Source organism: Actinomadura violacea (genome assembly GCF_017573465.1).
GTDB lineage: Bacteria > Actinomycetota > Actinomycetes > Streptosporangiales > Streptosporangiaceae > Spirillospora > Spirillospora violacea.
On sequence record NZ_JAGEPF010000002.1, the window covers coordinates 111,255 to 165,299 of the forward strand.

Annotated in this window: 66 protein-coding genes and 1 tRNA gene (1 of these 67 cut by a window edge); 31 read left to right on the plus strand and 36 right to left on the minus strand. The window is 71.1% G+C overall.

The window, feature by feature from the left end:
• The 12 genes from J4709_RS02850 to J4709_RS02905 form a co-directional block, all read right to left on the minus strand.
• Window positions 1-578, minus strand: the 5' portion of a protein-coding gene (locus tag J4709_RS02850) for an L-threonylcarbamoyladenylate synthase (protein WP_208236544.1). Its footprint begins 262 nt before the window's first position; the window shows 578 of its 840 coding nt (coding positions 1-578); its start codon is at window positions 576-578; its stop codon lies beyond the left edge, outside the window.
• 80 nt (window positions 579-658) lie between these two features.
• Window positions 659-1,519: a peptide chain release factor N(5)-glutamine methyltransferase gene (prmC, locus tag J4709_RS02855; protein ID WP_173099001.1), complete on the minus strand. Its 861-nt coding sequence runs from the start codon at window positions 1,517-1,519 to the stop codon at window positions 659-661.
• The gene (gene prfA, locus J4709_RS02860) at window positions 1,516-2,580 is read right to left on the minus strand and encodes a peptide chain release factor 1 (protein WP_208236546.1); all 1,065 of its coding nucleotides are present in this window, start codon (window positions 2,578-2,580) and stop codon (window positions 1,516-1,518) included. The genes prmC and prfA overlap by 4 nt, the downstream gene beginning before the upstream one ends.
• Before the next feature lie 133 nt (window positions 2,581-2,713).
• A complete protein-coding gene (rpmE, locus tag J4709_RS02865) occupies window positions 2,714-2,932 on the minus strand; it encodes a 50S ribosomal protein L31 (RefSeq protein ID WP_208236548.1) in 219 nt (72 codons plus the stop codon).
• Window positions 2,933-3,118: 186 nt separating this feature from the next.
• Window positions 3,119-3,772, minus strand: a complete 654-nt coding sequence (locus tag J4709_RS02870) for a response regulator transcription factor (RefSeq protein ID WP_208236550.1) — start codon at window positions 3,770-3,772, stop codon at window positions 3,119-3,121.
• A 39-nt stretch (window positions 3,773-3,811) separates the two neighbouring features.
• Window positions 3,812-5,221 (minus strand): sensor histidine kinase, encoded by a 1,410-nt coding sequence (locus tag J4709_RS02875; protein WP_307800895.1) that lies wholly within the window; start codon window positions 5,219-5,221, stop codon window positions 3,812-3,814.
• Window positions 5,222-5,401: 180 nt separating this feature from the next.
• Window positions 5,402-7,492 (minus strand): transcription termination factor Rho, encoded by a 2,091-nt coding sequence (gene rho, locus J4709_RS02880; protein WP_208236552.1) that lies wholly within the window; start codon window positions 7,490-7,492, stop codon window positions 5,402-5,404.
• A 468-nt stretch (window positions 7,493-7,960) separates the two neighbouring features.
• The gene (thrB, locus tag J4709_RS02885; RefSeq protein WP_208236554.1) at window positions 7,961-8,914 is read right to left on the minus strand and encodes a homoserine kinase; all 954 of its coding nucleotides are present in this window, start codon (window positions 8,912-8,914) and stop codon (window positions 7,961-7,963) included.
• Window positions 8,914-9,981: a threonine synthase gene (thrC, locus tag J4709_RS02890; protein WP_208236556.1), complete on the minus strand. Its 1,068-nt coding sequence runs from the start codon at window positions 9,979-9,981 to the stop codon at window positions 8,914-8,916. The genes thrB and thrC overlap by 1 nt, the downstream gene beginning before the upstream one ends.
• 42 nt (window positions 9,982-10,023) lie before the next feature.
• A complete protein-coding gene (locus J4709_RS02895; RefSeq protein WP_307800896.1) occupies window positions 10,024-11,346 on the minus strand; it encodes a homoserine dehydrogenase in 1,323 nt (440 codons plus the stop codon).
• The gene (gene lysA, locus J4709_RS02900) at window positions 11,343-12,740 is read right to left on the minus strand and encodes a diaminopimelate decarboxylase (protein WP_208236558.1); all 1,398 of its coding nucleotides are present in this window, start codon (window positions 12,738-12,740) and stop codon (window positions 11,343-11,345) included. The genes J4709_RS02895 and lysA overlap by 4 nt, the downstream gene beginning before the upstream one ends.
• A complete protein-coding gene (locus tag J4709_RS02905; RefSeq protein WP_208236560.1) occupies window positions 12,737-13,432 on the minus strand; it encodes a DALR anticodon-binding domain-containing protein in 696 nt (231 codons plus the stop codon). The genes lysA and J4709_RS02905 overlap by 4 nt, the downstream gene beginning before the upstream one ends.
• Window positions 13,433-13,626: 194 nt before the next feature.
• Here J4709_RS02905 and J4709_RS02910 point away from each other — a divergent pair, with 194 nt between their 5' ends.
• The 22 genes from J4709_RS02910 to J4709_RS03015 all read left to right on the plus strand — a co-directional run bounded on the left by J4709_RS02910 (window position 13,627) and on the right by J4709_RS03015 (window position 28,130).
• Window positions 13,627-13,887 carry a hypothetical protein gene (locus J4709_RS02910; protein WP_208236562.1) on the plus strand — a complete coding sequence of 87 codons (261 nt, stop codon included), beginning with the start codon at window positions 13,627-13,629 and terminating at the stop codon, window positions 13,885-13,887.
• Window positions 13,884-14,150 carry a hypothetical protein gene (locus J4709_RS02915; RefSeq protein WP_208236564.1) on the plus strand — a complete coding sequence of 89 codons (267 nt, stop codon included), beginning with the start codon at window positions 13,884-13,886 and terminating at the stop codon, window positions 14,148-14,150. Before J4709_RS02910 ends, J4709_RS02915 begins: the two co-directional genes overlap by 4 nt.
• A complete protein-coding gene (locus J4709_RS02920) occupies window positions 14,147-14,362 on the plus strand; it encodes a hypothetical protein (RefSeq protein WP_208236566.1) in 216 nt (71 codons plus the stop codon). The genes J4709_RS02915 and J4709_RS02920 overlap by 4 nt, the downstream gene beginning before the upstream one ends.
• Before the next feature lie 183 nt (window positions 14,363-14,545).
• Window positions 14,546-14,767, plus strand: coding sequence for a hypothetical protein (locus tag J4709_RS02925; RefSeq protein WP_208236567.1), 222 nt, complete (start codon window positions 14,546-14,548; stop codon window positions 14,765-14,767).
• 2 nt (window positions 14,768-14,769) lie between these two features.
• Entirely contained in the window at window positions 14,770-15,309 is a 540-nt protein-coding gene (locus J4709_RS02930) for a DUF6879 family protein (RefSeq protein WP_208236569.1), read from the plus strand.
• Window positions 15,310-15,318: 9 nt separating this feature from the next.
• Complete coding sequence (locus J4709_RS02935; RefSeq protein WP_208236571.1) at window positions 15,319-16,167, plus strand: helix-turn-helix domain-containing protein; 849 nt, start codon at window positions 15,319-15,321, stop codon at window positions 16,165-16,167.
• A 122-nt stretch (window positions 16,168-16,289) separates the two neighbouring features.
• Entirely contained in the window at window positions 16,290-16,547 is a 258-nt protein-coding gene (locus J4709_RS02940; protein ID WP_208236573.1) for a hypothetical protein, read from the plus strand.
• Window positions 16,544-16,762, plus strand: coding sequence for a hypothetical protein (locus tag J4709_RS02945; protein WP_208236575.1), 219 nt, complete (start codon window positions 16,544-16,546; stop codon window positions 16,760-16,762). The genes J4709_RS02940 and J4709_RS02945 overlap by 4 nt, the downstream gene beginning before the upstream one ends.
• Window positions 16,759-16,947, plus strand: a complete 189-nt coding sequence (locus J4709_RS02950; protein WP_208236577.1) for a hypothetical protein — start codon at window positions 16,759-16,761, stop codon at window positions 16,945-16,947. The genes J4709_RS02945 and J4709_RS02950 overlap by 4 nt, the downstream gene beginning before the upstream one ends.
• Window positions 16,947-17,180 carry a hypothetical protein gene (locus tag J4709_RS02955; protein WP_208236579.1) on the plus strand — a complete coding sequence of 78 codons (234 nt, stop codon included), beginning with the start codon at window positions 16,947-16,949 and terminating at the stop codon, window positions 17,178-17,180. Before J4709_RS02950 ends, J4709_RS02955 begins: the two co-directional genes overlap by 1 nt.
• Window positions 17,181-17,589: 409 nt before the next feature.
• Complete coding sequence (locus tag J4709_RS02960) at window positions 17,590-17,850, plus strand: hypothetical protein (protein WP_208236581.1); 261 nt, start codon at window positions 17,590-17,592, stop codon at window positions 17,848-17,850.
• A 92-nt stretch (window positions 17,851-17,942) separates the two neighbouring features.
• Window positions 17,943-18,284 (plus strand): hypothetical protein, encoded by a 342-nt coding sequence (locus J4709_RS02965; RefSeq protein ID WP_208236583.1) that lies wholly within the window; start codon window positions 17,943-17,945, stop codon window positions 18,282-18,284.
• The gene (locus J4709_RS02970) at window positions 18,281-21,289 is read left to right on the plus strand and encodes an AICE element replication initiation protein (protein WP_208236585.1); all 3,009 of its coding nucleotides are present in this window, start codon (window positions 18,281-18,283) and stop codon (window positions 21,287-21,289) included. The genes J4709_RS02965 and J4709_RS02970 overlap by 4 nt, the downstream gene beginning before the upstream one ends.
• 185 nt (window positions 21,290-21,474) lie before the next feature.
• Window positions 21,475-21,816 (plus strand): hypothetical protein, encoded by a 342-nt coding sequence (locus tag J4709_RS02975; protein ID WP_208236586.1) that lies wholly within the window; start codon window positions 21,475-21,477, stop codon window positions 21,814-21,816.
• Complete coding sequence (locus J4709_RS02980) at window positions 21,813-22,310, plus strand: hypothetical protein (RefSeq protein ID WP_208236588.1); 498 nt, start codon at window positions 21,813-21,815, stop codon at window positions 22,308-22,310. The genes J4709_RS02975 and J4709_RS02980 overlap by 4 nt, the downstream gene beginning before the upstream one ends.
• Window positions 22,307-23,053 (plus strand): hypothetical protein, encoded by a 747-nt coding sequence (locus J4709_RS02985; RefSeq protein WP_208236590.1) that lies wholly within the window; start codon window positions 22,307-22,309, stop codon window positions 23,051-23,053. Before J4709_RS02980 ends, J4709_RS02985 begins: the two co-directional genes overlap by 4 nt.
• A 19-nt stretch (window positions 23,054-23,072) precedes the next feature.
• A complete protein-coding gene (locus J4709_RS02990) occupies window positions 23,073-23,522 on the plus strand; it encodes a hypothetical protein (RefSeq protein ID WP_208236592.1) in 450 nt (149 codons plus the stop codon).
• 14 nt (window positions 23,523-23,536) lie between these two features.
• Entirely contained in the window at window positions 23,537-23,920 is a 384-nt protein-coding gene (locus J4709_RS02995) for a hypothetical protein (protein WP_208236594.1), read from the plus strand.
• Window positions 23,917-24,771 carry a hypothetical protein gene (locus J4709_RS03000; protein WP_208236596.1) on the plus strand — a complete coding sequence of 285 codons (855 nt, stop codon included), beginning with the start codon at window positions 23,917-23,919 and terminating at the stop codon, window positions 24,769-24,771. The genes J4709_RS02995 and J4709_RS03000 overlap by 4 nt, the downstream gene beginning before the upstream one ends.
• Window positions 24,768-25,046 carry a hypothetical protein gene (locus tag J4709_RS03005; protein WP_208236598.1) on the plus strand — a complete coding sequence of 93 codons (279 nt, stop codon included), beginning with the start codon at window positions 24,768-24,770 and terminating at the stop codon, window positions 25,044-25,046. Before J4709_RS03000 ends, J4709_RS03005 begins: the two co-directional genes overlap by 4 nt.
• On the plus strand, window positions 25,043-25,465 hold the full coding sequence (locus J4709_RS03010; protein WP_208236600.1) for a hypothetical protein: 423 nt from the start codon (window positions 25,043-25,045) through the stop codon (window positions 25,463-25,465). Before J4709_RS03005 ends, J4709_RS03010 begins: the two co-directional genes overlap by 4 nt.
• Before the next feature lie 10 nt (window positions 25,466-25,475).
• Window positions 25,476-28,130, plus strand: coding sequence for a phage tail tape measure protein (locus tag J4709_RS03015; RefSeq protein WP_208236602.1), 2,655 nt, complete (start codon window positions 25,476-25,478; stop codon window positions 28,128-28,130).
• A 51-nt stretch (window positions 28,131-28,181) separates the two neighbouring features.
• Here the strand turns inward: J4709_RS03015 and J4709_RS03020 are convergent, their stop codons facing one another.
• Both J4709_RS03020 and J4709_RS03025 read right to left on the minus strand, forming a co-directional pair.
• The gene (locus tag J4709_RS03020) at window positions 28,182-29,078 is read right to left on the minus strand and encodes a tyrosine-type recombinase/integrase (RefSeq protein ID WP_208236604.1); all 897 of its coding nucleotides are present in this window, start codon (window positions 29,076-29,078) and stop codon (window positions 28,182-28,184) included.
• 113 nt (window positions 29,079-29,191) lie between these two features.
• Window positions 29,192-29,554: a response regulator transcription factor gene (locus J4709_RS03025; RefSeq protein ID WP_208237137.1), complete on the minus strand. Its 363-nt coding sequence runs from the start codon at window positions 29,552-29,554 to the stop codon at window positions 29,192-29,194.
• Window positions 29,555-29,684: 130 nt separating this feature from the next.
• Here J4709_RS03025 and J4709_RS03030 point away from each other — a divergent pair.
• Window positions 29,685-29,756 (plus strand) — tRNA-Arg (locus J4709_RS03030).
• A gap of 192 nt (window positions 29,757-29,948) precedes the next feature.
• Here the strand turns inward: J4709_RS03030 and J4709_RS03035 are convergent.
• The 4 genes from J4709_RS03035 to J4709_RS03050 form a co-directional block, all read right to left on the minus strand.
• Window positions 29,949-31,316 (minus strand): tyrosine-type recombinase/integrase, encoded by a 1,368-nt coding sequence (locus tag J4709_RS03035; protein ID WP_208236606.1) that lies wholly within the window; start codon window positions 31,314-31,316, stop codon window positions 29,949-29,951.
• Entirely contained in the window at window positions 31,313-31,507 is a 195-nt protein-coding gene (locus J4709_RS03040; protein ID WP_208236608.1) for a helix-turn-helix transcriptional regulator, read from the minus strand. The genes J4709_RS03035 and J4709_RS03040 overlap by 4 nt, the downstream gene beginning before the upstream one ends.
• Window positions 31,508-31,741: 234 nt before the next feature.
• Entirely contained in the window at window positions 31,742-32,926 is a 1,185-nt protein-coding gene (locus J4709_RS03045; RefSeq protein WP_208236609.1) for a DUF3631 domain-containing protein, read from the minus strand.
• The gene (locus tag J4709_RS03050) at window positions 32,923-33,876 is read right to left on the minus strand and encodes a bifunctional DNA primase/polymerase (RefSeq protein ID WP_232382886.1); all 954 of its coding nucleotides are present in this window, start codon (window positions 33,874-33,876) and stop codon (window positions 32,923-32,925) included. Before J4709_RS03050 ends, J4709_RS03045 begins: the two co-directional genes overlap by 4 nt.
• A 69-nt stretch (window positions 33,877-33,945) precedes the next feature.
• Here J4709_RS03050 and J4709_RS52830 point away from each other — a divergent pair, with 69 nt between their 5' ends.
• Entirely contained in the window at window positions 33,946-34,110 is a 165-nt protein-coding gene (locus J4709_RS52830) for a hypothetical protein (RefSeq protein ID WP_232382887.1), read from the plus strand.
• Window positions 34,111-34,190: 80 nt separating this feature from the next.
• Here the strand turns inward: J4709_RS52830 and J4709_RS03055 are convergent, their stop codons facing one another.
• The 11 genes from J4709_RS03055 to J4709_RS03105 form a co-directional block, all read right to left on the minus strand.
• Window positions 34,191-35,000, minus strand: coding sequence for a deazapurine DNA modification protein DpdA family protein (locus J4709_RS03055; protein WP_208236610.1), 810 nt, complete (start codon window positions 34,998-35,000; stop codon window positions 34,191-34,193).
• A complete protein-coding gene (locus J4709_RS03060) occupies window positions 34,988-35,233 on the minus strand; it encodes a hypothetical protein (RefSeq protein ID WP_208236611.1) in 246 nt (81 codons plus the stop codon). The genes J4709_RS03055 and J4709_RS03060 overlap by 13 nt, the downstream gene beginning before the upstream one ends.
• 35 nt (window positions 35,234-35,268) lie before the next feature.
• The gene (locus tag J4709_RS03065; RefSeq protein ID WP_208236612.1) at window positions 35,269-35,679 is read right to left on the minus strand and encodes a hypothetical protein; all 411 of its coding nucleotides are present in this window, start codon (window positions 35,677-35,679) and stop codon (window positions 35,269-35,271) included.
• Window positions 35,680-35,793: 114 nt separating this feature from the next.
• A complete protein-coding gene (locus tag J4709_RS03070; RefSeq protein WP_208236613.1) occupies window positions 35,794-36,015 on the minus strand; it encodes a hypothetical protein in 222 nt (73 codons plus the stop codon).
• A gap of 231 nt (window positions 36,016-36,246) precedes the next feature.
• A complete protein-coding gene (locus J4709_RS03075) occupies window positions 36,247-38,502 on the minus strand; it encodes an FtsK/SpoIIIE domain-containing protein (protein ID WP_208236615.1) in 2,256 nt (751 codons plus the stop codon).
• Window positions 38,499-39,581 (minus strand): hypothetical protein, encoded by a 1,083-nt coding sequence (locus J4709_RS03080; RefSeq protein WP_208236617.1) that lies wholly within the window; start codon window positions 39,579-39,581, stop codon window positions 38,499-38,501. The genes J4709_RS03075 and J4709_RS03080 overlap by 4 nt, the downstream gene beginning before the upstream one ends.
• Window positions 39,578-39,922: a hypothetical protein gene (locus tag J4709_RS03085; protein WP_208236619.1), complete on the minus strand. Its 345-nt coding sequence runs from the start codon at window positions 39,920-39,922 to the stop codon at window positions 39,578-39,580. Before J4709_RS03085 ends, J4709_RS03080 begins: the two co-directional genes overlap by 4 nt.
• Window positions 39,919-40,311 (minus strand): RRQRL motif-containing zinc-binding protein, encoded by a 393-nt coding sequence (locus J4709_RS03090; protein ID WP_208236621.1) that lies wholly within the window; start codon window positions 40,309-40,311, stop codon window positions 39,919-39,921. Before J4709_RS03090 ends, J4709_RS03085 begins: the two co-directional genes overlap by 4 nt.
• Window positions 40,308-40,571 (minus strand): hypothetical protein, encoded by a 264-nt coding sequence (locus tag J4709_RS03095; protein WP_208236623.1) that lies wholly within the window; start codon window positions 40,569-40,571, stop codon window positions 40,308-40,310. Before J4709_RS03095 ends, J4709_RS03090 begins: the two co-directional genes overlap by 4 nt.
• Window positions 40,572-40,573: 2 nt before the next feature.
• The gene (locus J4709_RS03100; RefSeq protein ID WP_208236625.1) at window positions 40,574-41,023 is read right to left on the minus strand and encodes a WhiB family transcriptional regulator; all 450 of its coding nucleotides are present in this window, start codon (window positions 41,021-41,023) and stop codon (window positions 40,574-40,576) included.
• Between the two features lie 4 nt (window positions 41,024-41,027).
• Window positions 41,028-41,174, minus strand: a complete 147-nt coding sequence (locus J4709_RS03105) for a hypothetical protein (protein WP_208236627.1) — start codon at window positions 41,172-41,174, stop codon at window positions 41,028-41,030.
• Between the two features lie 152 nt (window positions 41,175-41,326).
• On the opposite strand from J4709_RS03105, the gene J4709_RS55385 reads away from it, so the two are divergent.
• Window positions 41,327-41,992, plus strand: coding sequence for a GntR family transcriptional regulator (locus J4709_RS55385; protein WP_208236629.1), 666 nt, complete (start codon window positions 41,327-41,329; stop codon window positions 41,990-41,992).
• A gap of 55 nt (window positions 41,993-42,047) precedes the next feature.
• Here J4709_RS55385 and J4709_RS03115 read toward each other — a convergent pair whose 3' ends face one another.
• The 3 genes from J4709_RS03115 to J4709_RS03125 form a co-directional block, all read right to left on the minus strand.
• On the minus strand, window positions 42,048-42,881 hold the full coding sequence (locus J4709_RS03115; RefSeq protein WP_208236631.1) for a class I SAM-dependent methyltransferase: 834 nt from the start codon (window positions 42,879-42,881) through the stop codon (window positions 42,048-42,050).
• A gap of 274 nt (window positions 42,882-43,155) precedes the next feature.
• The gene (locus tag J4709_RS03120; protein ID WP_208236633.1) at window positions 43,156-43,608 is read right to left on the minus strand and encodes a hypothetical protein; all 453 of its coding nucleotides are present in this window, start codon (window positions 43,606-43,608) and stop codon (window positions 43,156-43,158) included.
• A gap of 141 nt (window positions 43,609-43,749) precedes the next feature.
• Window positions 43,750-44,646 (minus strand): hypothetical protein, encoded by an 897-nt coding sequence (locus J4709_RS03125; protein WP_208236635.1) that lies wholly within the window; start codon window positions 44,644-44,646, stop codon window positions 43,750-43,752.
• A 911-nt stretch (window positions 44,647-45,557) separates the two neighbouring features.
• Here J4709_RS03125 and J4709_RS03130 point away from each other — a divergent pair.
• A complete protein-coding gene (locus J4709_RS03130) occupies window positions 45,558-45,917 on the plus strand; it encodes a MazG nucleotide pyrophosphohydrolase domain-containing protein (RefSeq protein ID WP_208236637.1) in 360 nt (119 codons plus the stop codon).
• A gap of 492 nt (window positions 45,918-46,409) precedes the next feature.
• Window positions 46,410-46,628 (plus strand): site-specific integrase, encoded by a 219-nt coding sequence (locus J4709_RS03135; RefSeq protein ID WP_208236639.1) that lies wholly within the window; start codon window positions 46,410-46,412, stop codon window positions 46,626-46,628.
• Between the two features lie 55 nt (window positions 46,629-46,683).
• On the opposite strand, the gene J4709_RS03140 is transcribed toward J4709_RS03135, so the two are convergent.
• Window positions 46,684-47,172, minus strand: a complete 489-nt coding sequence (locus J4709_RS03140; RefSeq protein ID WP_208236641.1) for a GNAT family N-acetyltransferase — start codon at window positions 47,170-47,172, stop codon at window positions 46,684-46,686.
• Between the two features lie 572 nt (window positions 47,173-47,744).
• Here J4709_RS03140 and J4709_RS03145 point away from each other — a divergent pair.
• Both J4709_RS03145 and J4709_RS03150 read left to right on the plus strand, forming a co-directional pair.
• Entirely contained in the window at window positions 47,745-48,494 is a 750-nt protein-coding gene (locus J4709_RS03145) for a class I SAM-dependent methyltransferase (RefSeq protein ID WP_307800899.1), read from the plus strand.
• A gap of 90 nt (window positions 48,495-48,584) precedes the next feature.
• Entirely contained in the window at window positions 48,585-49,262 is a 678-nt protein-coding gene (locus J4709_RS03150) for an ATP-grasp domain-containing protein (protein ID WP_208236645.1), read from the plus strand.
• 9 nt (window positions 49,263-49,271) lie between these two features.
• On the opposite strand, the gene J4709_RS03155 is transcribed toward J4709_RS03150, so the two are convergent.
• A complete protein-coding gene (locus tag J4709_RS03155; protein ID WP_208236648.1) occupies window positions 49,272-50,114 on the minus strand; it encodes a helix-turn-helix transcriptional regulator in 843 nt (280 codons plus the stop codon).
• 131 nt (window positions 50,115-50,245) lie between these two features.
• Here J4709_RS03155 and J4709_RS03160 point away from each other — a divergent pair, with 131 nt between their 5' ends.
• Window positions 50,246-51,640 (plus strand): MFS transporter, encoded by a 1,395-nt coding sequence (locus J4709_RS03160; RefSeq protein ID WP_208236650.1) that lies wholly within the window; start codon window positions 50,246-50,248, stop codon window positions 51,638-51,640.
• On the opposite strand, the gene J4709_RS03165 is transcribed toward J4709_RS03160, so the two are convergent.
• Entirely contained in the window at window positions 51,641-52,201 is a 561-nt protein-coding gene (locus J4709_RS03165) for a TetR/AcrR family transcriptional regulator (protein WP_208236652.1), read from the minus strand.
• Window positions 52,202-52,254: 53 nt separating this feature from the next.
• On the opposite strand from J4709_RS03165, the gene J4709_RS03170 reads away from it, so the two are divergent.
• Window positions 52,255-52,944, plus strand: a complete 690-nt coding sequence (locus tag J4709_RS03170) for an enoyl-CoA hydratase-related protein (RefSeq protein ID WP_208236654.1) — start codon at window positions 52,255-52,257, stop codon at window positions 52,942-52,944.
• 6 nt (window positions 52,945-52,950) lie between these two features.
• Here the strand turns inward: J4709_RS03170 and J4709_RS03175 are convergent, their stop codons facing one another.
• Entirely contained in the window at window positions 52,951-54,003 is a 1,053-nt protein-coding gene (locus tag J4709_RS03175; RefSeq protein WP_208236656.1) for a PucR family transcriptional regulator, read from the minus strand.
• Window positions 54,004-54,045: the final 42 nt, after the last annotated feature.

The following is a 54,045-nucleotide window of genomic DNA, read 5'->3' on the forward strand; positions in this document are numbered from 1 at the left end:
AGGCGCGGCACCGGCCCCGTCAGGTCCACGATCGTGGACGGGTCCGCGTGCCCCGACCGGCCGCCGTCCAGGTACACCGAGATCGAGTCGCCGAGCATCTTCTCCGCCTCCTCGGCGGTGCGCGCGGCGGGCTCGCCGGACAGGTTCGCGCTGCTGACCGCGAGCGGCCCCGTCTCCTTGAGCAGCTCCACCGCGAGCTCGTGCATCGGCATGCGGACGGCGACGGTGCCCTTGGTCTCGCCGAGGTCCCACATGAGGTTCTGGTTGGCGCGGAAGATCAGCGTCAGCGCGCCCGGCCAGAACTCGTCGATCAGGTCCTGGCCGTAGGTGCCGAGGTCCTCCACCAGCGCGGTCGCGGCCCGGACCGACCCGACCAGGACGGGCGGCGGCATGTCGCGGCCGCGGCCCTTGGCGTCCAGCAGCGCCTGCACCGCGGCGGGCGTGAACGCGTCGGCGCCGACCCCGTACACCGTGTCGGTCGGCAGGACGAGCAGCTCGCCGCGCCGGACGGCCGAGACGGCCTCGGCGATTCCACGGGTGCGCTCCATCGGCTCGGAGCAGTCATAACGTCGGCTCACGGTCGCCCGTCTTCCCATCTCGCGGCGCTCGTCCTCATGGCATCGCCAAGGATAGCCCCGCGGCCGCGCTGCGCCGCGTGCTAGTCGGTCGCGAGGCGGGCGGTGACGAAGCGGTCCCGGTTGGTGAGGTCGCGGCGGTTGCGGACGTCCCGCCAGCCGTTCTCCTCCGCGAAGACCCAGTAGACGCCGTTGCCCTGCAGGTCGCTGTGCTCGACGGCGACGTAGCCGCCGGGGCGCAGCAGCCGGCGGGCGGTGCGCTCGACGACGCGGATCGCGTCCAGGCCGTCGTCGCCGCCGCCCCACAGCGCGTCCGCCGGGTCGTGGTCGCGCACGTCCGGCGGCACGTACTCCCACTCGCTCATCGGGATGTACGGGGGGTTGCTGACGACGAGGTCGACGGTGCCGTTCAGCTCAGGCAGCGCGGTGCCGAAGTCGTCCAGGTGCAGGCGGACGCGGCCCCGCTCGTCCAGTTCCTCGATGTTGCGGGTCGCGTGCACGAACGCCTTGGGGTCCTTCTCCACCGCGTGCACGCGCGCGCGGGGCGCCTCAAGGGCGATCGACAGGGCGATCGCGGCGGAGCCCGTCCCGAGGTCGACGACGAGGGGGTCGCGGACGTCCATGTCCCGCAGCGTCTCCAGCGCCCAGCCGACCATCACCTCGGTCTCCGGGCGCGGCACGAACACGCCGGGGCCGACCTTCAGCTCCAGGTAGCGGAAGAACGCCCGGCCGGTGATGTGCTGGAGCGGCTCCCCCGCCTCGCGGCGCGCCACGTACTCCCAGAACCTGGCGTCGAACGCGCCGTCGGGCACGCCGTGCAGCTCCGAGCGCTTCACCGCGTGCACGGCGGCGGCCAGCTCCTCGGCGTCGGCGCGCGGCGAGGCGGCCCCGGCGTCCGCGAGCCGCGCGGTGGCCCTGGCGATCTCGTCCAGCAGCAGGCTCATGACTTCTGGGCTTCGGCCAGCCGGGTTTCCATGTCCGCGTCGACCAGCGCCTGCGTCACGTTGTGCAGGTCGCCGTCGAGCACCTGGTCGAGGTTGTAGGCCTTGTAGCCGACGCGGTGGTCGGAGATCCGGTTCTCCGGGTAGTTGTAGGTGCGGACCCGCTCGGACCGGTCCACGGTGCGGACCTGGCTCTTGCGCTCGGCCGCGGCCGCCGCGTCCGCCTGCTCCTGCGCCATCGCCAGCAGCCGGGACCGCAGGATCCGCAGCGCCTGCTCCTTGTTCTGCAGCTGGCTCTTCTCGTTCTGGCAGGAGACGACGACGCCGGTCGGCAGGTGCGTGATGCGGACCGCCGAGTCGGTGGTGTTGACGCTCTGCCCGCCCGGCCCGGACGAGCGGTACACGTCGATGCGCAGGTCGTTCGCGTCGATCTGGACGTCCACGTCCTCGGCCTCGGGCGTCACCAGGACGCCGACGGCGCTGGTGTGGATGCGGCCCTGCGACTCGGTCGCGGGCACCCGCTGCACCCGGTGGACCCCGCCCTCGTACTTCAGCCGCGTCCAGACGCCCTCGTCCTGCGAGCCCTTGGTCTTCACCGCGACGGTGACGTCCTTGTAGCCGCCGAGGTCGGACGGGTGGGAGTCGAGGACCTCGGTCTTCCACCCGACCCGCTCGGCGTACCGCAGGTACATCCGCAGCAGGTCGCCGGCGAACAGCGCGGACTCCTCGCCGCCCTCGCCGGCCTTGACCTCCAGGATGACGTCCTTGGAGTCGTTGGGGTCGCGCGGGACGAGCAGCCGGCGCAGCCGCTCCTCGAGCTCGTCCTTGCGCTTGCCGAGGTCGGCGGCCTCGGCGGCGAACGCCTCGTCCTCGCCCGCGAGCTCGTGCGCGGCGGCGAGGTCGTCCTCGGTGGACGCCAGCTCCCGGTGCGTCTCGACGATCGGCCGCAGCTCGGCGTAGCGCTTGCCGAGCCGGCGCGCCAGGGCCTGGTCGGCATGCACGGACGGGTCGGCGAGCCGCCCCTCGATGTCGGCGTATTCGCTGATGAGTTCGTCGAGATTCACGGTGTGTCCTGGCCCGTTCCGGCGCGGGGGCCGCGGCGGCCTCCGGATGCCGACTCCGGACGGCCCGGGGACCTGGAGAGTCCCCGGGCCGTCCCTGGTCGCTGTGCGGCGCTCCGCGCCGCGCGGCTCAGAGCTACTTGCCGGCCTTCTTCTTGCCGAAGCGCTGCTCGAAGCGCGCCACCCGGCCGCCGGTGTCGAGGATCTTCTGCTTGCCCGTGTAGAACGGGTGGCAGTTCGAGCACACGTCGGCGTGGATCACGCCGTTCTCGGCGGTGCTGCGCGTCTCGAAGGTGTTGCCGCACGTGCACGTCACGGTCGTGACGACGTAGTCCGGGTGAGTGTCGGGCTTCATGGGTTCTCCTCGCATGAGGCGGTCGCCGGGCGCCCCCGCTCGCACGGCCTTTCCGCAGGGCGGGGCCATGGGCGATGGGGGAGGCGTGAACCGGTACCGCAGCGGTTGCACTCCAAGTGTGCCAGATACCCGAACGTGCCGAGGTCATCGGTCATTCCCGATCACCGCCGGGCGCCCGCGGGCCGCTCAGGCGGCGGCGCGGCCCAGGTAGGCGAGCACGGCCATCACCCGGCGGTGCCCGCCCTGCGCGGGCTGCAGGTCGAGCTTGGCGAAGATGTTGGAGATGTGCTTCTCCACCGCGCCCTCGGTGACGACCAGGTCCTGCGCGATGGCGCCGTTGGAGCGGCCCTGCGCCATCAGCCCGAGCACCTCCCGCTCGCGCGGCGTCAGCGCCTCCAGCGGGTCGCCGGTGCGGCGCCGGCCGAGCAGCTGCCCGATCACCTCCGGGTCGATGACGGTCCCGCCGGCGGCGATCCGGCGGACCGCGTCGATGAACTCCGCGATGTCCGACACCCGCTCCTTCAGCAGGTAGCCGACGCCCTCGGCGCCGCCGCCGATCAGGTCCGTCGCGTACCGCTCCTCCACGTACTGCGACAGCACGAGGATCGGGGTGCCGGGGCGGCGCTCGCGGACGGCCAGCGCCGCGCGCAGCCCCTCGTCGGTGAACGACGGCGGCATCCGCACGTCCACGATGGCGAGGTCCGGCTCGTGCTCCTCGACGATGCCGAGCAGGCCGGGGCCGTCCCCGACCGTCGCGACCGTCTCGATCGCCGCGTCCCCGAGCAGCCGGACGAGCCCTTCGCGCAACAGCACCGAGTCTTCGGCGATCACTACCCGCATGCCCCCATTATCGGGCCTCGCGGCCCCCGCGCGCTCCGGTCACCAGGTGCAGGGCAGGTCCGCGCGGACGATCGTCGGGCCGCCGGGCGGGCTGTCGACGATCAGCATCCCGTCGATGGTGGCGGCCCGGTCGGCGAGCCCGGCGAGGCCGCCGCCCGGCCGCGCCACCGCGCCGCCGGCGCCGTTGTCGGTGACCTCGACGACGACCCAGCGGTCCTCCCGGGCGACCCGGACGGACGCGCGGGTCGCCCGCGCGTACTTGGCGATGTTGGCGAGCGCCTCGGCGACGATGAAGTAGGCGATGCTCTCCACCGCGGCGGGCGGCCGCTCCGGCAGGTCGACGTCCACCTCGACGGGGACGGGCGCGCGGCCCGCCAGCCCGGACAGCGCCGGGTCCAGGCCGCGGTCGGTGAGGATCGCCGGGTAGATGCCGCGGGCCAGGTCGCGCAGCTCGGTGATGGCCTCCTTGGTGCCCGCGTGCGCCTGCTCGATCAGCTCCCGCGCGCCCTCGGGGTCCTGATCGAGCTTCGCCCGGGCCCGGCCGATGTCCATCGCGACGGCCAGCAGCCGCTGCTGCGCGCCGTCGTGCAGGTCGCGCTCGATGCGGCGCCGCTCGAACTCCGCGGCGTCGACGCCGCGCGCCCGGCTGGCGCGCAGGTGCGCGGTCCGCTGCCGCAGCTCCCGGTTCTCCGCCTGGGACGCGTTCGGGCCGAGCATCAGCCGCGCCCACGCCGCGTGCGCGATCGCCGTGCCCCGCGTCACGTACAGGGCGCCGGCCAGCACGACCAGCCCGACCGCCGACACCGGCAGCGCCTCGACCGGGTTGCCGGACCAGTACGTCACCTGCCCGAGGTTGATCTCCATGCCGCCGCCGAACAGCACGATCAGCGGCATGAACAGCAGGGTGCCCGTCAGGCCCCACACGATGGCCGACAGCACGAACTCCACCAGCGTCAGCGGGAACAGCAGGCCGAGGTAGACCAGGTCCTTCCAGGTGGCGGGGTCGGCGGCCATCGTCCGCAGCCGGACGAACGGGTTGCGGCTCTCCGGCATCGGGCGGTACGGGTCCGGGACGGCGACGCCGAACGCGGCCCGCACCAGCCGGCGCTCCAGCCGCGCGCCGAACCGCCACGCGACCATCAGGAGCGCCAGCAGCGGGAACCCCACCCAGACGATCAGGAGGCCGAGGGACAGCGACAGCCCGACGGCCAGCGTGACGAACCAGCCGAGCCCGAACGCGAGACTCACCGCGATGTACAGCGCGGACGTCCAGCTCACCGCGGACCGGGCCATCGCGGCGGGACGCCACGAGCCGTCCATGACCGACGCCCGGCGGCCGCCGGCGGGCGTCGCGCCCCCGCCGTGGGCGCCGCCGTGGGCCCCGTCCGGGGTCCCGGCGCGCGCCGGCGGGGCTCCGCCGCCCCCGATGTCCCTGCTCAGCTCGCCCACGTCGTCCCTCCGCGCCCGTTCCAACCTATGGTGCAAGCCTGCCTTCCCGGCCGTCCGGCCACCATGGAGGTCCCCGCCGGATGGGGGTGGGGCTAACCCCACCATCCCCCGCCGCGCGTCCCCCGGGAAAGCGGAACGCCCCCGCCCGGAACCCGGACGGGGGCGTGTCGCGGTGCGGGATCAGCGATCGTCGGAGACCGTCGTCTTCTGCACCTGCAGCAGGAACTCGGCGTTGGACTTGGTCTCCTTCATCTTCTCGATGAGGAGCTCCAGCGCCTGCTGGGTGTCGAGGGCGTGCAGCACCCGGCGCAGCTGCCAGACGACCCGCAGCTCCTCCGGCGCCATGAGGATCTCCTCCTTGCGGGTGGACGACTGGTCGACGTCCACCGCCGGGAAGATCCGCTTGTCCGCGAGCGACCGGTTGAGCTTCAGCTCCATGTTGCCGGTGCCCTTGAACTCCTCGAAGATGACCTCGTCCATCCGGGAGCCGGTCTCGACCAGCGCGGTGGCGAGGATCGTCAGCGAGCCGCCGTTCTCGATGTTGCGGGCCGCGCCGAAGAACCGCTTGGGCGGGTACAGCGCGGTCGAGTCGACACCGCCGGACAGGATCCGGCCGGACGCCGGCGCCGCCAGGTTGTAGGCCCGGCCGAGGCGGGTGATCGAGTCGAGCAGCACGACGACGTCGTGGCCCAGCTCGACGAGCCGCTTGGCGCGCTCGATCGCCAGCTCGGCGACCGTGGTGTGGTCCTCGGCGGGACGGTCGAAGGTCGAGTGGATGACCTCGCCCTTCACCGTCCGCTGCATGTCGGTGACCTCTTCGGGACGCTCGTCCACGAGGACGACCATCAGGTGGCACTCCGGGTTGTTCTTGGTGATCGCGTTCGCGATCGCCTGGAGCACCATCGTCTTGCCGGCCTTCGGCGGCGACACGATCAGCCCGCGCTGGCCCTTGCCGATCGGCGACACCAGGTCGATGATCCGCGTGGTCAGGATGTTCGCGTCCGACTCCAGCCGCAGCCGCTCCTGCGGGTACAGCGGGGTCAGCTTGGTGAAGTCGACGCGGCCCTTGGCCTGCTCCGGCTCCATCCCGTTGACGGTGTCGAGCCGGACGAGCGCGTTGAACTTCTCGCGCCGCTCGCCCTCGCGGGCCTGCCGGACGGCGCCGGTGATGACGTCGCCCTTGCGCAGGCCGTTCTTGCGGACCTGCGCGAGCGAGACGTACACGTCGTTCGGGCCGGGCAGGTAGCCGGTGGTGCGGACGAACGCGTAGTTGTCGAGGATGTCGAGGATGCCCGCGACCGGGATGAGGACGTCGTCCTCGCTGATCACCGGCTCCTCGTAGCGCTCGCGGGCGCCGCCGCGGCCCCGGTTGCGCTCGCGGAACCGGCGCCCGCGCCGGCTCCGGCCGCCCTCGTCGTCGTCGTGCTGGCCGCCGCCGCCCTGGCTCTGGCCGCGCTGGCGGCCGCCCCCGTCGCGCTCGCCCCGGTCACCGCGCTCGCCGCGGTCACCGCGCTCGCCCCGGTCGCGGCCCTCGCCGCGCTCCCCGCGCTCGCCGCGGTCACGGCCGCCGCGCTGGCGCTGGCGCCCGCCCTCGCGCCCCTCGCGGCCGTCCCGGCCGTCGCGGCCGCCGTCCCGCTCGCGGCCGCCCTGGGCCTCGCCGTCCTCGGAGCCGCCGCTCTGGGCCGCGGCCGGCTCCCGGTGCTGCCGCTCGCCGCGCTCCCGGCCCTCGGACGCCCCCCGGTCCTGCTTGTCGCCCGCGCGCGCGCCCTGCCGCCCCTGCCGCTCGGCCTTCTCGGGCCGGCCGTCCTGCTTGTCGGCGGCCGGCTGCTCCGGCGCGCCCTCGGGCAGCGCCGTCTGCTCGGCCGTCTCGCGCTTGGCGGCGGCACGGGTGCGGCGCGGCCGCTCGGCCTTCGCCGGCGCCTCGGCCTTGGAGTCCTGCGCGGCCTTGGAGTCCTGCGCGGGCTTGCCCGCATCGGCCTCGCCCGCCACGGCGGCGGCCTTGGCAGCGCCTCCCTGCTCGCCCGCCGAGCCCTGCCCCTGGCCGCCCTGCTTCTCCTGGATGGCCGCGATGAGCTGGCTCTTGCGCATCCCGGTCACACCGGTGATGCCGAGGCTGGACGCGAGCGCCTTGAGCTCGGGCAGCACCATGGCCGAAAGGCCGGTGCCGCTCCGGCGGCGCCGGGGGGCGGCGGGCTCGGCGCCGTTCTGCGCGGCGCCGGCCGCGGGTGCCGTGCTCGATGCGTCCGTAAGGAGTTCGCTGGATTCGCTCACTAAGGGTCCTTCCCAGGGAGCGGGCGTCGGCCGGCGTTCGGCCAGTCAACCCGGTAATACGGCCCGGCGGGGGCGCCGAGTCGGGCTCCGCTGATCACGATGGGGCCGGGATCGGCGATTTTCTGGGCACAGCCAGATGGTGGACGGGACGGTTCGCTCGCACGCTGTCCCCGCTACCGCCACGTCCGAAGTTTCGCTGGAATGCCTGACAACGGAATGTCACGGTGTCGGGGAGCCTGGTACGCGGGACCGACACGGCCGGAGGGCCGGTCAGGTGACGCGCGGCTGACGAGCACGCGGCCCCGAACGGGGCATCTGGTGCGGCAATCAGCCTAACATCACCAGGGCGCACTGCTATTCCCCAGAGGTCGATGTCTTCGCATTTTACCTAGGTGGATCTTGCGGGGACCCACACCGTCCGGAGCGTCGCGGCGGCCCGGGCCGCCGTCGGCCCGGCCCGCCGCCCCGTCACGTCCGGCGGTCGGGTTCACCGGGCACGACGCGGGCACCGCGGGTCGCGACGTCCAACGGGTGTTCGTGCCACCCATTACCCACTCGCGGCGCCATCGAATCAACTCGTGATGCGTTTGTGAAGGCCAGGACAGTGGGCCCCGCCCCGGAAATCACCGCGGGCACTCCGGCGGAACGCAGCCGTTCGACGAGTCGCACCGACTCCGGCATCGCGGGGGCGCGGTAATTCTGGTGCAGCCGGTCTTCCGTCGCGTCCAGCAGCACCGCGTCGCCGAGCCCGCCGGAAAGCGCGGCGACGAGCAGCGCGGCGCGCCCCGCGTTGGCCGCGGCGTCGGCGTGCGGGACGGTCGCGGGCAGCAGCCCGCGCGCCCGCTCGGTCGCCAGCCGCTGCTCGGGCACGAACGCCACCACCTGCGTGACCTGCGGTTCCAGCCGGACGAGGCGCGCCCCGTCCGGGGCCGTCCAGGCGATGGTCAGGCCGCCCGCCAGGCACGGCGCGACGTTGTCGGGATGCCCCTCGACGTCGGTCGCGAGGCGCAGCGCGGCGTCGTCGTCCATCAGGTCGCCGTGCGGGTGCAGCGCGCGCGCCGCGACGATCGCCGCGACGATCGCCGCGGACGACGAGCCGAGCCCGCGGCTGTGCGGGATCCGGTTGCGGCAGCGCAGCCGGATGCCCTTCGGCTGCCCGGCCGGCTGGCCGGGTCCGGCCGCGGCGAGCTCGTCCAGCACGTCGAACGTCCGGCGCAGCACCTTCACGATGAGGTGCCGTTCGCCGCGGTCGGCGACCTCGGCGCCCTCGCCGTCCACCTCGATGGACACCCCGTCGCCGGCCAGCGTCACCTCGACGTCGTCGTGCAGCGACAGCGCGAGGCCGAGCGAGTCGAAGCCCGGCCCCAGGTTGGCGCTCGTCGCCGGCGTCCGCACCAGCACGGACCGCTCCGGCGCCCCCATCAGGTGAGGCCGAGCGCGGAGGCCGCCTCGTGGGCGTCGACGCGGACGACGGTCGGCGCGGGCGCGCCGGAGATCGCCCAGTCGGGGTCCTTGAGGCCGTTGCCCGTCACCGTGCAGACGACCTTGGAGCCGGCCTTCACCACGCCCTGCTCGGTGGCCTGCAGCAGGCCCGCGACGCTCGCCGCGGACGCCGGCTCCACGAACACGCCCTCCTCGCGCGCCAGCAGCCGGTAAGCGGCGAGGATCTGCCGGTCGGTGACCGAGTCGATCGCACCGCCCGACTCGTCGCGTGCGGCGATCGCCAGGTCCCACGACGCGGGGTTGCCGATCCGGATCGCGGTCGCGATCGTCTGCGGCTTCAGCACCGGCTCGCCCTTGACGAACGGCGCCGCGCCGCTGGCCTGGAAGCCCAGCATGCGGGGCGTCCGAGCGGCGACCTTGTCGGCGGCGTACTCCTTGTAGCCCATCCAGTACGCCGAGATGTTGCCGGCGTTGCCGACGGGCAGGCAGTGCACGTCCGGGGCGTCGCCGAGCGCGTCCACGATCTCGAACGCCGCGGTCTTCTGCCCCTGCAGCCGGTACTTGTTGACGGAGTTGACCAGCGCCACCGGATAGTCGACCGACAGCTTGCGGGCCAGCTCAAGGCAGTCGTCGAAGTTGCCGTCCACCTGCAGCAGCCGCGCGCCGTGCACCAGCGCCTGCGCCAGCTTCCCCATCGCGATCTTGCCGTTGGGGACGAGCACCGCGCACGTCATCCCGGCCCGCACCGCGTACGCCGCCGCGGACGCCGAGGTGTTGCCGGTGGAGGCGCAGATGACCGCCTTGGCGCCCTCCTCGGCGGCCTTGCTGATCGCCATCGTCATCCCGCGGTCCTTGAACGAACCGGTCGGGTTGAGGCCCTCGACCTTCAGGTGCACCTCGCACCCGGTCAGCTGGGAGAGCCGGACGGCCGGCACCAGCGGCGTGCCGCCCTCCAGCAGCGTCACCACGGGCGTCGCGTCCGTCACCGGAAGCCGGTCGCGGTATTCCTCGATGAGGCCACGCCACACGCGGGCGTTCCCGTTCACGTCAGTGTCTCCTTGGCTGACCTGCGAATGTGGACCCGGATTCTACCGGGGTGTCTCTTCGCCCTCGACGCGCATGACGCTCGCGACCTCGCGGACGCTGTCCAGCCCCCGCAGGCCCTCCACGACCGCCGACAGCGCCGCGTCCGGGGCCCGGTGCGTCACCACCACGAGCTGCGCCTCCTCGCCCAGCCCCACCTGCCGGACGGCCTGGATCGACACCTCGTGCCGCGCGAACTCCGCGGCGACGGCGGCGAGCACGCCGGCCTCGTCCGTCACGTCCAGGTGGATGTAGTAGCGCGTCACGGTCTCGCCCATCGGCAGGACCGGCAGCTTCGCGTACGTCACCTCGACCGGGCCGGGCGTCCCGCCGACCACGTTGCGCGCCACCGCGACCAGGTCGCCGAGCACCGCCGACGCCGTCGGGGCGCCGCCCGCGCCCGCGCCGTAGAACATCAGCGACCCCGCCGACTCCGCCTCCACGAACACCGCGTTGTAGGCCTCGCGGACGCTCGCCAGCGGATGCGTCCGCGGGATCATCGCCGGGTACACCCGCACCGACACCCCGCGCCCGTTGCGGCCGTCCTCGGACGGCACCCGCTCGCAGATCGCCAGCAGCTTCACCACGCAGTCCATGCCCGTGGCGCCCGCGACGTCCGCCGCGGACACCTCGGTGATGCCCTCCCGGTGCACGTCCGCCGCCGTCACCGGGGTGTGGAACGCCAACTGCGCCAGGATCGCCGCCTTCGCCGCCGCGTCGAACCCCTCGACGTCCGCCGTCGGGTCCGCCTCCGCGTACCCGAGCGACTGCGCCTCCTCCAGCGCCTCGTTGAACCCCGCGCCCGCCGAGTCCATCTGGTCGAGGATGTAGTTCGTCGTGCCGTTGACGATGCCGAGCACCCGGTGCACGTGGTCGCCGACCAGCGACTCCCGCAGCGGCCGCAGCAGCGGGATCGCGCCCGCCACCGACGCCTCGTAGTACAGGTCCGCGCCGTACTCGCGGGCCGCCGCGAACAGCGTCGCCCCGTCCTCGGCCAGCAGCGCCTTGTTCGCGGTGACGACCGACTTGCCGGACTTCATCGCCTCCAGCATCAGCGTCCGGGCCGGCTCGATCCCGCCGATCACCTCGATGACGATGTCCACGTCGTCCCGCGTGACCAGGCCCTGCGCGTCCGTCGTCACCAGCGCCGGGTCGACGCCCGCGCGGACCCGCTCGGGCCGCCGCACCGCGATCCCGGCCAGCTCCAGCGGCGTCCCCACCCGCGCCGCGAGGTCGTCGGCCTGCTCGCGCAGCAGCCGGACGACCTCGCTGCCGACGACGCCGCATCCCAGCAGCGCGACCCGCAGCGGGCCACGTTCGGGTTTCACGCTCGGACCTCCGCATCCGCATCCAGCCGCAGCAGGTCCTCGGCGGTCTCCCGGCGGACGATCACGCGCGACCTGCCGTCCTTCACCGCCACCACGGCGGGCTTCGGGACGTGGTTGTAGTTACTGGCCATCGATCGACAGTACGCACCGGTCGCGGCGACCGCCACCAGGTCCCCCGCCGCAATATCTTCGGGGAACCACAGGTCCCGCACGACGATGTCCCCGCTTTCGCAGTGCTTGCCGACAAGCCTACTGAGCATGGGTGATGCGTCGGACGACCGGCTCGCGAGCGCGCCGGTGTACTCCGCGCCGTACAGCGCGGTCCGCAGGTTGTCGCTCATCCCGCCGTCCACCGACACATACGTCCGCAGGCCCTCGACGTCCTTCACCGTGCCGACCTCGTACAGCGTCACCCCGCCCGGGCCGATGATCGCCCGTCCCGGCTCCACCGTCAGCCGCGGCATCGCCAGCCCGTACGCCCGGCACTCGTGCGCCACGATCTCCCGCAGGCCGTCCGCCATCGACTTCGGGTCGTGCGGCTCCTCCCCCGGCAGGTACGCGATCCCGTACCCGCCGCCGAGGTCCAGCTCCGGCAGCTCGACGCCGTGCTCGTCGCGGATCGCCACCAGCAGCTCCGCCAGCCGGTGCGCCGCGACCTCGAACCCGTCCACGTCGAAGATCTGCGACCCGATGTGGCTGTGCAGCCCCACCAGCTCCAGCTGCTTCAGCGCCAGCACCCGCCGGACCGCCTCCAGCGCCGCCCCGGAGCTGCGGGAGAACCCGAACTTCTGGTCGTCGTGCGCGGTCGCGATGAACTCGTGCGTGTGCGCCTCGACGCCCGTCGTGACCCGCACCATCACCTTCGGCCGGACGCCCCGGTCCTGCGCCAGGTACCCCAGCCGCGCGATCTCCTCGAACGAGTCGACCACGATCCGGCCGACCCCGGCCTCCAGGGCCTTCTCCAGCTCCCAGGACGCCTTGTTGCTGCCGTGCAGCGTGATCCGCTCCGTCGGGAAGCCCGCCGCCAGCGCGACCGCCAGCTCCCCGCCGCTGCACACGTCCAGGCCCAGGCCCTCCTCGTGCAGCCACCGCGCCACCGCCGTGCACAGGAACGCCTTGCCCGCGTAATGCACGTCACCGTCGTGGAACGCCGCCGCGTACTCGCGCGCCCGGGACCGCACGTCCTCCTCGTCGTAGACGTACAGGGGCGTCCCGTACTCGCGCGCCAGGTCCCGCACGTCGACGCCGCCGATCGTCAGCACGCCGTCCGCACGGGCCGCGCCGCGCGGCCACACGTGCGCGGCCAGCGCGTTCAGATCGTCCGCCGGCCCCGCCGGGTGGTCTTCGGGCAGGACGTCAGCGTGCCGGGGCCCGGCAGGGTGAACTCGACTCATATCCGCTCTCTAGGGGTCTCACCGAACATCTTCAGGCCGTTGCCGAGGGCGATGCGCACGGCCCGCGCCAGCCCGGCGCGTCCCGCGTGCACCGCCCCGGGTTTCTCGTCCCCCAGGGGCACGGCCGGGCACCGCTCATGGACGTCGTGGTACGCCCCGGCGACCCTCTCCAGACAGAACGCCAGCGGCCCGGCGTCGCCTTCCCGCTCGGCCTGAGCCGCCCGCCCCGGCACGTCCGCGAGCACCCCCACCAGCCGCTTCTCCACGTCCGCCAGGCTTTCGGGCAGGCCCTCTCCGATCCCGAGTTCCCGGGCCCACCGCCCCGTCCAGCACGCCCGCGCGTACGCGTACCGCACCGCGAACCCGGGGTTGGCGAACGTCCTCGGCCGGTCGTCCCACACGTGCGCCGGAACCCGCGCCGTCCCGTATCCGGGGTCCCGCAGGATCGCGCCCACCACGTCCGCCGCCGGCATCTCCACCCGCACGAACCCGCGTCCGGTGACCGTCCCCCCGACCCGCTTCGCGATCACCGCGGGCTCGACGCCCAGCACCAGCGCCACCGGGCTCTCGAAGACCCCCGCCTCGCGCGCGAACACCAGCGCCTCGCCGGGCACGGCGACGTCCAGCTCACCGTCCGCGACGGCGGCGCCCACCGCCGCCACAAGGGCGTCGCTCACCTCGGCCGGAGTCACCCTGGTGAGACTATCCGACCACTATTCGAGACCCAACGCTGCGCTTGACCTACGGATTTGCAGGTGGCCGATCAACGCTACGGGCGAAATATCTCTCACTGAGATGTAACCCCGACGCCACATACAAGCGGCCCCGAACCGGTGTTCCAGCACCGGCCGGGGCCTAGGGATCAACCTTGCAGGAGGCCAACCCCATGGCTCACGAGCCTACCGAGCGCTCCACCACCGCCGACCGGGTCCGTGCGCTCGCCGTCCGCACCGGCGCGATTGAGAACCAGATGCGCGGCGTCGGCCTCGACGGCGTCGCCGAGATCGCACGGGCGTCGCGCGTCTCGCTGGACGAGGCCGCCGAGGTCGCCGACATGGGACACGAGGACCAGGCGAGCCGGGCGGCCTGCACGGCCGTGAAGCGGCTGAACGTGGCTCTGCGCGTCGCGCAGGGGGCGGGACGATGACGAACCTCCCCGGCAGCGTCGGGCCCTACGAGTCCGACCAGCAGGCCGCCGCGACCGTCCGTGAGGCGTACGCGGCCGGGCCGCTCGCTCCGCACGGCACCCTGGCCCGGTTCAACCGCGACCGTCTCACCGCGGCGTGCGAGGCCGCAGGCGTCGAGCTGGGCGCGTACGACCGGCGGGTCGTCGAGTGGCTGGCGGGATGGGAGCCGGAGACGGTGGCGGTCGTCGTCGGCCTGGTCCTGCGCGCGGGCGGCCGGTCATGAGCGCCCGCCCGGACGCCCTGCGCGTCGCGCAACTCGAGGCCGAGGTGGAGACGTTGCGGACGGCTCTCGGCATGCTGCAGAAGCTCGTCAACGCCCTGTACGAGGACGGCGGCGAGACGCTGAAGGCGCAGGAGGCCGAGCAGCAGCAGCAGGCGGCCGAGGTCGCCGATCGGCGTGCCGCGTTCCGCGTCATCCCCGGCGGTGCCGCGTAGCCCGTTCCGCCCGTCAGCGCCCCGTACGGCCATCCGGCCAGCGGGGCGCTTGCACGTTGCGGGGCGCCTCGGTTGCTGCGGTGCGGATCATGTGGCCTCGCGGCCATTGACGCGGTACCGAGGAGGCGCTCACGCTGCCTCGGGTGAGCAAGTCCACGCAAACTGCTTAGGGAGGCCACGACCATGCGGCTACGGTTCCTCGGGACGGACTCCAACCAAGGCGGGTGCCCGGCGATGTACGCGACCGACCGCGGCACCTACGTGGTGCAGGGGAAGGTCGTCACGGACGCAGCGGCGATCGGCGACGTTCGCGACCTCGCCGACGACGAGACGGTCGTGGAGATCGAGCCCGCGCTCGTCCGGTACCTGATCGAGCACTACAACGACCACCACGCGAAGGGGTGACCGTGGCCGACCTGCTGACCGGCGATGACTTCGGCGCGATGTTCCAGGACGTGCGGCGCTACGCGTTCCGGCTCGAAACGCGCAACCGGTACAACGTGCCCGACGAGCGGCCGTCCTTCGAGGCATTCATGGCCGGCCGCCGGGAGCTCGACGAATCTGTTCGCTCCGGCCCGTGGTACGACATGACTCGCCAGGCCGCCCGGGAAGGCCGCCCGTTCGCGCGCGTGCGGATCGTCTCGACTCCCCTCAACGACTACTCCCGGTACGCCCTGTGGGCTGCGCAAGGCAACCTCGCCGCGGGCGAGGAGATCCGCTATCTCGATCGGGACCGGGCCGAGGCGCTCGGCTTGCCCGTCCGGCCGCCGCATGACGCATGGCTGCTCGACGACGAGCGGATCGCCGTCCTGCACTTCGATGACGAGGACCAGTTGCTCGGCGCCGAGCTGCTCGACGACCCGACCACCATCGAGCAGCACCAGGCATGGCGAGACATCGCCTGGAAGACGTCGGTGTCCCGGGACGAGTTCCTGCGGAGCCTGTGACCGCCGCTCATGTCCTTGTCTCACCAGCAGGCCCGCGAGGCGCTCGGCGTGCGGCTGCGCGAGCTGCGCCAAGACGCGCGGCTCGCCCAGCGCCGCCTCGCCGAGCTGGCCAGCTGGCACGAGGCGAAGGTCTCGAAGATCGAGCACGGCAAGCAGACGCCCAGCGAGGACGACATTCGGACGTGGTGCCGCCTGGTCGGCGCCGACGACCACGTCCCGGACCTGATCGCGACCGTCCGGAACATCTCCTCGGCCTATCGGGAGTGGCGCCGCGAGTGGCGCGCCGGCGCGCACCGGCGGCAGCAGACCTTCGCCGCGCAGGAGGCCGAGACGAGGCTGTTCCGGGTCTTCGAGCCGGTCGTGATTCCGGGCCTGCTCCAGACCCGCGAGTACGCCGCGCAGCGGTTCCGGGACAACATCGCATTTCACGGGACCGGCGGCGACGTCGACACGGCCGTTCAGGCCCGCATGGACCGGCAGGACATCCTCCGCCGCGGCGACCTTGACCGCCGGTTCCACATGGTCATATGCGAGGTCGCGCTGACGATCGGCCTCGCCGACGATGAGGTGATGGCCGCGCAGTTGGACCGGCTGCTGACGTTGTCGATCCTGCCGCGTCTCAGCCTCGGCATCATCCCCACGCGGGCCCGGCATCGGCGCGCTCCGATGCATGGGTTCTGGGTATTCGACGAGCGCCTAGTCCTCGTCGACACCGCAGCGGCCGAGCTGGCGATCACGCAACCGCGGGAGATCGCGGTGTACGTCCAGGAGTTCGATTGGCTCGCCTCGTCGGCCGTCTATGGCTCGGACGCGCGTGACCTCATCGCGGGGGCAATCCGGGCGCTGCGAGCAAGCTGAAGCAAGTCCCTGGCCATCTGGGCGGGCTGCTAGCCACTGTGGAGACGGCCTCACCAATCGGCCCCGGCCCGACGCGTGAACGTCAGGGAGTCCGGGGCCTGACCAGGAAGGTAGTCCTGGCTATGGCAACGGTAGCGGATCCATCGTCGAGCGCGGAGGAGTTGCAGCACGCTCTGCTCGTCGCGCTGCACGAGGACTTTCCCGGCTGGGCGTTCACCTGGGGACCGCGCAAGGCGCACCCGTGGGAGGCGCGCCAGCAGATCGGTTTTCACTCGCTCGGCGGGGCGTGGGCGATCAAGGCCAAGGACGCCGAGATCCTCCGCGAGCTGGTCACAGCCGCCGTCAGCGCCGCGGCGAAGATCTCCGGAGTGCAGCCGTGACGCTCGGCGCGTTCGAGGACACCGCGACGTTCAGCGCCGAACCGATCCACCGAGCCGAGGCCGACCGGTTCCGCGAGCTGTACGGCGTCACCGCATGGTTCGGGCACCACACCCGGAAGTGGTGGGCGCTGGTCGACCAGCGGGACCTGGTCGAGGGGACCACGCCGGAGCGGCTCGGCGAAGCCATCATGGCGGCGCGCAGGAGGGCGGCATGACGGCCGAGGACGTCCGCGACCTGGTCGACGAGATGCGCCAGGCGTTCCCCGGCTGGACGGTCGTCGAGGTCGGCGGCCGGTGGTACGCCGCGCGCGGCCCGCTCAACGGCCTCCAGCTCCCCGCCGACGCGCTCGAGGCCGACTCCCCGGCCGCGCTGTACCTCCAGCTCGAGGCGAAACGCTGATGACCAGGGTGGGGCGGTTCACGCTCGCCAAGGACGGCGGCCTGTGGTTCCTGCTGAACTGGGACAAGCAGATCGTCGGGACGCTCGTCCCGCAGCCTGACGGCACGTGGCGGTGCCGTGTCCCGGACGGCGGCGTGACGACCGTGACCGTCCCGGGCGACGTCGCCGAGGACGACCGGCCGGAGTACGTCGCCCGGCAGGTCGTGATGCCGAGCGCCCAGCGGCGCCCCTGAACGCGTGCCGGTCGCGGTCGCGCTGTCCCCAACAGCAACCGCGGCCCGCGGCCGGCGCGCCCTGGGCGGCACTCCCGCCCGTCTGGACGCCGCGGCCTGGGGATCGCGCGAACACCCTGCGGGGTGGGTCTTCAGGCCGCGGTCTCTCGCGGAGCGCTTAAACGCTGCGCTATGATCGTCGGCAACAACAGAACACCGAGTTCGCTAACCCGGACAGGCTGAGGCCCACAAAAACCTGACACAAAATGCCTCGACCCAACCTGTGCTTCCGCCTGACCTGGTGAACGGTGACACGAGGGCTTGAGCTGGTCTCGCCCTCCGCCTTGAGGGAGGCAGCGCCGAGCAGCACATGAATTGAAGGAAATTCATGTGCGCTCGGCGTTCGTGCTTTTCACGGGAGAAACACGCCGTGTCCCTCACTCCTGAACAACGGTCGCTGCGCGCCTCAATCGCCGCGCATGTCCAATGGTCGAGAGAACCGGACCGCACCGCACGGACCGCGACCGCCCGCCGCGCCTTCCTCGACCGCTTCGAGCGCGAGGTCGACCCGGACGGCACCCTCACCCCCGAGGAGCGCGCCCGCCGCGCCGAGAACGCCCGCAAGGCGCACTTCAAGCGCCTCGCGCTGGCATCCGCACGGGCCCGCAGCAACCGCGCCGCGGCGTCGTGACCGCGCCCCAGACGCGCGAGGCCGGGCCCCACCACGGACCCGGCCGCCGCCCTCGACTCCGCTCCAACGCCACGATGAAGACGGATCCCCCGATGATGCCATCCCAGATCGGCCGCGACCACTCACATCCGGCCATCGCCTGCGATGACTGCACGGCAGTCGGCAACCCGGACACCCTCACCCTGAGCCACGACGACGGGTGCCCCGTCGGACGGGGGCTCGACGAGATGTCCGCCAACGACCGCGCGTTCTTCGAGACCCGGCCGAACGCCCCGCACCGCGTCCGGCCCGTCTGCTGGGCTGAGGCGCAGCACCTCAAGCGATCCGGCGCCGTCCCCGCCGACGTCGACCTCACCGGCTGGCGTGTGCGCATCCGGCCCATCGGACCGGGTATCCGGTCCCGTCAGTACCTCCCGCCGCGGGGTGGTGCGTGACCACCGCAACCGCGCCCGCCCTCGACGTGGACGCCGTCCGGGCCTGGCTGAGCTACCTCGGCCAGGCCCCGGGCCTGCTGTCCATCTGCTCGACGGGCAACTGGGCAGGCCGCGCCTTCGAGGACGTCGAGCCCGCCACCGAGTACGTCCGCCACCTCGACGCCCAGGGCGCCGAAGGGATCTACGCCCGCGTCACCACCCTGCGCGAGCGTCCGACGCGCCGCGGCGGCGCCGAACTCTCACACGCGTTCTTCGGCCTCTGGGCAGACCTCGACATCGCCGGCCCCGGCCACAAGGCCACCCCCGCGCCTCTACCTCCCGACGAGGACGAGGCGCGCCACGTACTCGCCGCCGCGGGCCTTCCCGAGCCGAGCCGCCTCATCCACTCCGGCGGCGGCCTCTACCCGTGGTGGCTGCTGACCGCCCCCCACATCCTCGGTGACGACCGAGCCGCCGTCGAAGCACTGTCCGCCCGATGGCAAGAGGCCATCGCCCGCGGCGCCGCCGCACTCGGCTACCACTACGGGACCGGCGTCGGCGACCTCGCCCGCGTCCTCCGCATCGCCGGCACCGTCAACCGGAAGGAAGGGCTCGCCCGCCCGTGCCGGATGCTGCCGCACACCGGCCCCTCCTACAGTCTCGCCGAGCTGCAGCAGGCCGCCCCCGACCGCGCGCCCGCCGAGCCGGTCCGCTCCATGCACGCGTTCGTGCAACCGGGTTCGGTCTGGTCGCAACCCGGCATGGACAGCGGAAGCCCCTTCGACGCCCTCGCCGACACCGCGACGTGGTCCGACCTGCTCATCCCGCACGGCTGGACCCTCGTCGGCACCGAACGCGACGGCGCCGAGCTGTGGAAGCGGCCCGGCGGCACCTCCGAATACTCGGCGCGCTGCGGGCACAACGGCGTGCCCGTCATGGTCGTCCACTCCACCGACGCCGGTCTCCCCGCCGGGCCCGGCAACCACCTGACCAAAGGCCGTGTGTTCGCGCACCTGAACCACCGCGGCAACGAATCCGCCGCCGCGTCCGATCTCCGCGCCGCCGCATCCGGAGACCCCGCCGCCGGGCCCGCCCGCGCGCTCCCCGGGCACGTCCTGGCCGCCATCGCTCAACGCTGCCGCCTCACCCCTTGGACGCCGCCCCGCGCGGCCGCCCCGGCGCCCGGCGGAGACGACGAAGACGAGCAGGCCGGTCCCGCGAAGACGGCGGCGGCCCGCCTCGTCGATCTGGCCGAAGCGAACTACCGAGTGTTCCTCGGGCAGGACGGCGAACCGTACGCCGCCGAGCTCGACGGTTCCTCGATCGTCCGTCCTCTGCGTGGCCGCGCAGGGCTCCGCCAGCAATTGAGCCTCGACGCCTTCACCCAGACCGGAAAGCCGCCCTCGACGAGTGCGCTCAGCGACGCCCTGAACGTCCTCGAAGCGAAAGCCACCGTCGCACCTCCCGAGGTTGTCCACCTGCGCGTCGCACGAGCAGGGAACCGCCTCGTGATCGACATGGGCACCCAGGACGGCCGCCTCATCGAATGCGGCCCGGACGGCTGGAAGATCACCACCAGCGCGCCCGTGCTGTTCCGGCGTACCGCGCTCACCGGCGCCATGCCCGAACCGCTCCCGAACGGGACCCTCGACGCCTTCCGCAGCGGCCTCAACGCCGACGAGGAGAACTTCCGGCTCATCGTCGGATGGATGCTCCACACCCTCATCCCGGACGAGCCGCACCCCGTCCTCGGCCTGGTCGGCGAACAGGGCACCGCGAAGACCACCGGCGCGAAACACATCGTCGGCATCATCGACCCCTCACCGGCGCCGACCAGGTCCGCACCCAAAGACGCCGAGGACTGGGCCGTGACCGCGTCCGGGTCATGGGTCGTGCCGCTCGACAACATCTCGTCCATCCCGCCGTGGTTCTCCGACGCGCTCTGCAAGGCCGTCACCGGCGACGCCATGACCCGCCGCGCGCTTTACACCAACAGCGACCTTGCCGTTCTGGCGTTCCTCCGGCCCGTCCTGATGACCTCGATCGAGGCCGGCGCGCTCCGCGGCGACCTCGCCGAGCGGATGCTCCCGATCGAGCTGCAGCGCATCAACCCCGCCCAGCGGCGCCCCGAAAGCGACGTCCGGGCCGCATACGAGGCCGCCCTACCCGGCACCCTCGGCGCCCTACTCAACCTGCTGTGCAACGTCCTCGCCGCCCTCCCGGACGTGCAAGCCACCAACCTGCCGCGCATGGCCGACTTCACCCGGTTCCTCATCGCCCTCGACAAGGTCACCGGCTGGACGACCCGCGAGGACTACGAAGACACCTTCACCGACCTCGCCGACAACGTCATCGACGGCGACCCGTTCGCGACCGCGATCCGCGACCGCGTCCACAAATGGGGCGCATCCGACGGCACAGCGAAGGACCTGCTGGCCTGGGCAGAGAAGCCCCTCGACGTCTGGCAGGCCGTCGACACCCGCGCCCCGAAGGGCTGGCCGAGGACGCCTCGCGGCGCCGCCGGCGCCCTCGCCCGCGTCACGCCCGCACTCATCGCGGCCGGGATCACCGTCGACCGCTACAAGACCAGCGACGCCAAACGCGAACGCCGCATCAGCATCCGACGCGCCCACATGCCCCCTTCCTCGGACGGTCGGACGGTCACCCCGGACGGTTCGGACGGTACCGATTTCCAACCGTCCGAACCGCACCCCCATTCTGACCAGGGGAAACGCGCCACCTCGGACGGTTCGGACGGTTCGGACGGTTCTCCCCCTTTGTTGAACTCAAAAAGAAGGGGAGAGCAGGCACGCGGCCCTGGAAGCAAAGGGGTAGGGACGCAACCGTCCGAACCGTCCGAACCGTCCGCCGGGCTCTCTGACCAGCGCGAAGACCCCGGACGATTGCCCGGACGATCTCGGACGGTCGGACGGTGCACAGGCTGCGGTGAACCGATGACCCTCATCACGCCCGGCCAGGTCTGCCACCCAAACGCCGACTGCGAAAGCCGCGCCCATGGCCGCTGACGCCATCACCGCGCGCGGCGTCGCCCTCGGCTTAGAGAGCCCAGACCGTGAATGCCCCTCGCCACGCTTGGTCGCGGCCTCGCGCACATGTGCCTGGGTGCGCGAGGCCGCGACGCCACCGCCGCGAACGTTCGCTTCGCGTCACGCGTGCGCGTGCCCATACCTACGAGAGAGGACACGGGATCATGACCACGACCCCGCCCACGCCGGACGGCCAGGACGCCGAGGCGCCGGAACAGCGGAAAGGCCGGTACTGCGGTTGGACCGGCAAGGAACGGTACGACCACGGCTCCCTGAAGCTCCGTGCCGCGTTGACCAAGCTGGCCCGCGATCCTGACCCGGCCGCCCGCGCCGCCGGCGCCCGGTTCTCCGACGAGGCCGCGGAGTTCATGTGGGAGCTGGCCGCCCGCGCGGACGGACAGACGGCCTCGTCGAAGCGCGCGGGCGCAACCGCGGCGAGGATGCTCGCCCACCTCGGCCCCAAGCTCGACGAGTTGCGGGCCGCGCAGGAAGCCCGCCGCCCGTGATCCCGGCGGGCGGCGCCCAGGACGCGCGTCCCGCCATGGCGGCGGGCGGGGGCGCGTACCTGCCCGCCGCGGTGTGTGGGGGCGCGTACCTGCCCGCCGCGGTGTGCGGGGGCGCGTACCTGCCCGCCGCGGTGTGCGGGCCGTTCTGGCGCGTGCTGCGCGCCTACCTCGCCCGGCACCGCGCCGACGGCGGACAGGTAGCGCCCGACGTCGCCGCCGCCCTCGACGTACTCCGCGCCGCGCACCTCGCCCACCTCGTCGAGACGACCGCGAACGAACCTGTCCGCGCGGACGGTCCGAACATCGGCGCATCCTCGGCAACGGATTCCGGACCGGTCCGGACGGGCGACCTCGCCGCGCGCCTGGGCGTCACCGAGCAGCACGCGCGGCGCCTCGCCCGCCGGGCCGGGGTCACCCCGGTATCGCGCGGCCTGTGGGCCGCGCAGGACGCCGCCGCGCTCGTCGCGGCCCGACGAGGAAGGCCCCGCCGATGACCCAACCCACACCCCCCGCCGCCGCTGCACCGGCCGCACCGTTCTGGAACCTCGGCACCTCCGAACCCGCGGCGATGCCGCCCGCGCAGCAGGACCCGGCCATCGCCGCCGCGACCGCCGCCGGCGATGCGCTCCCCCAGCAGCTCGAGGCGATCCGGCAGAACGCCGACCTGTCCGAGCTGGCCAAGGCCGAGCAGGTCACCGCCGCCTACGAGAACCACCTCGCCGCGCTCGGCCAGCACCACGCCGACCTGACGGCGCGGCGGACGGCGCGGCTGGAGCATCTCCAGGCCCGCATCCCGACCGGCCCCGGCTTCCCCCCGGACGCGTCCGCCGCGGACCGCGCCGTCCTGGCGACCGCGTTCCGCTCCGCGCTCGACCAGGCACGGACGACGCTGCCGAAGGACCGGGTCGGCGCCCTGGACGACGCGATCCGGTTCGGTGACGACGTCCAAGTCCGCGCCCTGCTCACGGCCGCGCAGGACGACAGCGACACCAAGCTCGTCGACCGGTGGGCCGCCGCGACCGGCAACACCGTCCACGTGGCCGAGATCCGCGCGCTGCGCGCCCAGCTCGCCGGACAGGACACCGGGACCGCGGGTTGGGAGCGGCGGGCGTTCTGGGCGCCGCAGCGCCCGGCCGAGGTGATGGACCTGCCGACGCTGCGGATGCGCGCCCAGCAGGCCGCCGCCCGCAACCGACCCACCGGCGGCGGCATCAACGCCGCCCGCACCTACCGCTGACGGAAGGAACCACGCCCCCATGGCCACCACCAAGCCCGCCCCGCACGAGGCCGAGGCCGATCTCCGCGCCGCCGCCCTCGAGCAGCTCCGCGGCGAGGCCGCGGACGAGACGAACCGGTCCGGGCCGCTCGTCGCCGCGGTCGACACCGTCCGGGCCGCGGTCGCGGCGCTCGTCGAGGGCGTCGCCGACCACAACGCCCGCGTCTCGCGCTGGCACACCGCCGCCCGTAACGCGGGCGTGCCCGACCGCACCGCGCCCCGCAACGTCGAGGCGCCGGCGCCGGTGGTGTTCGGGCAGGACGGCGCGGTCGTCGTCGACGGCCGCGAGTTCCGGCCCCTCGACGCCGCGACGCTCGTCGACGTCATCGTGCACCAGGCGATCCGGCCCGGTGAGGCATGGTCCCCCGCCGGGGACCGCGTCCACGCCTGGGACGTCCCCGCGCGCGTCCGCGCCGCGGCCGGCGACTGAACGGGCGCCACAGGATGGACGAGGCGGGCACCACGACGGACGGACCGGTCGTGGTGCCCGCTGCGCTGTGCGGGCCGCTGCTGGCCTACCTGACGCGCGCCCTCACCCGCGACGTACGCGACGCCGGCGCCCGCATCCCGCCCGACCTCGTCGCGTTCCTGCGCACCCTCCACAACGCCACCGAACCGCCCCCGCTTGCCGATCACGGCAACCCCGACGAGGCACCCGAAACGATCGAGGGGACCGGGTGGTCCACCGTCGCCCAGCTCGCCGCCTACTCCGGGCACCCCGCCCGGACGTTGCGGCACTGGGCGGCGGCCGGCCGGGTCCGCGCCCGCCGGATGGGCCGAACCTGGCTGATCGACCCCGACAGCCTCACGGGAGACACCACGCCATGACCAAGACCACCGCCCCGCCGCCGCGCGTCGCCGAGCTGCTCGCCGCGGACGCCGACGCCGGGCACGTCACCCCCGGCGACGTCCGCCAGGCCGAGCAGGAAGCCGCGGACGCCGCCGCGCTCGTCGACGCCCTCGAAGGCCGCGTGATCGACGGCGACGAGTCGGTGACCGCCGACCAGATCAGCGCACAGCGGGACCTGTCCCGCTTCGCCGAGCTCCGCGCCCAGGCCACCGCCCGCAAGGCCAAGCGCGCCGCCCGCGCCGCCCGCCTCACCGACTGCGAGACGCTGCGCGCCGAGATCGAGGCGTACGCCACCGGCACCGGCGCCCGGTACGCCGAGCTGCTCCAGGCCGCCGAGGACGCCGTTGCCGCGTTCACGGCCGCCGTCGCCGACCGCAACGCCCAGATCGGGACGTGGCGGGCGCGCATGGCCGAGCTGGGCGTACCCGCGCACGGCAACCCGCTCGTCCCGCCCGCCGAACACGCCCACCTCGGCCAGCTCCCCGGCTCCGGCGTCATCGCCGGCCGACGCCGCCTCGACACCGTCGACCCCGGCCCGTGGCTCGGCCGGATGCTGGGCCGGGTCGCCGACGCCCACGCCCGCCCCGGCGGGCTGACGCTCCGGCCGGGCAACAAGATCGAGCCGGGGGCGTCCATCTCGCCCCGTCCCGCCGCCGACGTCTACGACCAGCTCGCCGAGGTCGACGCGCCCGTGCAGGACCCGCCGGAGAACCTGCGGTTCTTCCGCACCACCGGCGGCGCCGTCCTGGTCCTCGACCACGAACCGACCGAGCACGAGGCCCGCGGCATCACCGCCGAGATCACCCGGGGGGAGGCGTGGGGCCAGTGACCGCACCCGTGCAGCGCGACGAGGCATGGCTCGTCGCCGCCACCCCCGACCAGATCACCGCGGCGTACACCTCCGGAGAGCTCGCCGAGCTGCTCGCCGCCCGCAGTACGCCCGTCGACGAGGACGCCGCCGGCGACACGGTGCCGGACGGTCAGGTGCCGGCGGGCGCTCTCGCGACGATGCGGCCGGACGAGGTCGCCGAGGCGTACGCGGCGGGCCGCCTCGACCACGCTCTCGGCCGCCCGGCCGTCCGCACCGCGACGGCGATCGCGTGAGCGGCGACCGAGCAGCCCGCCGCCGCGCCGCTCACTCGATACGTAAGGCCGCCCGCCGCGCCGACCGGGCCGCGACCCGCAACGAGGCCGCGAAGGCGGCAAGAGCGGCGACCAGGGCGTCGCAGACACCCGCCGAGGACGGTCTCACCGCCGCCGTCGAGCTGATCCGCGCCGTCCGGAACGGCCTCTCGACCGCCGACCTCGGCACGCACATCACCGTCATCACCCGCGACCTGCTCGACGCCCACCCGGGCCAGTACGCGACCGCGAACGCCTGGCTTGTCGGGCAGCTCGCGACGCTCGCCGCGCACGCCTGCGACCAGTGGGACACCGCCACCGGCGACCCACAGGCCGGCCGATGGCTCGACGCCGTCGACGACCACGTCACCGCCCACCACACCGCACGCAAGCAGGACTAGGAACCGCCCCATGGCTCTCGACCTCGGCGAACTCGTCGCCACCGTCGCACTGGACGACAAGGGATTCACCGGCACCCTGGCGACGGCCGAGCGCGGTCTCAACCGGCTGGAATCCACGACCAAGCGCAGCCTCGACGAGGTCGAGCAGGAATACCAGCGCGCCGGAGACGGCAGCGTCCGGCAGGTTCGGCAGGCCATGAACCGGATGGAAGCCGTGACCGCCGAGGGCGGCCGGGCCGCAGGGAAGGCCGCCGCCAAGGGCGTTGAGCAGGGCCTCGACGCGATCCCCCGGGAAGCCAAGCGAGCCGGCGAGCAGGCGGGCGAGAAGCTCGCCCACGGCACAGAGAGCAAGCTCGGCGGGCTCCGTAGCCGTCTGCGGACGACCGGCAAGAGCGCGGGCGAGGGCGCCGGCGAGGGCTTGGGCGAGGGCGCCGAGGGCGAGTCCAAGCGCCGGTTCGGCGGCCTGGGCGGCAAGCTCGCCGGGCTCGTCGGCAAGGCCGGCCCGTGGCTCGCTGCGGGCACCGTCGTCGGTGGCGTGCTGATGAAGGGGTTGGAAGGCGCCCTCGAAAAGCAGGACGCGATGGCGAAACTCAAGGCGTCCGTCGGCGCGTTCGGGCCGGACGCCTCCCGCTTGGGGAAGATCGCGGGCACGCTCTACTCGCACGGCTACGGCGAGTCCATGGGCGAAGTCACCGAATCCATTCAGGCCGTCATTCAGCAGCTCGGCGGAATGCGGTCAGCGTCCAAGCAGGACATCCAGGCGGTTTCAGCGTCCGCGATGGACCTCGCGAACATCATGGGCGAGGACGTCGGCAACGTCATCCAGTCGGTATCGCAGATGCTCCGCACGGGAATGGCGTCGTCCGCAAAGCAGGCGTTCGACATCCTCACCGTCGGCATTCAGCAGGGCGGCAACAAAGCCGAAGACCTGTTGGACACCTTCAATGAGTATTCGACTCAGTTCCGCCGCCTCGGCCTGGACGGGAAGACCGCGATGGCGCTCATCTCGCAGGGCCTCAAGGCGGGCGCGCGAGACAGCGACCAGGTCGCCGACGCTATCGGCCAGTTCGGCGAGCTCGCGCTTACGGGCGGGTCGTCGATCGATGCCGCGTTCAAGAGCATCGGTCTGAACTCCGATGTGATGGCGAAGAAGATCGGCAAGGGCGGCAGCTCGGCGAAGGAAGCTCTCGCGCAGACCCTCAACGCGCTGCGCGGCACCAAGGACGAGCAGGTCAGGCTCAACGCGGCTACCGCCCTGTTCGGTGACCCCGGCACCGTCATGGGCGCCGCGCTGTTCGCGCTCGACCCTGCCGGCAAGGCCGCTTCCCAGGCCCTCGGCAAGGTGTCCGGCGCCGCCGACAAGGCGAGCAAGACGCTTCACCAGACCGCGTCGCAGAACCTCACGCGCTTCCAACGCACCATGAAGACGAAGGTCACCGACTTCATGGGCGGGCAGGTTCTCCCCGGGCTGACGAAGTTCGGCAGCAAGGCAAACGCGTGGTTCCAGCGGTGGGTCGGCGACAATGGCGCCACCGTCGAAAAGGTGAAGCGCGTTTGGTCGAAGCTGTCCGACGGGGTCGGCCGCGCTGTCGCTGGCGTGAAGAAGTGGCTCGACGACAACAAGGGCAAGATCGACGAGTGGTCCGACAGGATCGGAAAAATCGTCGGATCTGTCGCCGATATCGTCTCGTCCGCGATCGATGTCGCGTCGAAGTTGGGTCAGATTTTCGGTCCGACCCTGCTCAATGTGATCGGCATTTTCGTCTCGACTTTCCTCGGCTACTGGTCGGGCCTTTTTCAAATCATCCAAGGCGTATGGAATGTATTCGCCGGAATTTTTACCGGCGATTGGGGTCGAGTATGGAAGGGCATTAAGCAGATCTTTTCGGGCGCGGTTCATGCGGTGTGGTCGATCCTGAAAGGCGTCCTCAGCCTGATATGGGCTGAATGGAAGCTCGTGTGGAGTCTCGTCAAGGGGCACGTGCACACGATCTGGAACGCGGTCGTGTCGCTGATCAAGTCGGCGGTCGGCAAGGTCAAGGCGGGCGTACACGGCCTCGCGTCCCTCCCGGGCCAGGTCGCCGCGTGGTTCGGCCGGCTGAAGGACGGCGCCGTCTCCAAGGCGAAGTCGCTGGCGTCCTGGATGAAGGGCCTCCCGGGCCGGATCAAGTCGGCGCTCGGCTCGCTCGGCTCGCTGCTGCGCGGCGCCGGCCGGAACGTGATCTCGGGCCTGATCAGCGGAATCAAGAGCAAGATCGGCGACCTCGGCTCCACCATGGGGGACATCGCAGGGAAGATCAGGGGATTCCTGCCGTTCTCCCCGGCGAAGGAAGGGCCGCTCTCGGGCAGCGGCAACCCGGAGGTGTCCGGCGCGAAGATCGGCGCAATGTTGGCGACCGGCATCGCCAGCTCGCGCGGCCGGGTCGCCGCCGCGATGTCCGACCTGACGAGCGTGGCCGGCCCGCAGGCCGCACAGTTCACCGCGCGCGGCAGCGTCGGGGCGGCGAACGCGACGCGCACCACCACGACGCCGAGCAGCGGCCCGACGCGCGTGATCATCGATTTGCGGGGCCTGCCCGCCGAGCTCAAGAAGTGGATCCGGAAGACCGCGCGGACTGAGGGCGGCGGCAGCGTTCAGATCGCGTTCGGGCAGGAACGGGGCTGACCAAGGGCAGCGGCCCCGGTGCCTCGTTGTGAGCATCCGGGGCCGCGCGTTCTACACGTCGCCGAGGTTGAGCCGTCGGGCTTCCTCGGCGGCCCGCTTCTCCGAGGTCGCCTTGCTGTAGCGCTCGATCATCGCCCGGTTGGACCACCCGGCGACGGCCATGAGGCCCGTCTCCGAGCCGCCGGCGCCGAGCCACCGACCCGACCCGGTGTGCCTGAGGATGTGGGGATGGAAGTCCTCGATCCCCGCGGCCCTAGCGCGGCCGAGGAGCGCCTTGCGGGCGCCGGGGTACCCGAGGGTCTTGTTCCGGTCTCCGAGCCACAGAGCGCCCGTCTCAGCGAGCCTGTGACCCCGCCGGGCCCGTAGGTACCGGTCGAGCGCGCGCCCGGTCTGGGGGCCGAACGGGACGCGCCGCCCCTTGCCGCCCTTCCCGCGCCTGACGACCGCCAGGCCGGCCTTGAGGTCGACGTCGTCGACGCCCATCGCGAGGACCTCGCCGATTCTGCTGAGGGTCTCGAGCATGAACCGGATCATGGCCTCGTCGCGGCGGTCGACGAAGTCGCGGCCCTGGCACGCTTTGATGAGCGCGCGGACCTCGTCGTCGTCGAGTTCGGGCACGACCTTGGTGTCGAGCTTGGGCGGCTTGAGGTGGGCGATCTGGTCGGCGTCGATCTCGCCTTCCTCGGCGAGCCATGCGGAGAACCGGCGGACGGCGAGTTGGCGGGATCGGGCCGTCGTCCCTTCGGCGCCGTCGTCGAGGATGGCGGCGGTGAAGGCGTTGACGGTGGCCGGGTCGAGGTCGATCTCGTCGCGGCTGGTGTCGTCGGCCCAGCGCAGGAACGCGCGGAGGCCGTCGGCGTAGGTCTTGATGGTGCGGGCGCTCTTGCGCTCGGCGCGTAGTGCGAGCAGCCAGGACTCCATGAGGGCGTCAAGCTCGTCTCTGTCCATGGGTCGATATCTTGACTAGGAGCGCTGCGCTTGGCAAGCTAGCGCCAGCGATCAGCAAAGTTCGCAGGTAGTCAGCGGGTTTCGGGTCGACGGTCAGTCAAACAATCCGACCACTATCTGGACACCGCAGCGAGTTTCCGCACCGTCTGGATCAACTGGTTCGGATCGAACGGCTTCGTCACGTACGCGTCCACACCGATCTCGTGGCCCCGCCGGATGTCGTGCTCCTGCGCCCGCGCCGTGATCATCACGACCCGGATGTGCGCGGTCCCCGGGTCCTCCCGCAGCCGGACCGCCGTCACCCACCCGTCCAGCCGCGGCATCATCACGTCCAGCGTGATCACGTCCGGCCGCACCCCGGCCACCTTCTCCAGGCAGTCCTGACCGTCCACCGCGGTCGACACCTCGAACCCCTCGAGTTGCAGGTTCACGGCGATGAGCTGCCGGATCACCTCGTCGTCGTCGACGACCAGCACCCGTCCCAGTGGCTCGGTCACGGCCTCGAAGTTAGTCGACTCCACCCTCGAACGCACGGCGAACGTCCACGTACGCGCAAGCCCGCCAACCCTGGTAACCTTCCAACACGCGCCGCACCGCGACGCAAGGGCCCCCTTAGCTCAGGGGATAGAGCAACGGCCTCCGGAGCCGTGTGCGCAGGTTCGAATCCTGCAGGGGGCACCCCTAAATGATCAGCCGGTTTCCGCGCTTGACCTGCGGAAACCGGCCGTTCTCGTTCATAGCCCATGTGACATCAGATGCCACCACGGGACGCCGTATGCCACGGCGCGTGTTCCATTCGTGTTCCAGCCGTTCGGAGCGCCAGCCAGCGTGACGCGTCGCCCTCAAGTGCGGGCGACGCGTCACGCCCAGCTAGCCGCCGAGGGCATCGTCTATGCGTCCCAGCCAGACGCCGTCTTGCCCGGCAATGACCTTGGCGTAGATCTTCAACAGCACCTCCACACTGTGGCCGGCCCACTCGGCGACCTGAGTGGGTGGGACACCGGCGTTGAGCCGGAGCGAGACACCGGCATGGCGCAGGTCGTACGGGCGCCGGGCAAGGCCGGACGCCTCCTGGGCGGGCGTCAGGGCCAGCGTGCGCGCCTTGTGCCACGTGCGCCCGTAGCCGGACGGCAGTAGCACTCCCCCGCGCTCCGTGCGGAACAGCCGGCCGTCTGGGGCGACGCCGTACCGGTTGATGTGGTCGCGGAGAATCCGAACGAGTTCCGGCGGGATCGGCACGGGCCGCTTGGCCTTGCGGTTCCGTCCTTTGAGCCCGCGGTCGTCGTGGTACTGCCCCGAATCGGTCCACTCGGTTCCGACCGAGGGCTTGGAACCGGCGAGCATCAGCCGTCCCCACCCGTTCGCGGGTAGTTCGCAGTCGGATTCGCGCAGAGAGACCACCTCGCCTGGCCGCATCGTCGCGTAGTAGATGCATGCGAAGAACGCGACCATTCGAGGGCCTCGCCGAGGTCCGGCGTAGCTGACCGCCGTGAGGAGTTCCGCCATTTGGCGCGGTGAAGGGACGGCAGCCGGGTCTACTTCCTCCCACACCTCGTCATCTTGGGTTGGTTTCCAGTCAAGCCCGTCGATCGGGTTGACGGCGAGGCGCTTCCGTTGGACGGCGTACTTGAGCACGTTGTAGAGAACGCGCCGGCGGCGTGTGTAGTAACTCGGGGCGGCGGCGGTGCCGTCCAGCTTTCGGGCGCACGCATCGAGTGCCCGCGTGATGCCTTCAAACTCGGCGAGGTCGGCGAGCGGGACCGACGTCTTACGGACCCAGTTGAGCGCGGCGGCCACCTCGGCGGGCCGGGCGGCGTCGCGCCGGTTCTTGTTGTACTCCCATCGTCGAAGTGCGTTCCGGAGAGTCTGCGAATCCGGTGCGCCCTTGTGGTCGGCCGTGAGTCTCACCGTCACAGCGGTGAGCGTCTCAGCGATGGAGATCCGCTGTTTGGCGGACACCTTGTCCCACCGGTCGTCTACGTAGTCCCGCGCGTGCTGGTACCAGCTCACGGACAGGGCCGCGCGAATCATGGACTCCGGAAGGCCGGTCTCGATGTCGAATGCCTCGCCTCGCCGGGCGGCTTGGATGAGTTCCGACTTGAAGCTGTCCGCGAGTTCCCGCATGGCGAACGGCTTGGTTGTCACCTTGCCGCCTACCAGCCAGCGCAGCACGTATGGCCGTTTCCTTCCCTTCTTTACCGTGACGTTCCAGAATCGGACGTCGTAGCTCTTGTTCATGCGGCCCTCTCTTCAAGGCCGGAAAGCCAGTTCTCGAAGTCGACTCGGCGGATTCGAAGCTTGCGGTTGGGCAGGACGGTGCAGGGCGGCGTCTTGCCGAGCGCGCGCCAGCGCTGCCACGTCCGGCGCGTGATGTCGAGTTCTTCGAGGAGCTCGGGGACCGTGATCCACGTGCGCGACCTCTTGGCCATTGGTGGGGACACCTCTTGTTTGGCGGTGTGATCGGTCGGTTTGCGGGCCGCCGGCGGCATGCGTTGGTGGCTTGTGCGCCGACGGTGTGGCAGTCGTGGGAGGGGTAGCCGTACCAGCCGTACCAGCCTCGTTTTTGCTGGTCAGGTGTGGTACGGCTTGGCAGGGTGGTACGGCTTGAGCCGTACCAGGGGGCGGGCGTTGGTACGGCTTGAGCCGTACCAGCCGGGTAAGCCTCATTGGGTCTGACCTGCGGTGTTGAGGCTGGTACGGCTGGTACGGCTCCCCCTCGGCAGGGGCAGGATGGTGGCCGGTTGGGCGTCGGTGGGCGGGGTGTCGTCGGCGGAGCAGTAGCGGGCCCATGCGTCGGTGAAGTCGGCGCGGCGGTAGCCCTTGGCCTGCCCGCTTTGGAATCGGATGGTGTCGGATCGGATCTCGTATTCGCGCAGGATGGTGCCGAGTTTCATGGCGGTGAGGCCGTTGGGGCCGTAGTCGCCCCAGGGTGCTTCGGGGTCGGCCTTGAGGCGGTCGAGGAGAACGGCGGTGGGAAGGGCGGTTTCGGCGCCGAATGCGGTGCGGCAGTCGGTGAGCAGGCGGAGCCGGTTGGACATCTGGCCGTTGTCGTCGGCGTCGGCGGTGAGGGCGAGGACGGCGGTGCGGGCGCGTTCGGGCCAGTGCCCGCCAGCGTGGTCGGCGACGACCACGAGCGGTTCCCAGGTGTCGGCGGCGCGGTCTTCGACCGGCATCGGCGGTTCGGCGGCTTCGAGGGCGGCGAGGTCGGCGCGCAGCCATGCGTTGAGGTCGGCTGCCAGCTGGCGGAGCGCGGGCCGGTCGCGCTTGTGCCGGAACGGCGCGACCGTTTCGCCGGGGCCGCGGCGGCGCATCCGGATGATGACGGCGCGGTCTTCGATGGTGTCGGGCATCGCGCCGATGCCAGCGAGGGCGGCCATGGCGAACGTCGGGATGGACTCCACGCGGTTGGCGTTGGCGTCGTAGCGCTTGGCGGGCCGGTTGCGCTGGTGACCGGCGTTCAGCAGTCCGCGCAGATCCTCGTTGCCCTCGGCTTTGGCACCGAAGATGGTGTCCGCTTCGTCTACCAGCAGGGTCGGCGGGTCGTCGGTGATCGATCGGTAGACCGCGGCCGGGGAGGAGTTCACGGTGATGAACGGGACGTGGCAGGTGGCCTCGACCACGTCCAGCAGGCGGGACTTGCCGCACCGCTTTTCGGGGGCGCGGATGACCAGTCGCGGGGCGTGCGGCCATGCGGGTTGGGCGTGCGTGGCGGCGATCCACAGCGTGACGGCGTCGGCGGCCTGCGGACTCGGCAGGATGACGTACCGGGTGAGGGCGGCGCGCAGCGCATCGAGTAGCGCGGCGCCGTTGATCGGTTGTCCGTCGCCGGTGGCTGGATTGGTGGTCATGCGGGGTTCCCCCTGGTGATGCTGCGCGGGTTGCGGGTTCCGGCGGTGAGGCCGGAGGCGATGGTGGTGCGGATTTCGGTGGGGGTGAGTCCGCCGGGGCCGAGGTGGACGGCGGCGGCTTGGGTGAGGTGGTCGGCGGCGTGGTCGGCGGTGAGGAGGCCGGCGCCGACCAGGCGGCCGAGGTTGTAGGCGGCTTTGTTGAGGGCGTGGTTGCGGCCACCGGTGCGCGCATCGGTCACCCGCCGCCCCTCCCCTTGGAGTGCTGTCCGGGCATAGGCCGGCAGATCGGCGATCCTGTCCGCGGTGGCCGGGGGGCACTCCAAGGGGGGAGGAGTCGGCGGGGCGGGGCTGAGTAGGCCGGTGAGCCATTGCGGGAGTGGGGCGGGGGCGGTGTCGTGGGTGAGGCGGTAGGGGCGGCCGGTGTTGGTGCTGGGCGGGGCGAGGACGTAGCCGCCCCAGCCGCGGACGTCGACCTTCCAGCCGAGTCCGGCGCCGCGTTCGCCCGCGCGGTTGCCGATCCGGGTTCCGGGCGGGGCGGTGTAGTACAGGTGCATGCCGCCGCGCGGGGTGGCCACGGTGAAGGTGTCGAAGTCGATGACCGCGCCGGCACGTTCAGCCAGCACCGCAAGCACGTCGGCGCCGTCTCGCACGCCGGGCAGTGCCCATCCGGGGGGCGGTTGCTCGCCGGGGGCGGGCACGTCCAGGTCGATGACGACCAGCCCGGACGGGCCGCACGCGATGCCGACGCCGTAGGGTGCGTGCGCCCACGCGGCGGCGATGCGGTCGGGGTCGGTGGTGGCGCGGTCCTCCCACTTGCGGTGCCCGCTCGCGCAGGGGCCGCGGCCGGCGCAGACGGCTTGGCTGTGCAGCGCGGGCGGCTTCTTGGCGTCCGGGCGGACCGGGAACACCCGCCACCCTCGGGCCGCATAGTCCAGTGCCGCACTGGTCAAGCGCTGCGGCCGGGCGTGGCCGCGGCCGGTGCGCTGCGCGCTCGGCGGAGCCGGGCTACGGTCGGTGCCATGACCGATGAGACCCGCATCGCGCTGAAGAACTACGACAACCTCATCCGCTCCCGCGGGCTGGACGACGTCGAACTCGATTGGGACACCGACACCCTGATCTACGGCGACGGCGGCGCCGTCATCGACACCCTGCTTGACCCCAACTTCACCGGCGTCTCCTGATCTCTGGCCGCGCTTGCCGGGCTGCATGGCGCGTGCCGCCGGGACGGTGCTCGTGGTACCCGTCTGGTACTTGTCGTGCGTCATGCAGCCTCCTCGCCTGTGGGCAGGGGGAACAGGTCGGTTTGGTGGCCGCGGGCGGCGAGGCCGGCCAGCAGGCGGGCGCGCCATCCGGTGGCGTAGGTCAGGCAGTTGGCGCAGTTCTTGTGACCGCGGCAGCCGGGCAGCGGCGGGAGGCGGCGGGCGTTGTAGCTCCATGCCATGGAGTCGGCGGACGCCAGCTGGTAGCCGTAGCGCTGCAAGCCGCCGGCCTTGACGCCGAATCCGTGCAGTTTGAGTCCGAGTCCGGCGAGCGCGGCCACGATGTGGCCGATCTCGCCGGTTGACTGGCGCCGGCACACCGACCCCAACCCCACCCGCGGCAGCGCGGCCAGATCCACGCCGGCGGACGCATACAGCTCGACACATCGCAGGTAGTCCGGCAGTGTCCACCCCTGCACGACCGGCAGCCACGGCAGCGTGGGGGCGAGCGCCCGCAGGTCGAGGTAGTTGGCCACGGTGCGTTCCTGATGCTCGCGCACGCTCAAGCCGGTCCGTTCGATCATGAACGGCTCGCACATCCAGTCCTGTTGCGACAGGAAGTCCGGCATGCCGAGGTCCTCGGCGTAGCGGGCGCCCGCTACGGCGTACTGGCCGGGCGTGGTGGTCCACCGACCGTTCAGCGACAGTTCGGTGAACCCGCCCGAATCCAGCGCCCACCGGCACACCGCGGGCCGCAGCCGGGCCTTGCGCGTGAGTTGGCGGTGCGAGACGAACAGCGGGAAGTCGGCGTTCCACAGCCAGTGCGGTTGGTGCGCGCCGAGGTAGAACAGCGGGCCGGTCACAGTCGGCATGTGCGGCCCACCCCCCGGCAGGTCGCACAGAAGGTGACGCGGGCGAGGAACTCCACCGGCGCATCGGGGCAGAGCGCTTCCCACTCGGCGGCCGGCGTGCTGATCACGCCGAGGTCGTCACGGGCCAGCACGATGAGCGCCTGACCGCGCGGCAGCGGCAGCACGCTGACGATGGGCACGGTGCCGATCCCGCGTACGTAGATCGCGTTTCCGCGCTGCAACTCGGAGGTCATTCGAGTCACGGGCGCGGCGGGCTTGGCCGGGCGCGTCATGCGGCATCACCGCCGTCCGGGTGCTGGTTGGTGCGGCGCCACAGCGGCGCCCACTCGGACGGGTCGTCGGTGGCGATCACGATGCCCTCGGCGGTGAGCACGAATTCGTGGCCGTGGTGGCAGGTCCATAGGTCGCCGTGGTGGTCGGGGGCGAGCGCGGCCCATGAGGTGATCTCGGTGTTGCAGGTGGGGCAGTCGGGGCCGTCCAGCACCGGCCACCGGGTGATGGGGATGGGCCAGTCGGCGGGGCAGGCGCGGCAGTGCCACACGCTCACCTGGTTGCCGTTGGCCATGGTGGTGGGTCCGATCCACGTCACGTCGCTGTCGCGTCCGCAGGCGGGGCAGTCCGGGCCGGCGAGGATGGGCCATTGCTGGACGGGCGGGAAGATCGGCGGGTTGTGCGTCATGATGGTGGGGCCTTCCTTGGTGTTGGCGGCCTCGTTGGGGGCCGTGATCGGTCGGAAGGTGCGGTCCTCGGCGGCGTGCTTGGTGGCTTGTGCGCCGGGGGCCGCTTTCCGTGTTCAGCGGCGGTCGATGCGTTTGAGGGCGTTCCAGATCCGGCGACCGGTCCGGAGTTGCGCGCCGCGGCCGCTGCACTTGCGGCAGTACCGCCACGCCTTGCCGGACGGGGAGCGGAACCGGCCGGCGCCGGCGCAGGTGCGGCAGGCGCGGAACGGCCAGATCACGCAACTGATCAGGTAGCCGGTCGAGATCAGGACGGCGAGCAGGAACAGGGCGGTCACGGTGGTCTCCCGTCCGGAGAATCGGTGACGTTCAGTAACGGCGAGTGGGGTGGGGCGGGCGGCGCTAGCGGCCCCGCGGGGTGGGGTGGAGTCGGCGTCTCGGCCGGTTTCCGGGGGGGTTTGCGCTGGTGGTGCTAGCGGTCGTCTGTGCTGGTGGTGATCGGTTTGGGGGTGCTAGCGGGGGTGCTAGCGCTAGCAGGGGTGGCCGCTAGCGCTAGCGCTCCGCGGCGCCTAGTCTTGGCTGCGCTTCTGCTTACGGTTGGTGATGGCGGTGGTGATGTCGGCGTGGGTGGGGCCGCGGCGGTTGACGGTCTTGCCGTCGATGCGGCGGCCGAGTTGTCCGACCTTGACGCCGTGGGTGGACAGCGCTGCGGTGAGCTGTGCGGGCTTCCACGTGGCGTACACGTCGCCGCGCAGGTCGGTGAGGCGTTCCAGGAGGGTTTCGTTCCAGGCGGCGTCTTCGCCGGCGGGCCACACGGTGGCCACGTCGGTGAGGACGTCGTAGGCGGGCGCCTCGCGGGTCTGGGTGGCCTCGGCGGGGAGGGTGCCGGCGTCGGTGCGCAGCGCGATGGCGTGCTCAACGATCCGGGCGGCTTGGTCGGCGTCGACGTAGTAGGAGCAGCGGGCGCCGGTCTCGCCGATGCCGCGCAGGATGCCCCATCCGGCTTCGCCGCCCTCCGACGGCGGGCCGGGCTTGAACGCGGTCGCGCGGTGGCCCAGCTTGTACTGGCTGGTGCCCAGGATCATGTCGTTGGCGGTCTGGTCGGCCACCGACAGGCAGAACCGGGTGTTGACGTTGCGGGTGATGCCGGTCGGCAGGCTGTCTTTGTCGGGGATCTGGGTCCCGATCAGCAGGATCACGCCGAGGGCGCGGCCGAGCTTGATGACCTTTTCCAGGATCTCGCCGGCGCGCTTGCCGTGCGGGGACAGCATGAGTTCCTGCAACTCGTCCAGCACCACCACCAGCGGGTGAAGCCCGGATCCGGTGAGTGAGGCGAGTTCGGGGGTGACCTTGTTCTCGGGGGCCTTGCCGAGGTCGGCGTAGTGCTCGATGCGCTTGGACCGGCGCTGGCACTCGGCGTACAGCCAGTCGATGAGCTGGGCGGCGGCGGCGAGGGTGTCGTCATCGAACCCGTTGCCGTATTCGGTGCACACCGGCGCCAGCGGCTTGAAGTCACCGACGCCCTTCATCTCGTAGATGCGCAGCTCAACGCGCGGGTCCAGCGCGGCGGCCAGGGCCAGCAGCCGCAGCGCGAACGTTTTCCCCGAGCCGGGCTGTCCGCCGAACAGCCAGTTGCGGCCCATCAGTAGGGCGTTGATGACGTCCATGCGGGGCGTGGTGGCGAACGGGAACGGCTGGAACACGTCCACCTGCCCGCCCTTGAGCAGCGGCCATCTGGGCTGGCGCATCTGCGAGGCGGGCTCGAACCCGACCCACAGGGCGAGGCGGCCGGTGTGTCCGGGGGCGGGTTCGGGCCAGACCTGATCCAGCGGCAGCCGCAGCCCGGACGCCAGCTTGCCGCGGCGCGCGATGACCTCCGACGCCTCCACCCCGTAGGGCAGGTCCACGATGGCCAGGTGGCCGGGGCCGTCGCGGTGGATCTCCACCGGGAAGGAGATCGCGCCCGGATCCTTGGCGACCGCCGAGGTGATGCCTTTGAGCTGGACGTTCAGCAGCGCGCGGCGGACGAGTTCGGCGGTCAGCTTGCGGTAGGCGCCGGTGTTGGTGACGCGGTCGGTGATCGGCTTGTCGGCGGGGCGGCCCATCCGGGCCAGCAGCGGCAGCGCGATGACCGCGGCCAGCAGCCGCCACCACACCGGCACGTGCCCGAACACCAGATACAGCGTCGCCGCGGCGATCGCGGCGGCCATGGCGCCGACCACGATCCAGCGCCATTGCGCTTGGCGCTGCCGGCGGGCGTCCAGCTTGAGCCAGGTGTCGGCGTCGCCCCGATCGGCGGCCATCTGCCGCAGGTGCCAGTTGCCTTCCTCGGCCGACGCCCAATGCAGCGCCCGCGTGATGGTGCGCACGGTCCCGATCGGGGCGTAGACGGCCATCTTCGCGGCGTACTTGGGTGCCCGCACTGAGTGGAACGCCAGGTAGTAGCGGATCTCCCGGATCGTCCACCGGGCGGTGTCGCGCACCGCCGTACGGGAGGCGATCCAGGGCGGCAGGACCGGCGCGCGCTTCCCGCCGGCGCGGCGGCCGAACGGGCGCGGCTCGTCGGGCGGGTCGACCGGCGCGCCCTTGACGACCTTGCCGATCAGCACCGATTCGCGGTCGACCTCGGCACCATCCTCGCCGTCCTCGGCGCCGTCGTCGCCCTCGGCGTCGCTGAGGTCGTCGGCATCGTCGCGGTCCGGCGCGTCGCCGGACGGGTCGCCGGTCGGGTCGGCGGTGATGTCGGGCGCGCCGAACGGGGCGGGGCGAAGCGGGATCACCTCGGCGTCGTCGTCGGCGTTGGGGTTCAGGATCGGGTCACTCATCGCGCGTCATCTCCCGTCGCGGTGTCGGCGGTGATCTGGGCGTAAAGGCGCTGGCCGGTCCGCGGGGTGACCTTCAGGCGGCGGCCGAGTTCCGCGCCGGTCAGGGACGGGTCGGCGGCCAGCAGCTTGCGCGCCTTGTCGGCGGTCGTCGCGGTGCCGGTGCGACGCCGGGGCCGCGCCCGCCGCGGCTTGCCGTCGCGGTCGGCGTCGCGGTCGGCGTCGCCCTTGCCGTCGTTCGCGCCGTCGCGTCCGGTGTCGTCGTCGGCGTCGCGCCCGCCGTCGCCGTTGCCGTCGTGGGTGGTGTCGCTGCCTGGCGGCAGGGCGGGCAGTTCCGGACGGGCGGGCAGGGCGCGGCGGCCGGGCGCCACGGGGGCCTCGTCCAGCACCCAAGCGCGGAACCCGCTCATCGTGCTGGGCAGCGCCAACGCCAGCCGCAGCGTCCACAACGCAACCCCACGGGCGGCGGCCAGCGGCGACCCTTCCTCCGCGCCGTCGCGGCCGGACAACGCGCGCTGCCGGACCACGGCAATGAGCCGGTCGGACGCGGCGGCGTAGAGCGCCGCGGGAAGCACCCACGCAGCCACCGACTTCGCCGAACCGGGATCGGCCGACAGCGCGTTCATGAACAGCGACCCCAGAACGCACACCAGGTTCAGCGCACGTTCGGCGACCGCCGAGCGGCCGAGCCGGGCCTGTGCCAGGGCCAGCAGGGCGAAGATGACCGCGGCGGCGTCCAGCCCGAGGGCCTCCAGCATCGACGCGGCATGCTCGTGCTTCTGCGCGTGGACGAACGCGTACTGAGCCCGGTAAGAGACGTAGCCCTGCGCGGTCGCCAGGACGAGCAGCAGAACGCTGGCCACGGCCAGCAGCCAACCGCCGGCGCGGTCGCCGCGCTTGGTCGGTGCCTCGCCCTCGGCGCCCTCGGCGCGGCGGCGGGCGAGGAAGCCCGGCAGGTACCGCAAGTTGAACACCTGCACCGGGCGCCCATACCGGTCGCGGTCCGAGCCGTCCGGGCCGAACCCGCCGGCGGTCCCGTGGTGGCCGTTGGCGGTGTGCGGCGGGTCGAAGGTCGCGGTCATCGCCGGTCCCTCCCTTCATGGTCGTCGGTGCGGGCCGGGTTGGGCGCCGCGGTGGGGTGGTACTCGGTGTCGAGGTCGGCGGCCATCACCGACCGGCCGCACGGTTCGCAGCGGAACCGGATCGGACCGCCGTCCAGCGGCGTGCGGCAGGTCGGGCAGCGCTTGACCGGGCCGGCATGCAGCGGCCGGCGGGCGGACAGGGAGTGCGGGGTCTCGTTGGGGCCCGTGATCGGTCGGGAGGGACGGCCCTCGGCGGCGTGCGGGTTGGTGGCCTGTGCGCCGAGAACCGTGGACAGAGTCGTGATCGGGTGGCGGTTCGGGGTCGGGGTGGGGGTGATCATGCTGCGGTCACCTCCACGTCGTCCGCGCAGTCCAGGCAGGTGCCCAGGTGGCGCGGCAGGACGTATCCGGCGTCGCGGTGGCAGGCCGGGCAGATCCGGCGCGCCTTGAGTGCTTTGGCCAGCGCGAGGCGCTGCCGCTCGGACGGGGTCCGCTTCGGCAGCGCCAGGCGGACGTCGTACAGGTAGGCGGCGCGGACCCCGCCACCGCCGCGGCGCGAGTTCCACAGCACCTGTCCGGCGACGTCCTGACCACCGGGCCGCAGGCCCTCGGCGGCGAGCTGGCGGCGGGTGCGCAGGTGCGGCGGCGCCATCCGCCACGGCCACGTCGGGACCCCGAACCGGGCGCCGGCCGGGTCGAAGAACCGGACGGAGCTACGGCGGCGGCTCATGCGGCCACACCCCCCGCACGGCTCACCGCGAACGCGGGCCGCTGGACGGTGACCAGATACCAACCGCCCTCACGCAGCGACCGGCAGGCCATCCGGCCGGCGGCCACCGACACCACCAGCACTGCCACGGCGGTGAGCGCGAACGTCGGCGCCGGGTGGGTGATGAGCAGCACAGCGCCGGCGGCGGCGAGGCGGAGCGGGGACAGGCACAGCCAGCCCACCGCCGCGAGCACGGCCAGCGCGAGAATCAGGGCGGTCATGGTCAGGCCACCTCGTTCAGGTCGAGGTCGGACGGGCGGGAGTCGGCGGCGTCGGCCAGCTCAGCCATCTCGGCGAGGGTGGCGAGTTCGGCGGCGGTGAAACCGGCCCACACCCCGTACTCGGGGCGGATCCGCATCGCCAGCTCCAGGCACGCGCCGCGCAGCGGGCAGGACTCGCACACCTGCTTGGCGACCAGTTCGCGGGCCGCGCGCTCGTCCGGCGTCTCCTCGGCGTCCGGGCCGGTGTGCAGGTCGGGGTCGAACCGGCACTGAGCGCCGGTGATGGGCTCACCGCGCAGGTCGACACCGGCGAGCGCGACGGACGGGGACAGGAAGCGGGACATGGTCACCTCGTCAGGGACGGCGATCGATCGGGAGGAGCGGCCCTCGGCGGCGTGCTTGGTGGCCTGTGCGCCGAAGGCGAGCGGCTGCGAGCGGTGGGCGATCAACACGGGATCAACCCAGGTGCGAGGAGAACGTGGTGATCGCGTGGATCACCTGGTTGACCAACTCGGCGGCCTTGGCCGGGTTGTTAATCGCGAAGATCGCGACCGCGATGCCGGCGAGCCACTGCGGGATGTTGCTGGACTTCTGTGGAAACACTGCGGCCTCCTGATCAGCAGTGACGCACCCGGTTGGCGGCCACTGGATTGCAGCGTATACGTAGCTACGTATACGCACAAGCCCCTAGGTATACGATGGTGCGTATACGCTGATGAAGGTGCCACCGAAGAGAGCAAGGGGTTGATGACGCAGTGGCAGAACCGGCCTACGTCCGCATCGCAGGCGAGTACGCCCGACGTATCCGCGGTGGGGGGCTCCCACCCGGCACCCAGCTGCCGAGCTACGCCGAGATCGCCCAGCAGACCGGGGTGTCGGACATCGTGGTTCGCAAGGCCGTCGAACTCCTGCAGAGCCAGGGGCTTGTTCGGTCCGTGCGCCGGCGGGGTGTCTTCGTCGCCGACCGTCCGAATCTCGTGCGCGTGTCTCCCGAGCGCCAAATGGAGAGCGCCGAGCAGTCCTTCCAGAACGAATCTGAGCAGCAGATCCAGGTAGACCGCGAGGTCCAGCAGATCCCGGCCACTGCGGAACTCGCCGAGGCACTCGGGATCCCGGCAGGACAGGAGATCAAGCAAGTCGTCACGAGAGCCACCGAGAACGGGCGCCCCATCTCGATCTCGGACACTCACCATCCGCTCGACGTCGCGGATATCTCAGGTGCCGCCTACCTGGAAGAGACGATCTCCGACCAACTACCAACTACGGCGCACGCCGAATGGTTGCGGACGACGCCAGGCGATCTCGTCAAGACGGTCCATCAGCGGTTCATTGCCGCCGACGAACGAGTCATCATGATCTCCAACATCTCATATCCCCGCGACCGGTACGAGGCGTTCGTCTTCCGAATGGCCCTCAAATAGAAGCATGACGAAGGGGGCACCGAGCAACTCGGTGCCCCCTTCGTCATGCTTGAGCTCAGGCTCTGACCCAACCCTGTGCCACGTCCGCATCTGTCCACCACGAAACGAAGTGCGAATCCACGGATTCCAGTCTCCAACGAGCGGAGAGGGCATCAAAGAAGGCATCATTCCCTGTCTTTCCACCCCTCGGTTCCCCGATGTAGACGAGTCGCTCGCCCCCCGCCTCCTCGAAAGCCATGAGCGCGTCAGACGACATCGCGTCCCCCCAGCCAGGCGGCCAACAGAGAAAAAGCACATACTCTGCCGGCCGAGCGCGAGTCGCAAACTCGGCCAGGTCCGCGACAGGATGCCAAACGTCCGCCTGCCCGACTACTTCAGGGAACGAAGCGTTCGCAGCCGTGTCCGGTGGCTCTGAGTCGTACCCATCAACGGTCAACCCTGCGTGTGCCAACTGCGCAGCCCAATACCCCCGCCCGGCCCCTAGCTCCACAATCGGCAGGCCATCACAAAAGTCCCCTATCCATTCGATGGTTTGCGGGGCAGGGATCGCATATGCATAGGTTGCCTGCAAAAGCATCTGCGCGAAGGCGAGTCGCGCGCTTCCTTCCTCTCGACCACCGTTCACCACGTGGCGGCCGTCATGCCCATTCACGAGCGGTTCAACGATATCCCAGTACGGGTTAGGGCTCACAGCGCTGCCACCGGTCATGTAATGAACGAATCGCAAGTCGAACTGAGCATCGACCTGATCGTCACCAGTCCCCGTCAGCCTTGCCGCCATGTCCAGGTACTCAGCTACCTTGGGGTACTCAGACCGAAGCCTCTGCTCGTCTTCTAGCAGGGTCGTGAGTTCTTCCCACCTGCTCGACGTAATGGTCAACTTGGCCATGGAGCGAGTCTCTCGCACTTTCCACGAACGGTCCAGATCTTGCCCGGTACAGAGCTGCTGATATGCATCGTCAAGGCGGCCCACGAGGCGAACCGCACGCACCGCCGCCTCTGTGCCAGGCCCTCCCCTCTGATCTGGTCGTCGTCTACGGGACCAGGGTTGAGGGCTGATCGGCAGGGGGCAGCGCCAACCCGCCAGCCCAGACCATGAGGGCCCCCGCCCAAGTCCAGAACTTTTAGCTGGACCATGCGCTTATAGGCTACCAGTGAACATACTAGTCTCCCATAAGCTTAATCGGCGGAAGCTGCAGTTCACTACGAACGGTACCTAGATAGCGATCACGCGTCCACTGCACCGGCGCCCAGTCTCCGGAATAACTTTGGAGAGACTTGATAGCTTCTCCCGCCATATGGGTGGTGTCATCATTGGACACGATACGCATTACTTCCAGCTTCTCCCAAAGAAAAGAAAAATGCTCCTCGGGGACGCCGGAACTTCCGCCATCCTCAAAATGGTCATAAAGGCCATTGAAAATGTCGTCGAATTCTTTCAAGAATGCGAGATGCGCTTCATAGCGGAGACTGCGCGCCCACACTACACGTTCATGCTCCTGAGCGCGCTTTTCACGCGCTACAGCACGCCGCTCCGTCCACCACTGTCCAAGCCAACTGCCCCCAAGTGCCAGCAGGCCACCCAAGAGCGTCGAGATAAGGGAGGTCCAACTCATCGGTCTATAATGCACTATGACGCTCGCAAGTGTACATACGACACACCGAGGGCCTATGTGAAGACGGTAGGCTCATCCGCCGCTCCAGCCTACGTGGTCCTTCCTCCACGCATGTCCCGAACCTTCCGGGTCTCTCAACGATCAGCTGGAGCTTGTGGAATCTGCACTTGATGATTCCCTTTTGTCTTCGGCCTTGCCTAGCACATCAAGAACCGGAGTTTCCATCCGATTCGCGTAGATAGATTCGGCGAGCATATATTGGGCCTCACGTAGGCGCTGAAAGGCGCTCAATAGCAACACGACAGCCACCGGCAGCAATATTAGGAATACCCATGAATCCGCCGCAAGGGCGAGGAGTGCGGCAAAGGGAGTCAGTGGAACCGCAACGGCGGCCCGAAATTGAGCCTCAGCCCTAAGTCGATCATAGGCATCATAAATCTCTGATTCGCGTCCCAGCAAACGTGCGGGAACCAGCGGCAGATCATCTATAAGCTCTTGTGTTAGATAATCAACCGCTGCTTCTCGCACTTCCTGCTCAAGTCTGTATTTGGTATCCTGATCTAGGTTTTCATAAGCGTTAGCGGTAATAACTTCATGAATGACATGGTGGCCTCGGGAAGGATGTAGCATCTTCCTGCGCAATTTCGCCGAAAACTCGTCCGCATAGCCGCCACCCGCAATTGCGGAAGTCAGGTCAGCGACATGGTCCCGCCGGATGCGTCCATCTATAGCGAGGCGCAGAGTTTTTCGAACTTTGTTTTCATTCTTCAATATCCGCAAGCCGATTCTTCTTGTAACTCTAAACCTGAATAGCATTGCCGCCGTACTAGTGCGATGCCTAACTGGAAGCTTGGTCAACCAGTCAGAAATAGCGACTGAAAGAACGCCAATTACGTAGGCTGTAAACGTAACCGCGGCAATCGTCGCCGGCTTGCCGACTGACTTAGATATCTCTTGCACCTCACGCAGTAGGCCCGATGAATGTTTTGCATCCGGCAAATGACGTCCCCAAAGAAGCCAAATGACGGCAATCCACATATAGCCAGCCGCCAAGGGGGATCGAAGATCCCGTGCTCCGGGAAGCAGATTTGCTAGCATCTATACACCTGCCCATTTGTGATCATCTATCCAAACAATGCTTGCATACGGATAAGGTCGGTCTTGCTGACTAACGGCCAGATGGCCATATCCGGCCCCAGGGACGGCCATCGAACTGGCACTGGGCGCCGAGACCGGTACCTGCTATCCGTCGAACTGGTGACCACGGTGGTTGGTTCGGGAACGTGGGAGAGAGTCAGGGAGGGAGCGGAGTCTGTCTGCCACGCGGGGTGTTCCATTTACGTCCAGATGAACCCAGCGTGCGGGCATCCTTCCTGGTCAACGGCCTGACCGGTGCTGGTCTCCGGAGCCGTGTGCGCAGGTTCGAATCCTGCAGGGGGCACCCAGAAACGATCAGCAGAAACCCGTTACGACCTGAGAAAACAGGCCGGACGGGTTTTTCCGCTTGTGCAGCCCTGTGCAACCGGCTCTAGTGCATCAAGCAGACGGACGGCGAAGGGCTCAGCCGTGCACTCACTGATTTCGGTTCTGTCCACCCAGGCGACGTCGCCGACCTCTTTCGTGGGGTGCGGATCACCACTGACCAGCAGGCAGCGGAAACGAGGGACGCCACCCCAAGCTTCATGTTCTTGTAGACGCAAGTCAGAGTCTCGGGCTCGGCCCTTGCCGCTTGATGGCGAGCACGCGTCCGTCCGTCATAGGTCCTGTCGCCAGCTGCAGGTGAGCCGCCATTAGAGGGCCGCAAGGACGTTGACGCATGCCTCGACCGCCTGGACGGGCCTGGCCTCGGCCGCGCCGCTCGCGGGCGGGCGGGGGCACGCGCGTCACAGCCCTCGCCCGTGATGGCCGGCCGCTGTCACGCCACCGGACTTCAGAAGGGACCACCTCTCGTGCCTCACCCTGACGCTCGACCCGCCGGCGAAACGGTACCGGCCGACCTGACCGGCCTCGCCGCCGTGGTCGCCGAGAACATCCGGCGGCACTTCCCGGCCGAGGAGGAGCGGCACCGCCAGGTCCTCGCGCTCGCCGAGGAGGTCGGCGAGTTCGTCGGCGCCTACCGCCGCTGGGCCGGGATGGCCCGCCGCACCGGCGACTTCAGCGACGTCCGGGAGGAGCTGGCAGACGTCGTCATCACCGCCTACGTCACCGCGCACGTCCTGGACATCGACCTGGAGACTGCCTGGCGCGCCAAGGCCCGGCACATCCTGTCCCGCGGCTGGCGAGACCAGCCGGACGGAAACACGTCATAAGGTCCGGCTGATGGGTCTGCCGGACGAGGCAGCGAGCGCTCCGAAGTCATCCAGGCCGCCCGCCGTGGGGAGGGCTTCGGCATCACCGTCCATTTCCACGCTCGCGGATCCGGCGGTCTTGCGCGACGTCCTGGACGCGTGCGCGACCAACCTCGACGGCACCCCGTCCGCGCCGGCCTACCTGAGCCGCCGGCGACGCGTGCTGTCCAACGTCCTGAAATACGCCGTCGTTCAGAAGCGGCCGGCCGCCAACCCGCTCAACGATCCCGACCTTCGATGGGGCCGCGGCCGCCGCGAAGTCCGCGTGGTGCCCATCCCACCGGAGCTGGCCGTCCTGCTTCGCGAGCACATCCGCCGGTTCGGCGTCTCGCGCCGGACGGCCGGCTCTTCCGCTCCGTCAGCGGCGGGATCATCCATCCCTCGACGTACTGGCGCGTCTGGCACCGCGCCCGCGCGATCGGCCTGGGTCCTGACGAGCAGAAGTCACCGGTCTTGGGCCGCCCATACGACCTCCGCCACGGCGGCGTGTCCTGGCGCCTCTACGCAGGCGTCCCGGCCCCGCAGGTAGCCGAGTGGGCGGGCCACAGCCTCGAAGTACTGCAGAAGATCTACGCCAAGGTCGTCGCCGGCTTCGACGACGTCTGGTTCCAGCGCATGGACGACGTCCTGGACGGCCACCCCGGCTCCACCAACGGGGGAGACAACTCATGACCGCCCAACGGTTCGTCGAGTCGCGCCCTCGTGGGCGACAGCCGTCCGCCCCGAACTACTCCAAATGCTTGCGCATCAGCGTGCACACCGTCTCGTACCGGGTGGTGGTTCCGTCCGGCCCCTCCACCTCCCACGAGTCGGGCGCGCTCCCGTAGGCGACGTACCCGAGCCGCTCATACAACGCCCGGGCCCGCGGGTTGCTCTCTTCGACGCCCAACTCAGCGCGATCCAAGCCGCGGGCACGGATCCGCTGCTCGGCAGCCTGAATCAGAATGGTGCCGATCCCGCACGACTGCAGCGCCGCGTGAACGGCCAACTGCCAGAGGGTCCCCGCACCGGGCTTCTCGGCGTAGTCCACTCCGCCGACCGCCACCGGCAGACCGGACGGCGGGCAGACGGCGAGGTAGTCCACCTCGCCACGCGCGGCCCGATCCAGAGCCTTGGCCATGCTCACCAGGTGCGCGGCCGACCCGGACCAAGCGCAGGAGGGAAGATCCTCGTGGATCAGGTCGCGGACGGTCAGCGACACCGTGATGTCGGCCATGAGCCCTACCTTTCGCTCTCCGGTGTTCCCGCGGTGGCGGGGCCGGCTAACGCTAACGCCGGACGTCTTCACGCCGCGATCGAGTTCGTGGAGCACCAACTCTCAGCGCGGCGCCAGGACCAACCGTGAAACAAATCGACACCAGGGGCAGTGTTCCTACTGGTCAGGGCCTTGCTCGCGCAACCTCTCCGGTGCCATGTGCGCAGGTTCGAATCCTGCAGGGGGTGCCTCAAAACGATCAGCCACAACAAAGGCCGGCCGGAACAAAGCAGCCCGCCAAGCGGGGAAGATCGGGACCGTGCGACGTCACCCGAACTGGACCTTAGCCACCGCCGTACTGAGCCGCATCATTCCGGGCGCGACCGGCTTCACGCCCGACCAGACGCCGGTGTCGGCGGACGAGGTCGTTATTCGTGGGAGTTTCGGTTGAGTTTTGATCTCGGCGTGTGGTCGGACATGGGTGTTGTGATGCCGATTTCTTGGTCACGGGCCGAGGAGGTGGCTCCGTACGTCGTTGGGTTGGAGGGCAGATTTCAGTGTTGGTTGGTTGGGCGGGTGATGGTGGGGTGCCTGTGAACTTTGGCCCTACGGCCCATGACTACGCCAGGTATCGGACGGAGTTCCCGCCTGAGTTGTTCGACAGGCTGGCCGGTTCGGGGATCGGTCTGGCCGGCCAGCGGGTCGTTGACGTGGGGACCGGGACGGGGGTGCTGGCGCGCGGCTTCGCTGCGGCCGGTTGCACGGTGGTCGGGGTCGACGTTGCGCCTGAGCTGCTCGCCGAGGCGGAGCGGGGCGGTGGGGGCGAGAGGGTGTCGTACCGGTGTGCGCCCGGAGAGGACACCGGGTTGCCCAGCGGGGTGTGGGACGTGGTCAGCGCGGGACAGTGCTGGCATTGGCTCGACCGGGCGCGTGCCGCTGCTGAAGCCCGTCGCCTGCTCGTTGCCGGGGGTGCGCTGGTCATCTGCTACCGCGACTTTTCCACCGAGCCCGGGAGCGTTGGTGGTGTCAGTCTCGAGTTGGCCGTGGCCTACAACTCGGATTGGCCGGAGGTCGGAGGGCTGGCCGAGAACCCGCAGTGGGGTGACGAACTTGCCGCGGCCGGGTTCGGTGATCTGCAGGGCTTTGGTTTTGACGTTGTCGTGCCGTTCACTCATGAGGCGTGGCGGGGACGCATGCGCAGCTCCAGCGGGATTGGCGCCACACTGACGGCGGAGCAGATCAGCGCTTTTGATGATGAGTTGGCCCGGCTGCTGAGCGAGTGGTTTCCTGAGGAGATTCTGCAGGTTCCGCATCGCATTCAGGTGCTTTCCGGGAGGCGTTGAGGCCGGGTGGGTACGCGTCGAGCATTTCTGGTTCCGCCGCGCGCGACCATGACCGGTCGGCTGCTGGCAGAGGCGGCCGCGGGGCGTGGGATGGACGTGCGCACGTTGTCGGGGCATCCGATCCCGGCTGAACTGAAAGGGCGCGCTCACCTGTATGGCGGGGAGCGTTTCGCCGAGGCGGTGGCGTCCGTGTTGGACGTGGTTTTGTTGGACCCGCCTCTCGATCTCCTTGTGGCGCTGCCTGATTACTTCACCGGTAGGCGCGTCGAGCTGATCACTCTGGAAGAGGCTCGGCGGCATGCCGAGCCGCGCTTCGTCAAGCCGGCCAGTGGGAAGGCGTTTCCGGCCAAGGTACGTCCGGACGGCTTGAGTCTGCCGTCGCATCTGCCTGACGGGTTTCTGGTGCTGTCCGCTGAGCCGGTCGTGTTCGCTGAGGAGTATCGGCTCCACATTCTGGACGGCGAGGTGCGTGCCGCTAGCCGCTACGCCGTTTTCGGGACGCTGGACAGCGCGCCGCTGCCGCCGATGCATGCCGCGTTGGGCTTTGGTGCTGAGGTGGTGGACCATCTGGCGGGCAGGCTGCCGAGTGCTGTGGTGGTCGACGTGGGGATCATTGCGGGCAGTGATCGGTTCGCCGTTGTTGAGAGTAATGAGGCCTGGTTCAGCAACGCCTATGCCTCGGACGTTGAGCGCGTCCTGGACGTCGTCCTGCGGGCGGCTGGGCCCGCGCACGAAATGCGGAGCAAGGATCGACCATTCGCGCGGTGACGGCCTCTTTCAGGCGGGGGTGGTGGTTAGGGAGAGGAGGATCATCGTGTCGTGGTCGGGGGTACCGGGGTCGGCCTGGTAGACGGAGATGCGCTGGCGGTCGGCGTCCAGGTGGAGGACCTCGAAGTCGAGGGTGAGGGTGCCGACGCGGGGGTGGTGGAAGGTCTTGCGGTCGCCGCGGCGGGCCTGGACGTCGTGGCGCTGCCAGATCCGTGCGAACTCGGGGCTCGCGGCGGTGAGCTCGTCGATCAGCGCGGTGAGGGCCGGGTCGTGGGGGTCGGTGGCGGTGAGGCTGCGGAGCTGGGCGGCGCTGGTGGCGGCGGCCTTGTCCCAGTCGTCAAGGACGTCGTGTGCGGCGGGGTGCAGGAACACGTAGCGGATGGTGTTGCGCCGCTCGGGCGGCCATTCGTCCATGCCCGCGAACAGGGCGAGGCCCTCGGGGTTGGCGGCGAGCATGTCGCTGGTCCGGCTGAGCACGTAGGCGGGGCAGGGGCGGAGCCGCTCCAGGAGGCGGAGCACCCCGGTCCGGACGACGGGCGGATCCGGGACGGGGGACGGCGGGACGCGTCCGGCGGCCTGGTTGGCGAGTGCGAGCAGGTGGTCCTGCTCCTCGGCGTCCAGCCGTAGCGCGCGGGCGAGCGCGTCGAGGACGGCGGGTCCGGGGTTGGTCTCTTTTCCCTGCTCAAGGCGGATGTAGTAGTCGATGCTCACGCCGGCCAGCGCGGCGATCTCCTCGCGCCGCAGGCCGGGGGTGCGGCGCAGTCCGGGGCCGGTGGGCAGGCCCACGTCGGTGGGGTTCAGCCGGGCGCGGCGCGCGCGCAGGTAGTCGCCGAGCGCGCTGTTGGAGGGCACGGGTTCAGTGTGCCAGCGGCCGGTTCCGTGTGGGTGGCCGTGTCACTGCCAGGAACGTCGCCACCTTCAACGCGGGCGCTTACGGGAGCACCTTGGACGCATCAGGCGGATCGGTCGTGTGGGAGAACGTCATGGGCAGTGCGCAGGTCACCGCACCGCGGACGCGGCGTGAGCCGGTGCCGGGGTTCGGGGCGCGGTTCGTCGCGGCGGTGTCGCTGGGGTCGGTGCTGAATCCGATCAACTCGTCGATCATCGCGGTGGCGCTGGTGGCGATCGGGCACGCGTTCGGTGCCGGGACCGATCGGACGACCTGGCTCGTGTCGGCGCTGTACCTGGCCACCGCCGTCGGGCAGCCGACCATGGGACGGCTCGCGGACCGTCTCGGTGCCCGCCGCGTGTACCTCGCCGGCACGGTGCTGGTCGGCGCCGGCGGGCCGCTGGGTTTTCTCGGCTGGTCGCTGCCCGCCCTGGTCGCGGCCCGGGTGGTCATCGGGCTGGGCACTTCGGCGGCGTATCCGGCGGCGATGGCGATGGTGCGCCGGCGGGCGCAGCGGCTGGGGACCGACGCCCCCGGCGGGGTCCTCAGCGCGCTGGCGATCGCCGGGCAGGTCAGCATGGCGGTCGGGCCGCCGCTCGGCGGGCTGCTGATCGCCACGGGCGGCTGGCGGACGACGTTCCTGGTGAACGTCCCGCTGGCGGTCGCCGGTGCGGCGGCCGCGCTGGCCTGGCTGCCCAAGGACGAGCCGCGCGACGCCGGTGTCTCGTTGCGGCGGGCTCTCGATCCGTGCGGCGTCCTGCTGTTCACCGCGGCGCTCACGGCGTTGCTGGTGTTCCTGATGAGGCTCGCTGATCCTCGCTGGTGGCTGCTCGTTGTGGCGGTGGCTCTGCTCGGCGCGCTCACCGCCTGGGAGCTCCGGGTCGACGCGCCGTTCATCGATCTGCGGATGCTGGCGCACAACCGCACCCTGACCAGCACTTATGTCCGGTACGGGGTCACGATGCTGGTGACCTACTGCTTCGTCTACGGCTGGACGATGTGGCTGGAGCAGGGCACCGGACGGTCGGCGTCCGAGTCCGGGCTGCTGATGCTGCCGTCGTTCGCGGTGGCCACCGCGGTCTCGGCGTTCGCGGCGCGGCGCCGGGTCTGGCCGGCCCTGGTCGCCGGGACGGCGGCGCTCACCGTCGGCTGCGGCACCCTCTTGCTGCTCGACCACGTGACGCCGCTGTGGGCGCTGTCGGCGGTCAGTGTCGTGTTCGGCGTGCAGAACGGCCTCAACATCGTCACCAACCAGGCCGCCATGTACGCCCAGGCCCCCGCCGAGCAGACGGGCGCCGCCGCGGGGCTGCTGCGCACCTTCATGTACCTCGGCGCGATCGCGTCGGCGAGCCTGATCGGTTTCGCCTACGGCGCCCGTGCCACCGACGCGGGACTCCACCGGCTCGCCGCGATCCTCACCGTCGCGTCGCTGATCCTGCTGGTCACGACGGTGTTCGACCGGACCTTGCGGGCCGTCGGACCGCGGTGATCAACGCTGGCGGATCGTCCGGGCGACGATGTCGGCGGTCACCCGCAACGGGCCGGTGTCGTGGCCGGTGCGGCTCAGGATGAGGGCTCCCTCGAACGCGGCGAACACGTAGGTCGCCAGGTCGTCCGGCGATTCGAGCCCTTCGGCGGCGAACCGCCGTGCCGTCGCGGCGCGCCAGCCGGCGAACACGTCGGCGCACGCGTGGCGCAGCGGTTCGCTGGTGGTGGCCGCCTCCAGCGCGACGGTGGCGATCGGGCAGCCGTCGGCCCATCCCGACTTCTCCAGGGCTTCGGCGCTCAGCCGGAACATGTCCCGGACGGCCTCGTCCGAGGCTCCGGCCCGCTCGTACACCAGGTCGAAAAGGCGCAGGTAGCGCCCGCCGGAATGCTCGACCGTCTCGATGCCCAGCTGTTCCTTGCCGCGCGGGAAGAAGTGGTAGAGCGACCCCCACGGCGCTCCCGCCTCCGCCGTGATCTGCTTCAGCCCGGTCGCCGCGTACCCCTGCTCCCGGAACAGCTGCGCCGCGGCCTCGAGCAGGCGCGCCCGCGTGTCGGAACCCATGGCGGAAGCCTAGCCCTTGCACTCGCTAGATCGATCTATCTAGTATCCGCGGCATGATCCGCACCGGACGCCACGGCGACATCCACCTGATCACCCTCGACCGTCCCGGCCGCCGCAACGCCGTCGACGGCCCCATGGCCGAGGCGCTCGCCGAGGCCGTCGCAGCCGCCGAACGCGACGACGAGGTCCGCGCCATCGTCCTCACCGGCGCCGGCGGCACCTTCTGCGCCGGCAACGACCTCAAGGCCATGGCCGCGGGCGAGTTCCCCGTCCCGACCGCGGACGGCCCGCCGCCCATGCAGGTCACCCGCACGCCTCCGGCCAAGCCGGTGGTCGCCGCCATCGAGGGCTACTGCTTCGGCGGCGGGTTCGAGCTCGCGCTCTGGGCCGACCTGCGCGTCGCCTCCACGACCGCCGAGTTCGGCACGCTCAACCTGGCGCAGGGCCTGCCCTGCCTGGACGCGGCGACCGTGCGCCTCCCCCGGCTCGTCGGCCAGGGACGGGCGCTCGACATCCTGCTGACCGCCCGCCGCGTCCCCGCGGACGAGGCCCTCTCCTACGGCCTCATCAACCGGCTGGTCGAGCCCGGCCGGGCGCTGGAGGAGGCGCTGGAGCTGGCCGGGGCGGTGGCGCGGCCGCCGGTCGAGGCGCGCAACGCCGCCCGCCGCTCCGTCCTGGAGCAGTGGACCCTGCCGGAGGACGAGGCGGCCGCGAACGAGGCCCGCCTGGCCCTCGCCCCCTGACGAGCGTCAGCGGGCGGTCCAGACGGCGATGGCCAGGGCGGCGCGGTCCTCGAAATCGAGGGGGTCGCGGCCCGTCAGCGCCTCGATCCGCGACAGCCGGTGCCGCAGCGTGCTCGGGTGCAGCGACAGCGCCCGGGCCGTGGGACCGACCGCGCCGCCCCGGTCGACGAAGGCGCGCAGCGTCTCGACGAGCCGGCCGCCGTGCGCCTCGTCGTAGTCGGCGAGCGGGCGGGCGATCTGCTCGGCGAACGGGGCGAGGTGGTGCGGTTCGAGCCGGCCGAGCAGGGCCCGGAACGTGGCGAGGCCCGCGGCGTGCACGACGCCGCCGGTGCGGCGCGCGGCCTCCAGCGCGGCGCGCGCCTCCGCCAGCGAGCGCGGCAGCGACCCGAGCGGGCCGGGGGTGCCGATGCCGGCCACGTCCGTCCCGGCGTACTCGTCCCCGGTGATCACGAGCGCGACGTCGTCGTCCAGGCCGAGGACGCCGGGGGCGTCGGCGCCGTCCGGGGCCTCGGCGGCCGGCATCGCGACCGCGACCAGCATGTCCGGGTCGAGCCCCGCCTCCTCGACCTGCGGGCGCAGCGCCTCCGGGGGCAGCAGGCCCTGCTGGACGTCGCGCAGCAGCCGGCCGGTCTCCTCCCGCTCGTCCCACTCCTCGCGGGTCGAGGCGAGGCGCTCGGCGAACCACTCGGTGAAGCCGACGAACGCGACCCCGGCCGGGACCTCGACCAGCGGCAGCCCCAGCCGGTCGCAGTGCCGGCGCAGCGCCTCCGGGACGGTCTCGCAGACGTCGCCGACCCCGTAGGCGATCGCGCCGCCGCGGCCCGCCTTGACCGCCGCGGCGAACGCGGCGCACGCGTCCGGGTCGCGCAGCGACGCCCCGACCGTCAGGACGACCTCGTGCCCGCGCAGGTAGGGGGCCGGGTCGAGCAGTTCGGTCGAGTGCGCCGAGCGGATCGGCCGGTCCAGCCCGTCGGCGCCCGCGACCAGCCGCAGCCGGAAGCGCGGGACCTCCAGGAGGTGCCGGACGGTGAGGCGCGGCATCGCGGGATCGCTGGTCACACCGTCACCTTCTCACCCCGCCCCGGCGGGGCGGGCGGGGCG

Excerpts from the sequence above, each read along its gene's own strand:
- J4709_RS03115 (WP_208236631.1), bottom strand. The coding sequence starts at position 42,881 with ATGGCCAAGTTGACCATTACGTCGAGCAGGTGGGAAGAACTCACGACC.
- J4709_RS03015 (WP_208236602.1), top strand. The coding sequence starts at position 25,476 with ATGGCTCTCGACCTCGGCGAACTCGTCGCCACCGTCGCACTGGACGAC.
- J4709_RS03120 (WP_208236633.1), bottom strand. The coding sequence starts at position 43,608 with ATGAGTTGGACCTCCCTTATCTCGACGCTCTTGGGTGGCCTGCTGGCA.
- J4709_RS02950 (WP_208236577.1), top strand. The coding sequence starts at position 16,759 with ATGACGGCCGAGGACGTCCGCGACCTGGTCGACGAGATGCGCCAGGCG.
- J4709_RS03000 (WP_208236596.1), top strand. The coding sequence starts at position 23,917 with ATGACCAAGACCACCGCCCCGCCGCCGCGCGTCGCCGAGCTGCTCGCC.
- J4709_RS02920 (WP_208236566.1), top strand. The coding sequence starts at position 14,147 with ATGAGCGCCCGCCCGGACGCCCTGCGCGTCGCGCAACTCGAGGCCGAG.
- J4709_RS03165 (WP_208236652.1), bottom strand. The coding sequence starts at position 52,201 with ATGGGTTCCGACACGCGGGCGCGCCTGCTCGAGGCCGCGGCGCAGCTG.
- lysA (WP_208236558.1), bottom strand. The coding sequence starts at position 12,740 with ATGAGTCGAGTTCACCCTGCCGGGCCCCGGCACGCTGACGTCCTGCCC.
- J4709_RS02995 (WP_208236594.1), top strand. The coding sequence starts at position 23,537 with ATGGACGAGGCGGGCACCACGACGGACGGACCGGTCGTGGTGCCCGCT.
- J4709_RS03090 (WP_208236621.1), bottom strand. The coding sequence starts at position 40,311 with ATGAGCCGCCGCCGTAGCTCCGTCCGGTTCTTCGACCCGGCCGGCGCC.
- J4709_RS02965 (WP_208236583.1), top strand. The coding sequence starts at position 17,943 with ATGATGCCATCCCAGATCGGCCGCGACCACTCACATCCGGCCATCGCC.
- J4709_RS03080 (WP_208236617.1), bottom strand. The coding sequence starts at position 39,581 with ATGACCGCGACCTTCGACCCGCCGCACACCGCCAACGGCCACCACGGG.
- J4709_RS03170 (WP_208236654.1), top strand. The coding sequence starts at position 52,255 with ATGATCCGCACCGGACGCCACGGCGACATCCACCTGATCACCCTCGAC.
- J4709_RS02985 (WP_208236590.1), top strand. The coding sequence starts at position 22,307 with ATGACCCAACCCACACCCCCCGCCGCCGCTGCACCGGCCGCACCGTTC.
- J4709_RS03035 (WP_208236606.1), bottom strand. The coding sequence starts at position 31,316 with ATGAACAAGAGCTACGACGTCCGATTCTGGAACGTCACGGTAAAGAAG.
- J4709_RS03095 (WP_208236623.1), bottom strand. The coding sequence starts at position 40,571 with ATGACCGCCCTGATTCTCGCGCTGGCCGTGCTCGCGGCGGTGGGCTGG.
- J4709_RS03060 (WP_208236611.1), bottom strand. The coding sequence starts at position 35,233 with ATGACCTCCGAGTTGCAGCGCGGAAACGCGATCTACGTACGCGGGATC.
- J4709_RS03040 (WP_208236608.1), bottom strand. The coding sequence starts at position 31,507 with ATGGCCAAGAGGTCGCGCACGTGGATCACGGTCCCCGAGCTCCTCGAA.
- J4709_RS02955 (WP_208236579.1), top strand. The coding sequence starts at position 16,947 with ATGACCAGGGTGGGGCGGTTCACGCTCGCCAAGGACGGCGGCCTGTGG.
- J4709_RS02870 (WP_208236550.1), bottom strand. The coding sequence starts at position 3,772 with ATGCGGGTAGTGATCGCCGAAGACTCGGTGCTGTTGCGCGAAGGGCTC.
- J4709_RS52830 (WP_232382887.1), top strand. The coding sequence starts at position 33,946 with ATGACCGATGAGACCCGCATCGCGCTGAAGAACTACGACAACCTCATC.
- J4709_RS03065 (WP_208236612.1), bottom strand. The coding sequence starts at position 35,679 with ATGACGCACAACCCGCCGATCTTCCCGCCCGTCCAGCAATGGCCCATC.
- J4709_RS03020 (WP_208236604.1), bottom strand. The coding sequence starts at position 29,078 with ATGGACAGAGACGAGCTTGACGCCCTCATGGAGTCCTGGCTGCTCGCA.
- J4709_RS02925 (WP_208236567.1), top strand. The coding sequence starts at position 14,546 with ATGCGGCTACGGTTCCTCGGGACGGACTCCAACCAAGGCGGGTGCCCG.
- J4709_RS03125 (WP_208236635.1), bottom strand. The coding sequence starts at position 44,646 with ATGTGGATTGCCGTCATTTGGCTTCTTTGGGGACGTCATTTGCCGGAT.
- J4709_RS02935 (WP_208236571.1), top strand. The coding sequence starts at position 15,319 with ATGTCCTTGTCTCACCAGCAGGCCCGCGAGGCGCTCGGCGTGCGGCTG.
- J4709_RS03055 (WP_208236610.1), bottom strand. The coding sequence starts at position 35,000 with ATGCCGACTGTGACCGGCCCGCTGTTCTACCTCGGCGCGCACCAACCG.
- J4709_RS03085 (WP_208236619.1), bottom strand. The coding sequence starts at position 39,922 with ATGATCACCCCCACCCCGACCCCGAACCGCCACCCGATCACGACTCTG.
- J4709_RS03045 (WP_208236609.1), bottom strand. The coding sequence starts at position 32,926 with ATGACCACCAATCCAGCCACCGGCGACGGACAACCGATCAACGGCGCC.
- J4709_RS02915 (WP_208236564.1), top strand. The coding sequence starts at position 13,884 with ATGACGAACCTCCCCGGCAGCGTCGGGCCCTACGAGTCCGACCAGCAG.
- J4709_RS03160 (WP_208236650.1), top strand. The coding sequence starts at position 50,246 with ATGGGCAGTGCGCAGGTCACCGCACCGCGGACGCGGCGTGAGCCGGTG.
- J4709_RS03150 (WP_208236645.1), top strand. The coding sequence starts at position 48,585 with ATGGACGTGCGCACGTTGTCGGGGCATCCGATCCCGGCTGAACTGAAA.
- J4709_RS02975 (WP_208236586.1), top strand. The coding sequence starts at position 21,475 with ATGACCACGACCCCGCCCACGCCGGACGGCCAGGACGCCGAGGCGCCG.
- rpmE (WP_208236548.1), bottom strand. The coding sequence starts at position 2,932 with ATGAAGCCCGACACTCACCCGGACTACGTCGTCACGACCGTGACGTGC.
- J4709_RS02990 (WP_208236592.1), top strand. The coding sequence starts at position 23,073 with ATGGCCACCACCAAGCCCGCCCCGCACGAGGCCGAGGCCGATCTCCGC.
- J4709_RS03075 (WP_208236615.1), bottom strand. The coding sequence starts at position 38,502 with ATGAGTGACCCGATCCTGAACCCCAACGCCGACGACGACGCCGAGGTG.
- J4709_RS02940 (WP_208236573.1), top strand. The coding sequence starts at position 16,290 with ATGGCAACGGTAGCGGATCCATCGTCGAGCGCGGAGGAGTTGCAGCAC.
- J4709_RS03140 (WP_208236641.1), bottom strand. The coding sequence starts at position 47,172 with ATGGCCGACATCACGGTGTCGCTGACCGTCCGCGACCTGATCCACGAG.
- J4709_RS02910 (WP_208236562.1), top strand. The coding sequence starts at position 13,627 with ATGGCTCACGAGCCTACCGAGCGCTCCACCACCGCCGACCGGGTCCGT.
- prmC (WP_173099001.1), bottom strand. The coding sequence starts at position 1,519 with ATGAGCCTGCTGCTGGACGAGATCGCCAGGGCCACCGCGCGGCTCGCG.
- thrB (WP_208236554.1), bottom strand. The coding sequence starts at position 8,914 with ATGGGGGCGCCGGAGCGGTCCGTGCTGGTGCGGACGCCGGCGACGAGC.